The sequence below is a fragment of the Candidatus Magnetobacterium casense genome (genome assembly GCF_000714715.1).
Lineage (GTDB): Bacteria > Nitrospirota > Thermodesulfovibrionia > Thermodesulfovibrionales > Magnetobacteriaceae > Magnetobacterium > Magnetobacterium casense.
This window is the reverse complement of sequence record NZ_JMFO01000005.1, coordinates 115,343-170,553: the sequence shown is the minus strand read 5'-3', so window position 1 is coordinate 170,553 and position 55,211 is coordinate 115,343. Positions and strand designations below refer to the sequence as shown.

The window sequence follows — 55,211 nt, the reverse complement described above, 5'->3', positions numbered from 1 at the left end:
CTCAAACAACGCCATCAAGTTCACCACAGAGGGGGAGATCATCATCTGCATCGAGGTCAACGAGGTAACCGATGATATGGCCTGCCTGCACTTTTCGGTCAAAGATACCGGCATAGGGATAAGCCCTCGGCAGATAACCACACTGTTTCAACCATTTACGCAGGCCGACACCTCTACTACACGCAAGTACGGCGGCACCGGCCTGGGATTAACCATATGCAAGCGCCTGACAGAGATGATGGGCGGTCGCATATGGGTGGAGAGTACCCCCGGGGTGGGGTCAGTCTTTCACTTTACGGCGCAGTTTGACAGGCAAAACCCCGACAGACGCCGCTTCCGTCTGCCGTCGGATAAATACGTGGGCATGAGGGTGCTCCTGGCCGATGACAATCCGGCAGCACGCGACATACTGAAATACACGCTGGAGTCCTTTTCGTTTAATGTAACACCCGTGGCCTCGGGGACAGAGGCCCTGGCCGAGTTGGAGCGTTCGCTGGATGACCCCTACGACATGATCTTCATTGACTGGAAGATGCCAGAAATGGACGGTATCAGAACAGTGAAGGAAATCAACCGGCTCCTGCCGCAGAGCAAGACGCCAAAGGTCATCATGGTAACCGCATATGGTCGTGAGGAGGTCATGCAGGCAGCCAGGGGGGCACACATTGATAACATCCTCATAAAACCGGTCAGTCTGTCGGTGATGTTTGAGACCATCCTGTCGGTAGTTGGCGAGGACGTTGTCCGGCACAGGGGCGTAATACCCGCCACAGAGACCGAGGTGGAGGGGCTTGAAAGGTTGGCAGACATACGCATACTCCTGGTAGAGGACAACGACATCAATCGCCAGGTTGCCATGGAAATACTCCAGAGCAAGGGGGTTAGGGTGGACATTGCCCGAAACGGTGCAGAGGCGGTGGATGCCGTCACGACGATGCCATCGCATTATTTTGATGTCGTGCTGATGGATATCCAGATGGCCGTTATGGATGGCTATGAGGCTACAAGACGGATACGGCAGAGGCAGGAACTTGCCGGTCTGCCAATTATCGCCATGACCGCCAACGTCCTCACCGGAGAGCGGGAGAAGTGTCTGACCGCAGGGATGAATGACCACATCGGTAAACCCATACAGCCCACTCAGCTCTACACCACGCTGTTGCATTGGCTACTCCCCGGGGAGGCTAAACTGCCACCAACACTTTTGCTACCAACACCGTCTTCTCAGACTCCGGCTGAAGGTGCAGAGACGGCGCTGCTGACACGGTTGAGCAGGATCGATATATGCCTCGGACTGGATAGATGTGTAGGCAACACAAACCTGTACGTCGAACTATTGAGGCAACTTTACGGCAAATACAAAGACAGCTTCAAGGCAGTTTGCAACGAGCTGGACAACAATAACTACAAAGCGGCCCGTGAGTTGGTGCATGCCCTGGCCGGGGTTTCCGGTAACCTCGGTGCCACTGAGCTGTACCAGGCATTGCAACCACTGGACAAGGCGCTCAAGGATACTACCGCGGATATCGCTGACCTTGACTCACTGTTGAACGCATTTAAAATGGCATTCGATGACGTTATGGCAGACCTGTCGGGGATTGATGACACCACGCCACCTGAAGCAGCTTCTCAGCCACATACTGTAGGCACGGGCGATGCAGAAGACCTCAGAGGCAACGAAGCCGTAGTGGTCTCAATACGGAAGCTGGCGGTGTTGCTTCTGGAGGGTGATTCGCGGTCCGTGGCAGAGCTTCAGACTCTCAAGGGCATGTTGGAAGGGCATTGCAAGGCTGAGGCAATGGCGGATATTGAGAGGTATATAAATGATTACGACTTTGACGAAGCACATGCTGTTTTGATTGCCTTTGCTCAGTCATTGGGGCTTACTGTCTAACGAAAATGGAGAGATACCTATTATGAAGGAAAAACGTGCAAAGATACTGATCGTCGATGACGAAAAGGTCAACATTGATATTCTGGTGAATCTGCTCAAAGAGCATTATACATTGGTTGTAGCAAAGTGTGGAGACAAGGCAATCAGTCTTCTGGAGTCAAACGAGGACAAACCCGACCTGATCCTCCTGGATATACTGATGCCCGGTATGGATGGCTATGAGGTCTGCCGCCGGATTAAGGAAAACGGCCATACCAAGGACATCCCTGTGATCTTTATAACGCTGTTAAGCAACGTTGAAGAGGAGAGGTATGGGTTTCAGCTGGGGGCGGTGGATTACATCACCAAGCCCTTTAGTCCGCCCATTGTTGAGGCGCGTGTGAAGACCCACGTTGAGTTAAAGCGCAAGAGGGACTTACTGGAGGTCATGGCCAGGGAGGATGTACTGACAGGGATAGCCAATCGCCGGAAATTTGATGAGTTCCTTGATTTTACCTGGAACAGTGCCGTCAGGAGACAGACAAGGCTGTCGATGATATTGATTGATATTGATTTCTTTAAGCGTTTTAACGACAATTACGGTCATAGTGCCGGGGATGATTGTCTGAGGGAGGTTGCGTTGTCCTTAAAGGCTGCGATGCCGCGCTCGTTGGACCTCATAGCCAGATATGGGGGTGAGGAACTGGCCTGTATCCTGCCCGATACCGATGGCCACGGTGCCATGACGGTTGCAAAACGCCTGTGGGAGGTTGTATGTGCAATGGACATACCCCATGAATACTCAGATGCGGCAGACCATGTTAGCATAAGTCTGGGGGTAACAACTATGATACCACAGTGCAACAGTCAGCCAAGTGCTTTGATAGAGGCAGCGGATACGGCCCTGTATATGGCAAAAAAGGCCGGGAGAAATCGTGTGGAATTTCTGGCGAGCGATAATATCTAAGTGTTTAACTGATAGTTCCGAAACAGATTTTTAACTTGACAGATAACGATGGTTGCTATAATATAGAGTGAGGTATAAATATGCTATATGGCTAAGTGTGTTGTATGTAATTCAAGAAAAGGTAAGAGAAACTGTCCTTCCTTTGGTGTGCTTATATGCAGTCAGTGCTGTGGTGACAAAAAGGGTGGAGAGGTAGATTGTCCTCATGATTGCTTTTTCTTCTCAGCATCTAAGCAGTGCTTCACTGACAAACAGACATTTAATGAGGCCAAGAACTTTGAGAGAGAGTTGAATTCTATTATTGGCAATGAATATGATTACCTTGATGTGCTACAGAACATCGAGTTTTGTATTGTGAGCACTTACAAGAAAAATAGAAAGTTAGTTGATAAGGATGCGCAGGCTGCACTTGAATATCTCTTGGAGATGGGTAAGGCACATATAACAGGGGTATCATCTAAATATCTAACCAAATTATCACCAATAGTACGAGACTTGGTAGAGTATATAAATGACATAATCGAATTCAGAGAAGCACATGGGAAAAGAGAAAGTTTGATGGATAGATTGAAGTGCATATACAGGGTTCTCCTTTCAGTAAAAGACCACCATAATCCTATGGATGATAGAAGTTATCTTAATTTCATAGTCGAATATGTGCGTTAAATCAATTTATTGAGTGATGACATACAAACGATGCACTGGCCGTCAATTTTGTAAATCAGAAGCCAGTCAGTTTCAATGTGGCATTCTCGTCGTCCTGTGTACTCACTCGACAAGCTTATGGTCTCTGTGCTTTGGAGCAAGATTTTCTCCGTTGCTGAGTTTCGTCATGACTTCGTACAATTGTTCTGCATTGGCCCCACGTAGTAACATTTTCCTGATGTCCCTCTTGAATTGCCCGGTAGAGACAGGTTTGTACTTCACTTGTGAAGTTCCAGGTCTTTAAATAAATCTTCAATGCTCTTGAACTGGATTAAGTTCTCTCCTCTGTCAGTTTTTTTGAAAGTCTCACGGGTGGTTTTATTGGGGCACCATCCAAATTCAATAAGCATCTTGCCGTATTCATTCAACGCATAAATAGCTCCACCTGATTCTTGATCATCTGTAAATGAACCACCGTCAATACCTCTATGCGATAAGAGGCTGGCAGACCATAGTGCATCGGCAATATCGGTCATATTCCCTTGCGTACCCTAGCGAAAGCTCCGAAGGTATTCCAAGTCTTTAGCGTAACATTTGTTGATTATGTGTGCCAATCGCATCGCTTTGTCGTAGTCGATATAGCCCTTGATTAGGGCAGCAATGATCCGGCCCGTTATTTTTGCCTTAACAGTGTCGTCAATTTTATCAATTAAATGGAGTATGGTTTCTCCAAACTGCTCGGTATTTCCCTCGCTTTCAAGCCACTCGGTAAACTTGAAGCGCTCCTCTGACGTTGTGATATCCAAGGCTTCCAGAAAACGTAGAATTTTATGAACAAAAAGTTCATTAGTTATTTCCTTTCCAGCTTCCCGGAGACCGTTAAGTATACCGATAACAGGGATACCGCTCAATCCATCCGATTCCATGAATGCATCTCGCCCGGCATCACCTGTGATAACGAGAAAATCCTTCAACTTTTCACTACGCAAAGACTGTACAACCGATAAAGCTGCATTTTTCTCCAAATTCAACAGCATTCTTAATTGTACCATTTAGTTTTCCTTTAAGTAAAGCAAGCGATGCGAGAGTGCCAAAGTAATCCTCAAGCCTTCCGTCCTGCAACGGAGCCGACTATCCAAAGAATCAGAAACAGCAACGATACGACAACCGTAATCACCCCTGCCACTGCCGTAAAGGCGATGCCCTTGAGCAGTGATACGGTTAGAGCCAAACGGGTCAGCGGTTTGAACTCCAATGATATGTTGCACATGAGGCGTGTCTCCGCCCTGAGTCGAAAGGAAAACAAGAAGACGTTGAGAAATCCTGCACCAGTGACGTTGCCTACCGGTACGATGACAACATCAAATGCCCGACTCTTCAGCTCTGACGTTGGCTCATAAGGCGCCCGCAGGAAGCTAAAGGCGCCCGTATGGGGATAGACATAGACGTTGGAGATTTCTGCATATTTTTCAGCAAGGGGTTTACCGTGTTGATGCGTCAGCAGGCATATCTCACCCTGCGGGTACTTGTCTTTGAGTTTACCTAGTATCCTGTCCAGGTGCTGGAACCCCGTGGAGCGTATAATCAAGACCCTCTTCACGCAATAACCGTTATATGCTCATAGAGTTCCGGCATCTTATCCTGGCGTAATCTGAATTTTGTTCCATGATTATGACCAGTCCTTGCGTCAAAATCAATTAAGACAGCAGCGTTTTCAATAGCCTCTAAAAACCTGTCAAGGCTAAATTTCTGAAGCATCATTATCTTTTCATAAGAAAAATACTCTACTCCACCTTCATGTTTGGCATTTGCTTGTATATAAAAACAATTTAAGAGTTTAGTTCCAGCCTTATGAAATAAGTCGTCAAACCCCCAGTATGGTTGAGGCTCAAGTTCTCCCAATCCAATCTTGTCTTTAACAGATTCTAACCAAATAGAATGTCTCTCTGAAACATATTTAGCATCAAACGATATTAAGACCTTCCTTTCCGGATGGCAAATTGTAACCATAAAACCCCTGTCACTTCTTGATTTTCCATGAATTGTCTGACGGAAACTCATCTCCTGTGAAAGATATTTTTTACCTGCCTCATGATGAGACCAACCATATTTGAGAAGCAATACTTGAGGCACAAATTTTAATGCACGTGGTGAAGGCTCCATGTGAAAAAGAGTTGTTAATGAAGATGAGTTTAATCTTTGACACTTTAATTCCCATTCAGAGGCATTTGGGATTGGCAAGTTATTTTCCTTAATGCCCAGCAAATCTTCCAAAGTGTTGCCAATCCCACCGGCATTGCCAGGTCGTGCATTTCTTATCCATCCCATATCTTTAATGCTTATTAGCTTATTTATTAATTGCTCTTTTGTGTAAGTGTTCATTCAATCTAAACCACATGGAGGTTTCCAGAAATCAAGCAAGTACTCAAACGTCACACCCATCGTTATATAATTACTTGGCCACCCAAAGATTCCAATTTGATTGACAATATTTGTTCTATCCCAAATAATAATATTTCGCAATTCATAACCTCTTGTTCTTAATTCTTCAATTAAGGAGACATGTATTGTAATCCTTTGATTATTCCACCACATATCAGGGACATTTATGACACAATGTCCTTTTGGTTTCAATAGTGGTAAGATAGAGTGAAAGATGTCACCCATTGCCTGGCAATAGTCCTTTAGAGGCATTGTTCCCAAATCTCTTGTATCTTGTGAGTATTGTTCAATTTTACCAAGTTGTTCATTGTTTCTGATACGTCTTGACTTGTTTTTCCTTTCCCTGTTTAACAGGTTTGCGTAAGGAGGCGAAGTCCAGATAAGACTTATGGTTTTCTCGTCAAAATACTCATGGATATTTCTCGCATCGTCATTTACAAATATCTGCTTAGACGTATTAAAAATACAACTATCGTTCAACCTGGATAATGAAAGAGTGCCATAACTATTTTGTAAATCAAAACCAACTGAATTACGGTTTAGATCACGTGCAGCAACAAGCGTTGTACCACTTCCAACAAAGGGGTCAACGACCAGCTCACCTTCATGTGAAAAGAGCGATATTATCTTTTGAGCCAACGTAATCGGGAATGTTGCAGGATGCAATGTCTTGTCTCGTATATCCCTCTTTTCATATGTAAATTGCCACACACCTATTTGGCTTTTTAGCCATTCCTTTGGGGTCATACAGTTTATATGCGTTGGTTTACACTCACACGTTCTTTTGTAAGCAATATCAATTGGCTTTGTTATGTCAACATTTGATGAATTCACTTGCATTTGTTAATATCCATATTTCAAATCAACTGTCTTATGTAGTCCTCGACGGCGTTGAGGTCAGACCAGACCTTGAGGGGGTCTTTGTTGATCTTAAAGACGGTGTCTGGATCTTTGAGGCCGTTTCCCGTGAGGGTGCAGACTATCGTGGAACCTTTCTTGAAATACCCGCTTGCATTGAGCTTTATCAGGCCTGCGATTGATGCCGCCGAGGCAGGCTCACAGAAGACGCCCTCCGTCTTTGCAACCAGCGCATAGGCTTCCAGAATCTCTTCGTCGGTGACCATGTCTATGACGCCGCCGGAGTCGTCCCTGGCCTGTTGGGCAAACTTCCAACTGGCGGGGTTGCCGATCCGGATGGCAGAGGCAATTGTCTCGGGGTTTTCCACCACATGGCCTCTGACAATGGGGGCAGCGCCCGCTGCCTGTATACCCACCATCACAGGCAACGTGTTTATCTTTGCCTTGGCCCTGTACTCGTTGTAGCCCTTCCAATATGCTGTAATATTGCCCGCATTCCCCACCGGCAGCACATGGTAGTCGGGGGCAACTCCCAGTTGATCGCAGACCTCAAAGGCCGCCGTCTTCTGACCCTCTATCCGGTAGGGATTTATGGAGTTGACCAGGGTTATCGGGTACTTCTCCACCACCGCCCTGACAATGGACAGCGCCACGTCAAAGTTCCCCTTTATCTGCAACACCACCGCTCCATGAATAATGGCCTGCACCAGCTTGCCAAGGGCTATCTTGCCCTCGGGGATCAACACGATGCAACTGATCCCTGCACGGGCCGCATAGGCCGCCGCAGAGGCTGACGTGTTACCCGTAGAGGCACAGATGACCGCCCTGCCGCCATCCTCAACGGCCTTCGATATCGCCATCGTCATTCCGCGGTCCTTGAACGAACCCGTGGGATTAAGACCGTCAAACTTAAAATACACCCTGCCATCAAAACCTATCTTCCGGCACAAGTTCCCGGCGCTGATCAAGGGCGTATTACCCTCGTTTAGCGAAACAACCGGAGTGCTAGCGCTAACCGGCAGGTAATCCCTGTATGTATCGATAATACCACCCCACGCTGTGTTTTTATTGACTGATATACCATCCAGGTTGTCTTCCTTGATCATTTATCCTATATTCTCCTTCTTTAGATTATTGTTGCAGGACGCTCACTCTATTGGATTATATCGCCATCGACAGGCTCAACGTCCACGCCGGCCTCTCTGAGGCCCTCTATGGCCAGTTCAACATTGTTTTCCTCGCCATCAATCTCCAGGATCATCTCTCCCACGGTCTCCGTCACGCGGGCACGCCTGATGTTGGGTATGACATCACACTTTTTGGCCACCGTGTAGATGACCGGCTCCTTGATCAGGTGTTGCGGAAAGGTTAGCTTTATTCGTCTCTTCATTGTTGTCTCCCTGTCGGTATTCAAAAGCAGCCACCGGCTATGGCCGGCACTATGGATATCTCCGCTCCGTCCTGTACTTGGGTCTCCTCTGCCTTTAAAAACCGTATGTCTTCTTCGTTTACATATATGTTGACAAACCGCCGTATCTTTCCACCTTCGGATATCCGCTCGGCGATCCCGGGGTACCTGGTGTCGAGTTCTCCTACGATGGCTATAACGGTGCCGGGGTTAGCCTCTACCTCCTGCTTTCCCTCCGTGAGCCTTTGCAGGGGGGTGGGAATCCTCACTTTTACTGACATAATGCCTCCATAATTTATCTGATCTTATTTAATACTTCCTCAAAGGAATCCATGTGTGGTGAGATATGGTGTGGCTTAACGGTTCTTCCGGTAAGGGCCTCCTGTGTCTTGAGTCCGTTGCCGGTGACACAGATAACCGTGGTTTCGTCCCTGCCGATGACGCCTTGCTCAATTAGCTTGCGGGTGACTGCCACCGTAACCCCGCCCGCTGTTTCGGCGAATATGCCTTCGGTGCGTGCAAGCAACTGTATGCCTTCGATGATTTCGTCATCGGTTACGTCTTCGCCATGGCCTCCCGTCTCATGGACGATCTTCAGGGCGTAGTAGCCATCAGCGGGGTTTCCGATGGCAAGCGATTTGGCTATGGTGTGTGGCTTGATCGGTCTGATGACGTCTACCTTGCTCTTTATGGCGCTGACGATGGGGTTACAGCCTTCGGCCTGGGCGGCAAAAACACGCGTGTGCAGATTATCGAGAACCCCGATGTCGTGGAACTCCTTAAAGCTCTTCCACACCTTTGTCAGCAACGACCCGCTGGCACAGGGCACCACCACGTTGTCAGGGGCCTTCCAACCCAACTGCTCTATCGTCTCAAAGCCAAGCGTCTTTGAACCTTCGGCATAAAACGGTCTGATGTTGATGTTTACAAACGCCCACTTGTACTTATTCGCTATTTCGCTGCACAACCGGTTGACGTCGTCGTAGTTGCCGTCAACGGCTATGAGATTGGGCTCATAGACAAGCGATGCCACAATCTTGCTGGCTTCAAGCGAAGCAGGGATAAAGATAAACCGTTTAAATCCGGCCTTGGCCCCGTGCGCCGAAACGGAGTGTGCCAGATTACCCGTTGAGGCACACGATACCGTATCAAAACCGAATTCCTTGGCCTTTGTCAGGGCAACCGCCACAACCCTGTCCTTAAACGAAAGCGTGGGATGTACCACGGTATCATCCTTGACAAACAGGCTTTTGACCCCGAGGGCGCGGGCAAGGTTTTTGGTCTCAACCAGAGGCGTGAATCCGGAATGTAATCCTACCTGTGGCTCGCCATCTATCGGTAAAAGCTCCCTGTACCTCCACAGGTTCTTCTCCCGTTGGAGTATCTTTTCCCGCGTGAGGGCATTCTTTATCTTCTCATAGTCATAGACGACCTCAAGGGGACCAAAACAAAACTCGCACACGTAAATCGGCTCCACGGCATACTCCCTTGCACACTCACGGCACTTCAATCCTACAACAAAACCCATCTGTTTAACCTCCTTTCTTTCAAAGCACTGTCATTGTATAACGGCAATCTATTGCTCCCATCTATTGTAATTAATCTCAACTGTTTTTTTCAAAGCCTTAATTTGGTGTGCTAAAATTATATACAACACCCTTTTTTATTTCTTTAAAAATACAGGACATATTCCACGTCCATTTATGTTACAATTCATACCATCATGGAAGAGACGGCGATCGTAAAAGATGTCTCAGGCATAATGGCCACGGTGGTGGTTCAACGCACAAGCGCGTGCGCCCACTGCATCAGTAGCAAGGTGTGCAACTCCGACGATGACGCATCAGAGACGGAGGCCTCCGTGATAGAGGCCATAAATACCGCAAACGCAAAGGTTGGCCAAAAGGTCGTCGTGGAGCTAAAGACGTATACGTACCTCAAGGGTGCCATGCTAGTCTATGCCATGCCGGCCATAGCGCTGCTGCTGGGGGCCATCGCGGGCAAGTCCCTGTTAAGCGGTGTGCCCGTGTTTGCTTCCATGAAGCCTGATGTTGTCAGTGCTATCGGGGGTTTTACGGCATTGCTCCTGTCCATTGTGGCGGTAAAGCTGATATCGGGCAGACTCGAAAAAAAGACTGAATACAAGGCAGTGGTTAAAAAAGTTTTAGACTTGTAATTAAATATATATCTTAAGTTAGAAGGGGGACAAAGATGGCAAGTGTTGACGTTGACAAGATAAGAAACATTGCTCTTTTAGCTCACAGTGGTGCAGGCAAGACCACTTTAACGGAGGCGATAGTCTTTAATTCCGGCGCTATAACCAGGATGGGCAGTGTCGCTGATGGTAACACGGTAACGGACTTCGATCAGGAAGAGATCGAACGCAAGCTATCCATTAGTTCCGCGCTGGCTCAGTGCCAGTGGCGGGGGGGATACGTGCTGAACCTGATAGATACGCCGGGCTTTATAAACTTCCTTGAGGATACGCGCGGGTGTCTGACGGTTGCCGATGGTGCGGTGGTCATTGTCAGTGCCGTATCGGGGATCAGGGCCGAAACCATGAAGGTGTGGTCTATGGCGGCGGAGTTTGACATCCCTGTAATCGTGTTCATCAACGAGGTCAATAAGGAAAACGCCGACTTCCAGGCAGCCTTCCAGCAGATAAAGGATAGTTTTGATATCAAACCCATTACCCTGTTCATACCTCTGTCGGACAGTGCCCCAATGGAAGGACTCATTGACGTTGTCAAGCAGCGGGCATACAAACGCACCGCAGACGGTGCCTACGCAGAGGCCGACATACCCTCCGAACTGGTGTCCAAGGCAGAGGGATTCAAAAAGGACCTCATTGAGTGCGTGGCCGAGTCCGACGACGCCCTGCTTGAAAAGTACCTCGAGGGGGCGGAGCTGTCCGAACAGGAAATCCTCAACGGCCTCGTCAATGGCGCCGCAACACGGAAGTTTATCCTCGTGACCTTTGGCAGTGCCGTTAATAATTATGGCATCCAGCAGCTCGTTGACACCATCATACAATGTATGCCCTCACCCCTCAGAAGGGCCGAAATAAAACCCATTGCGGCAAAAATCCCCGACAACGGCACCGAAGTCACGCTGCAACCGCTCAGGGACAAACCGTTGGCGGCCTACGTCTTTAAGACCATCGCCGACCCCTACGCGGGAAGACTGACCATGTTCCGTGTGTTCTCTGGGCAGTTGAAACCCGACACCACGGTCTACAACGCAACAAAGGGTATCAGAGAAAGGATCGGACACGTACACTATCTCCTTGGCAAAAAGCAGATACCGGCACAGGGCCTGGGTCCTGGGGAGTTTGGCGTCGTGACAAAGCTAAAGGAGACCCTCACCGGGGATACCCTGTGTGAAGAGGCACATCCGTTTGTCTTTAAGCCGCTGAAGTTTGCCGAGCCTATTATTTCCTATGCCATAGAGCCAAAGACAAAGGGCGATGAGGACAAGGTCAGCACCGGCCTGCACAAGATACTCGATGAGGACCCGACGCTAAGGTTTCACCGCGACGAGGAGACCAACGAAATGATCATAGCCGGCATGGGGCAGATACACATAGAGGTGGCACTGCACAAGCTCAAGCGGAAGTTTGGCGTAGAGGTCGAAATGAAGACCCCCACGGTGCCATGCAGGGAGACCATACGTGCCAAGGCAAAGGCACAGGGTAAATACAAGAAGCAGTCCGGCGGACGCGGTCAGTACGGCGATTGCTGGATTGAAATAGAGCCTCTGCCAAGCGGTAGCGGGTTTGAGTTTGTTGACAAGATAGTGGGTGGTGCAGTGCCTCGTCAGTACATCCCGGCCGTAGAGAAGGGGATCATAGAAAAGCTAAAGTCCGGCATATTGGCGGGATATCCGATGGTTGACCTGAGGGTGACCATCTTTGACGGCTCGTACCATGCCGTGGATTCATCTGAAATGGCCTTTAAGATAGCGGGTTCCATGGCAATCAAAAAGGCGGCCATGGATGCCCATCCCGTCCTGCTGGAGCCGATCATGAACGTAGAGGTCATAACCCCGGATGACTGCCTTGGAGCCGTCATTGGCGACCTGAACTCCAAACGAGGGAAGGTTCAGGGTGTGGAATCCCAGGCCGGGGGCAATCAAAAGGTTGCGGCAGCCGTGCCAATGTCGGAAATCCTCACCTACGCCAACCAACTGCACAGCATCACCTCCGGCAGAGGTCTGTACTCGATGGAGTTCTCACACTATGAGGACGTTCCAGCACACATCTCACAGAAGATAATCGCCGAAAGAAGCAAGAAAGACACCGAAGAATAGACCAGAAAGGCAATTGTGCAAAAAGAATACGGAAGAAGAAAGAAGGGGGGGCTCTGCCCTCCCTCAGACCGCAGGATGGACATGATGGCAAAGCGGTTCAATGAGGTCATCAGGCTTACGCAAGAGTAGAAGGCTAATGGCGGTTGACTTTGGCTTGGGGGTGTGATATCATAAGGATATGGCAGTAACGTTACCATTGGAAGTATACGAAGCCCTTGAAAAGAGTATGGGGTCTGACGATGCCAAACGTGTAGTCAAGGCGTTTGAGACGACAATATCGGATGTTACCGAGTACAAGTGGAAAACCAGTAAGGACGAGCTTTTGACAGAAATGGAAAAGAGATTTGCCACAAAAGCAGACTTGGCTTTGCTTGAGTTAAAACTGGAATCCAAGATGCGGTTATACTTTCTTATCCTCATATTTGTCATTATCTTAACCAACTCCAAGGCGCTTGATTTGCTGTATAAGTTCTTAGGCATTATGCGGTAGAGAGAGGGACTAACCCCTCCCCCGCTCAAGTCAGTTCCTCCGATCAGCAAACAAGCCTAACTGCATATCGCAACCTCTTTAGCTAAGACCTTCCCTGCACGTTCAAGGGCTATCAGGGCAACATGCCCCATAATGCTTCGTTTCCCAGGGATAAGTGTTTCTGCAAACAGCATAAATGCTATGTCGTTAAAGGCTCTTTCGTAAAGTGAGTGAGTATACTGATCGGATTCGAGTTTTTTCGGGTATCAAAATTGCTTGACCCTATTATTTCACACTCAATTATCATGCCTGAAAAAAATGTGTCATTTCAGTATATTGACTATGTTATCCTTAATAATCACATATTTAAGATTATCAAGGAGGTAGCGACGATGTTTCTTCTATTGCTGGAAGTGAGGGTGTTTATTGTCCTGGTGATGTTTGCGATTGCATGGTTGGTCTTTCCGGGTCTTGGAGGGACGGCATATGCGGTCACCGTTAATCTGTCGCGTACGGGTCAGACAAAGGTCTACACCGGGCGTGATGACGGAGCACTAAAGGCCGGCGTGATCTGGCCGGAACCGCGATTTAATATCAACACCAACGGTACGGTAACAGATACTCTGACGGGATTGGTGTGGTCTCAGGACGCCTGCACACCAACAACGAATACGTGTACGGGCAGCGACAGGAACTGGCAAACAGCCATTGAGTACATAGGTTGCTTAAACGGGGCAAAATATCTCGGTTATAACGACTGGCGCCTGGCAAACGTCAACGAGCTGGAGAGCCTCACCAACGCACAGGAGGCCGTGCAATCTACATGGCTGACTTCGCAGGGGTTTACGCACGTAAGGTCTGACAGCTACTGGTCTTCTACCACCAGCGCCAGCAATACATCACATGCGTGGCTTGTCAGCACGGTTGATGGCGTCATCCACACCGGAGCCAAGAGTTCCAGGCTGTGTATGTGGCCGGTACGTGCGGGACAGAGTGGTGCATTTGATGATGCCTTTGTCTGGTCTACCGGACAGACCACCAGCTACGGTACGGGAGATGATGGCGCATTAAAGGCTGGTGCGGCATGGCCGAACCCTCGCTTTACGGATGTCAATGACGGTACCGTTATGGACAATCTCACGGGACTATTGTGGTCTAAAGACGCCAATACACCGGCAACAGGTACATGCACGGGCAGCGACAGGAGCTGGCAGGCGGCCATTGATTACGTGGCCTGCTTAAACGGCGCCAACTACCTTGGCTACAACGACTGGCGACTACCAAACAAAAAGGAGCTTATGAGCCTGGTTGACCGTGGAAGGCTCAATCCGGCACTTGCATCTGGCAATCCTTTTACAAACGTCAAGGCAACCAACTCTTATTGGTCATCCACCAGCAGTGCTAACAGTTCATACCTTGCATGGCTTGTCAACATCAGCAATGGCAGTGTTGCGGGCACTTCTAAGTATTCAGGTTATCGTGTGTGGCCGGTGCGTGGTGGTTGGGTGTACAAGAATACGCCGGACTTCAACGGGGATGGCAGTGGAGACGTCCTGTGGCGTGATGCTGCAACGGGTGATATAGCCATGTGGTTCATGAGTGGGGCAACAATAGGCAATGGCAGCTATGTCGCCAAGGGTGTGCCTACAGAATGGGGGATCAAGGGTACGGGTGACTTCAATGGCGACGACAGGAGTGACGTTCTCTGGCAAAGCACCAATAATGGGGATGTCTACATCTGGCTGATGGATGGCGCCACGATAACGGGTGGTGATTTTGCCGCACGTGCAATACCAAAGGAGTGGCAAATCAAGGCAACAGGTGACTTCAATGGCGATGGCAAGAGCGACATCCTCTGGCAAAATACCTCAACGGGTGACACCTACATATGGTTAATGGATGGAGCAGCGATAAAAGGCGGAGGTTTTGCGGCAAAGACGATCCCGCCGCAGTGGGATATCAAGGCCGTCGGTGATCTTAACGGCGATGGCATGGCTGATGTCCTGTGGCAGAACACCTCAACAGGTGACGTAGCCGGATGGTTAATGAACGCTGCAAGCATATCATCCGGAAACTATGTTTCCAGGGGAGTTCCGGGCAACTGGCAGATTAAAGCGGTCCGGGACCTCAATGCAGATGGCAAAGCGGATGTCATATGGCAAGACCCGTCATCAGGCGATGTCTTTATCTGGCTTATGAGTGGTCTGGATATAGCCAGTGGCGGTTATGCGGCAGCCGGGGTTCCATCTAACTGGCAGATCAAGGCAACCGGAGATTATAACGGCGATGGCAAGGGCGACATCTTCTGGCAAGACTCCACCACCGGAGACGTCTACATGTGGCTCATGAACGGTGTTAATATATCCGGTGGAGGCTATCCGGCAAAGGGAATCCCCAACAACTGGCAGCCTGAATAAAAGGTTTAGCAGGAACCAAGTGCGACCTGGAGCGAAAAAGAAGGGGGACTGAGGGGGGCTGAACCGCCCCCTTCTTTCTTTTGCTAGCATGAAATATACAGAGGATACGGGGAGACACTACTTTGGTGTTTTCAGGTCACCCTTAATGGTTTCTTTGTGATTTTTTACATCGGAAGTGCACGCTTCCTTGACATTGGTTGCTCAGGTTCTTATGCCAAAGCGCGGCAACACAAAGAGCTGCAACAGTATCCAGATGACAAAAATCAGTATACCGGACAAAATCTCAAGCATAGGTTTTGACATAACTCCTTTGGGTTATTTTGTCTTTTCCTGTTCTTCCTTAGGTGGCCTGACGTAATCAACGAACTCGATAACGGCCAGTTCTGCCTGGTCTTTTAGTCGTCTTCGTGTTTTGACTATTCTGAGGTATCCACCGTTTCTATCGGCGAACCTTGGAGCGATGGTGGCAAACAATTTTGCTACGGCCTTTCGGTTTGGCAGGTCTGCCATTGCCAGGCGCTTAGAGTGCAGGTCTCCGCGTTTTCCGAGGGTGACCATTTTTTCGGCCATACCCCTGATGGTTTTGGCCTTCACCAGCGTGGTTTCAATACGTTCGTATATAATGAGGGCAGAGATCAGGCTTCTAAACAGGGCCTTTCTCTGGTTTGCCGTTCTGTTAAACTTTCTTGTAGCGATTCTGTGGTGCATGGGTCATCCTCCGTTTCTTTCAGCGAGTTCTCTTTTTACGGCTTCAATGTCTATTTTGGCGCCGAAGTCCAGTCCCATAGTCAGCAGGACTTCGCGTATTTCATCGAGGGATTTTCTGCCGAAGTTTTTCATCTTAAGCATGTCGTCTTCAGTTTTTTGGACGAGTTCGTAGATATATTTAATATCTGCGCTTTTGAGGCAATTTTGGGACCTTACAGAGAATTCGAGTTCATCTACGGCCTTTATCAGGTTTTTATTGAACTCTCTGCCGTCCTCTTCCGTGACGGTTACGGGTTCTTCGTATACCGGTTCAGGTTCCATAACTACCGCAGGAGCCGGGGTTTCTCTGCTGATTTCCTTTTCTTCAAATTCCTCTTCCGGGGTAACAAGCATGAAGAATTTGAGGTGTTTTATCAACATTTCAGTGGCTCTTTCGATTGCTTCTTTAGGGTTTATGCTGCCATCTGTCCAGACTTCGAGGATAAGTCTGTCGTAGTCGGTGGATTTTCCGACTCTTGTTTTTTCGACGTTGAAGACGACTTTTTTGACGGGGGTATAGATGGCATCTATTGCGATAGTGCCAATGGGCATGCTGGCGCTTTTGAGTTCTTCGGCGGGGACATAACCTCTTCCTTTTCGGATGGTCAGTTCGGCCTTTAAATCGGCCCCTGTGTCAAGGGTTGCTATGTGTGCATCAGGGTTCAGTATACCGATCACGGCGCCCTGTCCGACGATATCGGAGGCCGTTACAACGTCTTTGTCTCTGACGTCTATAAAGGCGGTAAGCATATCGTTGTCGGGGATGGAGAGTCTGATTTTTTTGAGGTTGAGGATAACCTCAACGACATCCTCTTTTACACCCTTTATGGTGGAGAATTCGTGGAAGACGCCATCTATTTTTATCGAGGTTATAGCCGCTCCCTCAATGGAAGACAGCAGGACCCTTCGCAGTGCATTGCCCAGGGTCACGCCATAGCCCCGTTCTAGTGGTTCGGCGATGAGCTTACAATATGTGCTTGAAAACGTTTCCTCTTCGACACAAACGTTTTCCGGCAACTGAAAGCTACTTATATCAGGCAACATAAAAAAGCCTCCGTTAGATTATCTGGAATAAAACTCAACTATTAACTGCTCCTTCACTTCAATAGGGATATCATCTCTTGAGGGTACGTGCAGCACCTTACCCTCCATAGCGTTGGCATCGATCTCAAGCCATCGTGGGACGCCGGCGTGTGTGACACGCGATACGCTTTCCTGGATGGAGGCAATGGCCTTACTGGCCTCCACAACCCCCACCTTGTCACCGGCCTTGAGGCGGTAGGAGGGGATGTTTACCTTTACGCCATTGACGCGGAAGTGGCCATGTCCTACTAGTTGTCTGGCCTGGTTTCTGTTGGCGGCAAAGCCCATTCTATGGACGATGTTATCGAGTCTGAGTTCGAGAAACTGCAGGAGCATCTCTCCGGTTACACCTTTTTTTCTGTCTGCCTGGGCAAAATATTTTCTGAACTGTCCTTCCATGACGCCGTAGATTCTTCTGACCTTTTGTTTTTCCTTGAGTTGGATAGCGAAGTCGGAGAGTTTTGCGCGTCTCTGTCCGTGTTGTCCGGGGCCGTACTTTCTTCTTTCGATGGAGCACTTATCGGTTAGGCAGCGTTGTCCTTTGAGGAAGAGTTTTTCGCCATCTCTGCGGCATAATCTGCACAACGATTCTCTGTATCTTGCCATATCCTACACGCGCCTCCTTTTTGGGGGTTTACAGCCGTTGTGCGGCACGGGGGTTACGTCCTTGATGATGTTGATATCCAGGCCTGCTGCCTGTATGGCCCGGATGGCGGACTCTCTGCCGGCGCCGGGACCTTTGACGTAGACGTCTATTTGTTTCATACCCATATCTATTGCCTTTTTAGCGGTAGCCTCTGCCGCCATTTGGGCTGCATAGGGGGTACCCTTACGTGAGCCTTTAAAGCCGAGGCTTCCGGCGCTTGACCACGCAAGCACGTTACCTGTCTGGTCGCTAATGGTCACCAGGGTGTTGTTGAAAGTTGTTTGTACGTGTGCAACACCGCTTGCTATTCTGCGTTTTTCTTTTTTTGGCCCCTTACGTTTCCTTGGCGGCATTATTTACCTCCCTTTTTCTTGACTACACCCTTGGATGGTCCTCTTCTGGTGCGTGCATTTGTCTTGGTTCTTTGGCCGCGGACGGGTAGTCCTGTCTTATGTCTGACACCTCTGTAGCACCCTATATCGGTTAATCTTTTAATGCTCGTGGTGACCTCTTTGCGGAGGTCTCCTTCGACCTTGATGTCTCGGTCTATGATACCTCTTATCTTTGCGATGTCCTCATTGCTGAGGTCATTGACGCGGATATTGGGGTTGACGGAGGCCTCCGTCAGTATTTTTTTAGAGGTTGATCGGCCGATTCCAAAGATGCGGGTCAGTCCGATCTCCACTCGCTCTTTCTTAGGTAAATCTACACCTGCTATTCTTGCCATAGTTCTCCTTCTTAGCCCTGCCTCTGTTTGTGTTTGGGGTTATCGCATATTACCCTCAGCACACCCTTGCGTTTTATCATCTTGCACTTTGAGCAAATTGGTTTTATTGATGCACGTACCTTCATAGTACTCCTCCATATATTTTAACATTCTTTAACATCCCGGATGATAGTTGCATACACGGTTTACTTGTATCTGTATGTGATTCGTCCCTTTGTCAAGTCGTAGGGGGACAGTTCAACCAGGACCTTATCGCCGGGGAGGATTTTTATATAGTGTATCCTCATTTTACCGGAGACATAGGCGGTTATCACCTGTTTGTTATCCAGCTCCACTTTGAACATTGCATTGGGCAGGGCCTCCAGTATGGTGCCCTGGACTTCTATGTTTTCTTCTTTTACCATCGTTAATCCAGTCTCTTGTATATAAGTTTATAGTCTGGTCAATATCTGTGGTTTATCATCGGTAACGACCACGGTGTGTTCGAAGTGAGCCGAGGGCATGCCATCGGAGGTCACAGCGGTCCAGCCGTCGTTCATTATGACAACATCGCTTGTGCCGGCGTTGACCATAGGTTCTATTGCGAGCACCATGCCTTTTCTCAGTAGAGGGCCTTTGTTTGGTTGTCCATAGTTTGGTATCTGCGGTTCTTCATGCAGGGATTTACCCACGCCATGTCCGACGAAGTTGCGCACCACGGAGTAGCCGTTTTTCTCCACGTAGTTTTGGATTGCGTAGGAGATATCGGAGACTCTGTTACTTGGCCAGGCCTTTTCTATTCCCTTATACAGGGAGTCCTCTGCGACCCTGAGCAGTCTCTTTGTTTCTTCGCTGACGTTGCCAACCGGATAGGTTCTGGCGGCATCTCCGATGAAGCCTCTGTAGACGACGCCCACATCTATGCTGATGATATCGCCGTCTTTGAGCACCCTTTTCTTCGATGGTATCCCGTGGACTACCTCGTGGTTTATCGACGTGCACAGGCTTGAGGGATACCCCTTGTAGCCTTTAAAGGCAGGCACGCCGTTTCTTTCCTTTATGATCTTTTCCACGTACTGTTCAACTTCCTTTGTTGTCACGCCCGGTTTTATCATAGTTTCAAGCAGTCTCAATACTTCGGCTACTATTTTTGATGCCAGGGCGATTTTCTTTATTTCGTCATCGGACTTTAGTATTATCACAGAAGTCTTTTGGCTTGATTTCCTCAGCCCTGGTCTCTCAAATCCCGGTTTTCGCAACTCTGTTGTCCTGTCATCTCCTGCCTTTGATTCGGCCTTTTTTCAGCAGGCCGTCATACGACCTCGTCAACAGATGTGATTCTATTTGGGAGACGGTATCCAGCGCCACTCCTACGACGATCAACAGGGAGGTACCTCCGAAATAGAACGGCACGTTGAACTTACTTATCAGTATACTGGGCAGTACGCACACCACGGAGAGGTAGATGGCCCCTACAAAGGTCAGCCGTGACAACACCCTGAATATGTAGTCGGAGGTATTCTTTCCTGGTCGGACACCGGGGATATAGCCTCCCTGTTTTTTGATATTATCTGCTATGTCAACGGGATTAAACACGATAGCCGTATAGAAGTAGCAGAAGAAGATTATCATTATCACATAGATCACGTCATGCACAAGCGACCCCGGGGTGAGTTGTTTTGCAAATGCCTGCACCCACGGTACCGCTATGAATCCGGCGATTGTTGCCGGAAACATTATAATGGACGACGCAAATATTGGTGGGATAACGCCGGCGGTATTGATTTTTAACGGCAGGTGTGAGCTTTGTCCGCCATACATGCGTTTACCGACGACTCGTTTGGCGTACTGCACGGGGACCTTTCGTTGTCCTCGTTCCATGTAGATTATCCCGGCCACAACGCCCACCATCATGACTATGATGATGAGCAAGACGATTATGGGCAATTCGCCTGCTCTGAGGAGTCTGATTGTATCGATGACAGCGTTTGGCAGTCGTGCCACTATACCTGCGAATATGATCAACGATATACCGTTACCGATGCCACGTTCGGTTATCTGTTCGCCCAGCCACATGATAAAGGCAGTGCCTGCCGTGAGGGTAATCATGGTAGTGAATCTGAAACCCCAACCGGGGTTGAGTATGAACTGTCCTTCCGCCATGGTTTCGAGCCCTGCGGCGATACCGAAGCCCTGTATGGCGCTTATCAATATGGTACCGTATCTGGTGTACTGAGTTATTTTTTTGCGTCCTTCTTCGCCCTCTTTTGCCAGTTTACCGATGGCTGGTACCACGACGGTCAACAGTTGCAGGATGATGGATGCGCTGATGTAGGGCATTATGCCCAGGGCAAAGATAGTTACACGCGACAGCGCACCGCCTGAGAACATATCGAAGAATCCCATCAGGGCGCCACCGTGTGTCGTGAGGAACTTACTTAACTGTTCTCCGCTTATACCGGGGGTGGGTATATGGGCGCCTATCCTGTAGACGGTCAGCAGGGCGAATGTAAAAAACAGTCGTTTTTTTAGTTCTTCTATTTTAAGTATGTTTTGAAAGCTACCTAAGAATCCCAACATACACCTCTATTCCAGTACCACTGCTTTACCCCCCGAGGTGGTTATCTTATCCAGGGCAGTCTTACTGAATTTGTTTGCCTTCACCGTCAGAGGTTTTTGCAGTTGACCATTGCCCAGCACCTTGATACCGCAGAGCAATTTCTTAACAATGCCCTTTTTAACCAACAACTCCGGGGTTATTTCAGTTTCACCCTCAATTGCGTCTATATCGTCGAGGTTGACGATGGCGTATTGCACACTGAATGGATAGTTCTTGAATCCCCGTTTGGGCAGGCGACGTTGCAGAGGCATCTGGCCGCCTTCAAAGCCGGGGCCTTTACCGCTTCCGGCGCGTGCCTTCTGGCCCTTGTGCCCCTTGCATGACGTCTTTCCGTGTCCGGAGCCACAGCCTCGCCCGACCCTTTTGACCTTTTTGGTGCTACCATCGGCAGGCTTGAGTTCATTTAGTTTCATTGCTATAGACCTCCTATCTTTGCTTTATTCTTTATCATTGGGGCATGCGTCGTTGTACACTTCACCGTTACGGTGTGTACGTGGCCCGTATATTGCGTTGGCCGCGCGCGCTTCCCGTCTGCCTCATGCCCCTGCGGTCGTATGCGTTGAGAGAGTGTGTTATAGTGTTGTTTCAACCGCTTCCTCTACGCGGACGAGGTGGGAGACCTTGTGAAGCATTCCGCTTATTGCGGGGTTTTTGCCATGCAGCACGGTCATACCGATCTTGCGCAATCCGAGGGCCTGGAGGACCTTTCTCATTTTTTCGGTCTTACCGGCATAGCTGCGTATCAATGTTACTTTTATCTTCATTTACCGGACTCCTTGTTATCGTCTGTTTTGCCTCTTTGCTTCATGACCAGTTCGGGGTTTTTAAGCAGCGTCAGGCCGTTGAGGGTTGCCCGTACGGCGTTGAATGCGTTTGTGCTTCCGATTGATTTGGCCACAATATTGTGGACGCCCGATACTTCGAGCACTGCACGCACGGGGCCTCCGGCTATCAGGCCGGTTCCCTCTCTGCCGGGGTTTAGCACCACCACGCCGGAGCCGTAGTGTCCCGTTATCCGGTGTGGGATAGTTCCGTCCTTGAGGGGAAACTGGAAGAGCGATTTCTTTGCTTTTTCTATTGCCTTTTTGATTGCCTCGGGCACTTCATTGGCCTTGCCTTTGCCGATGCCAACAATACCCTCGCCGTTGCCAACCACCACCAGCGCACTGAAGGAAAATCTCCGTCCACCTTTGACTACCTTTGCCACACGATTTATGAAAACCACTTTCTCCTGAAGGGTTAACTCAGCATAATCGATCCGTCCCAACTTACCTCCTTATATCTCTGATTAATCCAGTATCTGCTAAAACTCTAGTCCTGATTCTCTGGCTGCGTCGGCCAGCGCCTTAACCCTACCGTGGTACTTGAAGCCGCCTTTGTCGAAGACGACCTTGGTTATACCTTTTTCCTTTGCTTTTTGTGCAAGCAATGTTCCGACCTTTTTGGCTGCGACCACGTTGCCCTTATGGCCCGTTTCGGTTCGCAGGGGCTTTTCGAGCGTGGAGGCGCAGACGAGGGTCACGCCTTCGGTGTCGTTTATCAACTGGGCATACATGTGGTTGAGGCTCTTGTAGACCGACAGTCGTGGTCTTTGCGGGGTACCTTCAACCTTTTTGCGGACTCTGTCATGTCGTTTCTGCCGCAGGTATAGCTTTTCGTTTTTCACTGTCGTACATCCTCACTTTGATTTGGGCTTCATTAATCCAGGCCTCATTAATCTATGCTTCATTAATCTATACTTCACTAACTCTATACTTCACTAATCTATACTTCATTTCAGGTCGCACACTACTTTGAACCAGTCTTGCCTGGTTTTAGTTTGATCTTTTCATTTGCATATCTGATTCCTTTTCCTTTATAGGCATCCGGTGGTCTGATGGCGCGTATATTGGCGGCCACCTGGCCCAGGAGTTGCTTATCTATACCGAAGAGGGTCAGTTTGGTTTGTTTCTTATCGACCTCGGCTGTGATACCTGCCGGCAGTGGATAGACCACCGGGTGTGAGTATCCTACGGCAAATTCCAGTTTATCTCCGTTGACGAAGGCCCTGTAGCCAACGCCTGTCAGTTCCATATCCCGTTTAAAGCCCTCCGACACACCCACGCACATATTGTATATCAGGGTTCTTGTCAGTCCGTGCAGGGCACGTTCTGAGGCGGATTCTCCCTGTCGTTGCACTTTAAGTTGAGATGCCTCCACCTCTATTTTCAACACATCCGGGGCACGCCAGTTCAACTCGCCCTTACCACCTTTGACTCGCACCTCGGAGTCTGTCACAGTCACCGTCACACCCTTAGGGAGTTCTATCGGCTTTTTACCAATTCTCGACATCGTCAGCCTCACCTCTTAATTGTCTTAATAATTTTTGGCACAATCTTATTATCATGTAACTTTATTGTGTGCAATCCTCCGGCATAATTGCAAGTGTCCTATGCAAGCCCTGGCACCAACCTCACGTTGGCGCCCATGCACTGGCCGCTCACCGCTGACCACCAACCTGCCACCGCTGACACCAGCGACGTTGCACATGTCACCCGGCCACCAGCCTGCACCACCGCTGACCACCAGCCTGCACTACCCGACCACCGACCACCCGGACACATATCAATAATCTTACCAGACGTAAGCCAACACCTCGCCGCCAACCTTGTCTCTCCTGCACATGCTGTCGGTTATCACACCCTTGGGCGTGGTCAGCACCACTATGCCAACTCCTCCCATGACGTTTGGAACTTCCTTGTAGCCGGTATATAACCGTCTGCCGGGCTTACTGACACGTTTGAGGCCCGTTATGATGCTCTTATTGTCTATGTACTTAAGAGATACCCTTAAGACGCCCTGTTTCTTGTCTTTCAATATCTTGTACGCCCTGATAAAGCCTTCTTCCTTGAGGAGTTTTGCAATCTCCAGTTTGATTCTTGATGCTGGGATATCGACTTTTTCTGCCTTTATCAAGATTGCGTTTCTCATTCTGGTCAGCATATCAGCAATTGGATCGGTCATCATAAATTCACCTCTACCAGCTTGACTTCGTTACGCCAGGGATGTTACCCTGCAACGACAGTTTTCTGAAACATATTCTACAGAGGTCAAACTTACGTAAAAACCCCCTGGGCCTTCCACACAGGTGGCACCTGTTGTATGTCCTTACCTTGAACTTTGGAGGCCTCTTGGCCTTCTCTATCATGCACGTTTTTGCCATATCACCTCAATATCAGTGTTTCTATCATTTTAATTATGCCTCCCTGAAGGGCATGCCCAATTCTTTCAGGAGTGCCTTACCTTCCTTGTCCGTGTTTGCGGTTGTGCAGATGACCACGTTGAGGCCGTGGACCATGGTGACCTTATCGTAGTCTATTTCCGGGAATATGTACTGTTCTCTGATGCCTACTGAGTAGTTGCCTCTGCCGTCGAAGGACTTTCCGCTGATGCCCTTGAAGTCGCGGATTCTTGGCAGGGACACGCTTATGAATCTGTCGAGGAATTCGTACATTTTTTCGCCTCTGAGGGTCACGCAGCATCCTATTGGCATACCCTTGCGCAGCTTAAAACCGGCTATGGATTTCTTGGCCTTGGTGACAATTGACTTCTGCCCTGAGATCATCTCCAATTCTTTTTGTGCTGCGTCGAGGAGTTTTATATCCTGCACGGCCTCACCGAGGCCTACGTTTAGGACTACCTTCTGGAGCTTTGGCACCTGCATCACGTTTTTATAGGAGAAGCCTTTTTTGAGTGCCGGGATAATCTCCGTTTTATACTTTTCTTTGAGTCGGGCTGCCATAGCTTCTAGTCAATTACCTCCTTACACTTCTTGCACAGGCGGATTTTCTTTCCGCTGTCAAGGATTTGGTTCCCTATGCGTGTTGGCTTGCTGCAACGGGGGCAGATCAGCATCAGCTTGGACAGGTCTATAGGGGCTTCCTTTTCGATTATGCCGCCCTGTGTGTATTGTTTATTGGGCTTCATGTGTTTCTTTATCATGTTGGTGTTTTCCACGATAGCGCTTGCCTTTTTGGGGATCACGCGTATGACCCTGCCTTTTTTACCGGCTTCGCTGCCCGTGAGGACAACCACTGTATCTTCTTTCTTAATGCTTAATCCCATCTCTTAGCCTCTCCTAAATGAAACATCACTTGTGGTCACAGCACCTCGGGTGCGAGCGATATAATCTTGGTAAATTCCTTCCATCTCAGTTCCCTGGCCACTGGGCCAAAGATTCTTGTACCCACCGGTTCGCCCTGGGCGTTTATGAGGACCACGGCGTTTTGCTGGAATCGTATATATGTACCGTCATCCCGTCTGGTTTCCTTGACGGTCCTGACGACGACGGCTTTTGCCTTGGAGCCTTTTTTCACTGCACCTTCGGGCAGGGCCTCCTTGACACTGACCACTATAATATCGCCAAGTCGTGCGTAGCGTTTCTTATAGCCGCCCAGCACCTTTATGCACATAACTTTTTTCGCTCCGGAGTTATCTGCCACATCGAGTATGCTTTCAACCTGTATCACCCTCGTGCTCCTTCCTTGCGGGGTTTATTAACACCCATCGCTTTGTCTTGCTCAGTGGTCTTGATTCTCTGATCTGCACCGTATCGCCGACCTTGCTCTGGTTATTTTCGTCGTGGACTTTTAGTTTCATGGTTTTTTTCACGGTTTTTTTGTACAGCGGGTGCTGATACAGCCGTGAGACGGCCACCGTCACAGTCTTGTCCATGGCGTCACTAATAACCTCTCCTGTGTAAACCTTTTTAGGCATCGTCCTTCCTCACTTAGTATTTCCTCATTGGCTTTTCAGCTTTTGTGCTGTTGCGGCCTGCCCGCTTGGGGCTTTTGGTGTCATAGCCTGTTGCGTTATGATTGTCAGCACCCTGGCGATGTCTTTCTTTATCGTTTTAATCCGTTTGGGGTTTTGGATATCGCCCTTGGCGGCCTGAAAGCGAAGGTTAAACAGCTCTCTTCTGAGGTCGTCTTCTTTTTGCCTCAACTCTTGCGTGGTTAGTTCTCTGAGTTTTGCCGGTTTCAAATGACAGCCTCCTCTCTTTTAACGAACTTTGTAGCAATGGGCAGTTTATACGACGCCAGTCGCAGGGCTTCTTTGGCCACTTCTTCGGTGACTCCTGACAGTTCGTACATGACCTTACCGGGTCTGACCACGGCCACCCAGTATTCGGGGTTACCCTTACCTTTACCCATTCTTGTTTCAGCGGGTTTTTTGGTTATAGGCTTATCGGGGAATATGCGTATCCACAGTTTACAGCCTCTTTTGGCGTATCTGGTGATGGCCACCCTGGCAGACTCTATCTGTCTGCTTGATATCCATCCTGGCTCCAGTGCGCGGAGGCCGTAGTCACCAAAGGATATCTCGACGCCTCTGGCGGCCTTGCAATTCATGTTTCCCTTCATTGCCTTTCTGAACTTTATCTTCTTGGGCATCAACATAGCTTTTTACTCCTTATGCTCACCTTCTTCTCACCTTATGCTAGTTATACGATCCTGTGTGTGGCTCTCTACGCAGGTCCTTTGGACTCGGGCAGTACGTCGCCCTTGTATATCCAGACCTTGACGCCGATTATTCCATAGGTCGTTTTTGACTCGGCGAATCCGTAGTCTATATCTGCGCGGAAGGTATGCAGCGGGACACGTCCTTCTTTATACCACTCTGCCCTGGCTATTTCGGCGCCGGACAGTCGCCCGGAACACGCTATTTTGACACCCTGGGCGCCGAATCTCAGCGATGACAGCACGGATTTTTTCATTGCCCGTCTGTAGGCCACGCGTTTTTCTATCTGCATCGCTATGTTTTCGGCCACAAGCTGTGCATCCAGTTCAGGTTTTCTAATTTCCTTGATATCTATGCTGACCTGTTTACCGATCACAAGTTCTATTGATTTCTTGAGATTTTCTACCTCTGCGCCTTTCTTGCCTATTATGATACCCGGTCTGGCCGTATAGATTATAATCTTTAGTTTTTGTCCGGCCCGTTCGATCTCGACCCTGCTGATCCCTGAGTGGTACAGCTTTTCCTTGATATATTTCTTTAAATAAAGGTCTTCGTGTAACTGTTTGGCATAACCTACCTTCAGGTACCAACGGGAGTCCCACGTCTTGTTTATACCAAGTCTGTTACCCGTTGGATGTGTCTTTTGACCCAAAAATCACCTCCGTTAGTCTGACAAGACCACTGTGATATGGCTTGTTCGTTTCTTGATTACGTTTGCTCTGCCCATAGCCCGTGGCATTATACGTTTCATGGTTGGTCCTTGATCTACGTATGCCAGGGATACGTTGAGTTCGTCGGGGTCTGCGACATTTTTCTGCCCCGCATTGGCCATTGCGGACTTCAGTAGCTTGGCCACCATTGCCGCACCGCGGTAGGGCATAAAACTCAGCAGAACCGCTGCTTCCTTTGCCTTTTTACCTTTTATCAGGTCCGTAACCCGTCTCGCCTTACGCGGTGTAATCCGGGCGTACTTTAATATCGCCTTTGCATTCATTTAAGCTCTCCCTATTTCAGTGCTGTCTTGGCCTGTGTGTCTATTTTCCCTTACCGGAGCCTTTGTCGCTGCCCGCGTGTCCTCTGAAGGTGCGCGTTGGCGAAAATTCACCCAGCTTGTGTCCTATCATATTTTCTGTCACGTACACAGGAATGAACTTATGCCCGTTGTGGACGGCAAACGTATAGCCTATGAAGTCGGGCACTACCGTTGATCTCCTTGACCACGTCTTGATTATCTTCTTTTCTCCTGCGGCCACCAGTCTGTCCACCTTCTTTTTTAGTTTCTCGTCAACAAACGGACCTTTCTTTATCGATCTAGGCATATTTTACTCCCTTATTTTCTTTTCTTTACAATATACTTCTCTGTTCGTTTGTTCTTTCTGGTCTTGACGCCCTCGGGTTTACCCCACGGTGAACACGGCGGTCTGCCACCAGAACTCCTGCCCTCGCCTCCGCCTAGCGGGTGGTCGATGGGATTCATCACGACGCCTCTGACGTGAGGCTTTTTGCCTTTCCAGCGATTTCTGCCTGCCTTGCCGATTGATATATTTTCGTGTTCGGCGTTACTGACCTGTCCTATGGTGGCCATGCACGTGATCGGGATCAGGCGCACAACACCCGATGACAGTTTTACCTGGGCATACTTGGGGTCCTTGGCTATGAGTTGGGCCTGGGTACCGGCGCCGCGCACCAGTTTGCCTCCCTGCCCGGGTTTCAGTTCCACGTTATGGATGATGCTACCCAGGGGTATCTCTTTCAGCGGCAGTGCGTTACCGACCTTTATATCGGAGCCGGGGCCGGAGGTCACGGAGTCGTTGACCTTGAGTCCTTCCGGGGCAATTATATAGCTTCTGTGTCCGTCTATGTATTTTAAGAGCGCTATGCGGGATGACCTGTTTGGGTCATACTCTATGGTTTCAACCTTGGCCTGCACCCCCAGCTTGTCTCTTTTAAAGTCGATAATTCGGTAGAGTCGTCTGACTCCTCCACCTCGTTGCCATGAGGTCACTCTGCCCTGGTTATTTCTGCCGCCGCTTTTGCGCATCCCCACCACCAGGGGTTTATGTGGTTGTTCTGCCGTGATGTTGGCGAAATCCGACACGGTTTGAAACCGTCTGCCTGCCGACGTTGGCCTATAGCGTCTTATTCCCATTTATACACCTTCAATAAAGTCTAGTTTTTCGCCCTCTTTGAGGGTGATTATTGCCTTTTTCAGCTTTCTTGTCTTACCGATTGACTTGCCAAACCTCTTCCACTTGGAAGGTCTCATTGTTATTGCCACCTTCTCCACCTTCACCTTGAACTTTTCCTCGAAGGCCTTTTTGATCTCTATCTTGTTTGTCTTGAGGTCAACTTCCACATAGAGCTTATTTTCGCTATCTTTTAGAAACGTGCCTTTCTCTGTAAAGAGCGGTCGCTTGATCACTGCGTGCAGGTTATTCATCAGTTGGTTCCCCCCTTGGTTGCACTAAAAAGTGACAACGAGTCCTTCGTCATCAGGACATAGTCGTGGGCCAATATCCCATACGTGTTAATGTCGGTGACATTTATAACCCTTACGCCGTCAATATTTCTGGCCGACAACACCACGCGTCTGTTATTATCCAACACCGAGCCGTCTACGGCTGCGGCGCCCGCACCTGGTTGCTTCACTGGCGGCAGGACTATCAATACCCGTTGCTGGTCGATACCCAACTTTCCCAGTATGCCCACGATGCCCTTTGTGCTGACTTTTTCTACCTGGAGTGCGTTGATGACCAGGAGTTTGCCTTCGGAGAGTTTTGCCGAAAGAGCCGTATTTAGCGCCAGCCTCTTGAATTGCTTATTGAGCTTGAACGAGTAATCGCGCGGCTGTGGTCCAAATATGGTTCCTCCGCCCTTCCACAGGGGAGACCTGTTACTGCCATGCCTTGCCCTGCCTGTATGTTTTTGTTTCCATGGCTTGCGCCCACCGCCCCTGACCAGCCCTCTGGTCTTGGTTGCATGTGTGCCCTGCCTCTGGTTTGCAAGGTAGTTTACAACGGCGCTTTGAAGTATATCCTGTCGTACTTCCAGACCGAATATCTCTTGTGGCAGTTGTACCCTATCTACAATATTGTTGTCAACGTCTCTGATCTCAGCCTCTATCATAACCCTTACCTATCATAAAATTAAATGCCTAATTTTGCCTTGTGATCTCTATAATATTGCCTGTTGCTCCAGGCACCATCCCCTTGACTATAAGGAGGTTTTGGTCGGGTTTAACGTCAAAGATCGTTACGTTTTTCACCGACACTCTTTCACAGCCCATATGACCGGGCATCCCCTTATTTTTCCATACCCTTGAGGGAAACGAGCTTGCTCCGATAGAACCGGGTGCTCTGTTGAACATCGACCCGTGAGTGGCCGGACCTCCGGCGTAGTTGTGTCGTTTCATTACCCCCTGAAAACCCTTACCTTTTGATATGCCTGAGACCTTTACCTTTTCTCCGGGGGCGAATTTATCCACCGTCACCACATCGCCGACCTTAAGGCCAGTCATCTTAAACTCTTTGAGTATCTTGTATGGCTTTTGGTTGGCCTTGTCAAAGACGCCCTTCATGGGTTTATTGACCTTGCTGACCTTGCGCTCTTCTATGAAGCCCATCTTTACGGCTGCGTAGCCGTCCCGTTCTATCGTCTTTACCTGGATGACGCTGCAGGGGCCGGCCTCTATCAACGTGACAGTGACCATATTGCCGTTTTCGGCAAACACCTGTGTCATCCCTAGCTTTTTACCTATAATTCCTGTCATGACCAACTCCCATGCTCATCTTGATTACGATTCATTATAACACTATCTCCAAATCCCTACAGCTTAATTTCAACGTCAACGCCGGCGGCCAACTCCAACTGCATCAGCGCATCAACCGTCTGCTGGGTTGGGTCATGTATGTCTATCAATCGCTTATGAGTTCTGATCTCAAACTGCTCCCTTGATTTCTTGTCAACGTGCGGAGACCTCAGTACGGTGAACTTCTGTATGTGTGTGGGCAACGGCACCGGTCCTGCTATTCTGGCGCCGGTTCGGTGAACCGTGTCCACTATCTCTCTCACAGACTGGTCAAGGAGCCTGTGGTCGTAGGCCTTTAGCTTTATGCGTATTTTTTCGTTCAAAACACTACTCCAATATTTCCGTAACGACTCCGGCCCCTACGGTCCTGCCGCCCTCTCTTATGGCAAACCGCAGTCCATTCTCCATCGCTATTGGAGATATCAACTCTACCGCCACATTGATATTATCACCAGGCATGATCATCTCAACGCCCTCGGGCAGCTCCACGACCCCGGTGACGTCCGTTGTCCTGAAGTAGAACTGCGGCCTGTACCCCTTAAAGAACGGGGTATGCCGTCCGCCCTCTTCCTTTGTCAGCACGTAGGCCTCTGCCCTGAACTTCGTGTGAGGCGTTATGCTGCCTGGTTTGGCCAACACCTGGCCCCTTTCGACCTCGTCCTTGCCAACACCGCGCAACAGCGTTCCTATGTTATCACCGGCTCGTCCCTCATCGAGGAGCTTTCTGAACATCTCCACTCCGGTGACGACCGACTTTCTGGTTGCGCTTATGCCAACTATTTCTATTTCTTCGCCGACCTTGACTATGCCACGCTCAACCCTGCCCGTGACGACCGTGCCACGTCCACTGATGGAGAACACGTCTTCGATGGGCATCAGAAACGGCTTATCCAGTGCCCTCTGTGGTTCGGGTATGTAGGCGTCCACTGCGTCCATCAGGTCGTGGATGCACTTGTACTCGGCTGCGGCGTTATCGGTGCTGGTGCTCTCAAGCGCCTTGAGGCCGCTGCCCTTGACTATGGGGATATCGTCGCCGGGGAACTGATACTTGCTGAGCAACTCTCTGACCTCAAGCTCGACCAGGTCTAAGAGTTCGGGGTCGTCCACCATATCGACCTTGTTCATAAACACCACGATGTAGGGTACGCCCACCTGTCTGGCCAACAGGATGTGTTCCCTCGTCTGAGGCATCGGACCATCGGCTGCACTCACCACAAGGATGGCACCATCCATCTGAGCCGCTCCGGTTATCATGTTCTTGACATAATCGGCATGTCCGGGGCAGTCAACGTGTGCATAGTGTCGTTTGCCTGTTTCGTACTCCACGTGTGCCGTGGCTATTGTGATACCCCTGGCCTTTTCCTCCGGGGCGTTGTCTATCTGGTCGTAGGCCGTAAACTTGGCCTGGCCCTTGATTGCAAGTACCTTGGTTATTGCTGCCGTCAGCGTTGTCTTGCCATGGTCCACGTGACCAATCGTCCCGATGTTCACGTGCGGTTTAGTCCTTTCAAACTTGGCCTTTGCCATATCATCCCTCCTTGTTTTTTTACTTAATCTCTATAGCTTATACAGGCAATAGTTTATCAACTTAGTTCTTTCTGTTTTTTCATTGTTCGCTCTTTCGAAAGATTTCTGAACAAGGGAATTAGTGTATCACAGAAATTACACCAATGTCAAATCTTTTTTATTTCCTGGTCCGTTATCCATGTATATTTTTTACAGACATCGGAGAATCCTCACAAAACACTACCTCCACGCCTTACTATCCACCCTTGACCTTTTTAACGATCTCATCCTGAGCGGCCTTTGGGAGTTCCTCGTACTGTGCCAACTGCATGGTGTAGCTTGCCCTGCCCTGGGTCTTGGACCGGAGCACCGTGGCATAGCCAAACATTTCGGCAAGCGGCACTGTTGTCTCTATGACCTGGGCATTGCCACGCTTGGTCATCGAGTGGACACGTCCACGTCTTGAGTTGATATCGCCGATGACATCCCCCATGTAGTCCTCGGGGGTCACGATTTCTACGTCCATGATTGGTTCAAGCAGGACGGGATGTGCCTTCCGTGCGGCTTCCTTCAGTGCCATGGAGCCGGCTATCTTAAAGGCCATCTCCGACGAATCCACCTCGTGATAGGAGCCATAGACTAGCGTTGCCTTCATGTCCACCACCGGATAACCGGCAACAACGCCTGAACTTAAAGCCTCTCTCATCCCGGCCTCAATGGCGGGGATGTACTCCCTGGGGATGATGCCCCCAACTATCTTATTTTCAAACTCAAAACCCTTGCCACGCTCCAGGGGTTCCAACTTTATTTCCACGTGTCCGTACTGGCCCCTGCCGCCGGTCTGTCTGATGTACTTACCTTCGGCCCCGGCATTGGACTTGATCGTTTCGCGGTAGGCAACCTGTGGTTTTCCTACGTTTGCACCGACCTTGAATTCACGCAGCAGGCGGTCAACTATTATCTCCAGGTGCAGCTCACCCATACCCGATATCAACGTCTGACCGGTTTCCTCGTTGAAGGCGACCTTAAACGACGGGTCCTCCTGCGTCAGCTTGTTGAGGGAGAGGAACAGCTTATCGCGGTCATCCTTTGTCTTTGGCTCTATTGCCACGGATATCACGGGGTCCGGAAACTGTATGGACTCTAAGATCACCGTATTTTTCTCATCACAGAGGGTATCTCCCGTCAGCGTGTATTTCAGACCGACCACAGCGCCGATGTCTCCGGCACGTACACTGTTAATCTCCTCCCGTTTACTGGCATGCATCCGCAGCAGCCTGCCGATGCGTTCTTTCTTGTCCTTGGTGGAGTTGTATGTGTAGGAGCCGGCGTTGAGCACGCCCGAGTACACCCGTATAAAGGTCAGTTGTCCGACAAATGGATCGGTCATTATCTTAAAGGCAAGAGCTGAAAATGGTGCATCGTCATTCGCCGGACGTTCAATGGTATCCTCGGTGCCCGGTGCAATACCTTTAATCGCAGGTATGTCCAGCGGAGAGGGCAGGTAATCAACAACGGCATCCAGTAACATCTGCACGCCCTTGTTCTTAAAGGCCGACCCACACACCACAGGGGTTATTGACATGTCTATGACACCCTGCCTTATTGCACGTTTGATCTCATCCTCTGTAATCTCTTGTCCGTTTATATATTTTTCCATCAAGGCATCGTCTATTTCCGACGCTGCCTCTATAAGTTTTTCTCTGAACTCCAGGGCAGTCTGCCGATACTCCTCCGGTATGTCACCCTCTACAAACGTTGCCCCCAGTGCCTCGTCGTCAAAGAAGTAGGCCTTCATTCTGACGATATCGAGCGGGCCTCTGAACTTGTCCTCAGCCCCGATGGGTATCTGCAACGCCACCGGTTTAGCGCCGAGCTTTTCTACCATAGAGTCCATGGCCGCCACGAAGTCCGCACCGACCCTATCCATCTTGTTAAAGAACGCAATTCTTGGCACGCTATACCGTTCGGCCTGTCGCCACACCGTCTCCGTCTGAGGCTCTACCCCCGACACCACATCTATCACCATCACGGCGGCATCGAGCACCCGCAGCGATCGCTCCACCTCTATGGTAAAGTCAACGTGTCCGGGCGTATCTATGATATTTATCCGGTTGTCCTTCCAAAAACACGTAGTAGCCGCCGATGTGATTGTTATCCCCCGCTCCTGCTCCTGAGGCATCCAATCCATCACGGCCGTGCCATCATGGACCTCGCCTATCTTGTAGGTCACTCCCGTGTAGTACAGTATCCGCTCTGTTGTGGTTGTCTTACCGGCATCTATGTGGGCCATGATACCTATGTTACGTGTTTTGTCCAGTGGAAATCGAATATCGGTCATATTATCCTACCACCTATAGTGTGCAAATGCCTTGTTTGCATCCGCCATCTTATGGGTGTCTTCCTTTTTCTTTATGGACGAACCGACATTGTTAAAGGCATCCAGCAGTTCTCCGGCCAGACGCTGCATCATGGTCTTTTCATTTCTGTTGCGGGCATAGTTCCTTATCCATCGAAAGGCCAGGGCCAGGCGTCTCTGTGGTCTGATCTCAACGGGCACCTGGTAGGTCGCTCCACCAACACGCCGGGGTTTGACCTCGATCTGTGGTTTGGCGTTCTCTATGGCCGTCTTGAACACCTTCAGCGGGTCTTCGCCGGTTTTGCCCTTCATTATATCAAAGGCCCCATAGCATATCTTTTCGGCTATTGCCTTCTTGCCATCCTCCACGATAACGTTGATGAATTTTCCAACGATCTTGCTGTTGTACTTGGGGTCTGGCATAACCTCTTTCTTAACGGCAACTCTTCTTCTTGGCATATTTAAACGTACCTCTTTCAGTCATCAAGCCCTATTTGGGCCTCTTTGCTCCATACTTGGAACGTCCGCGTTTTCTGTCTGCAACACCGGTGGTATCAAGGCATCCCCTGATGATGTGATATCTCACACCGGGAAGGTCCTTGACCCTGCCCCCGCGTATCAACACGATCGAGTGTTCCTGCAGGTTGTGACCCACCCCGGGTATATATGCCGTTACCTCAAAGCCGTTTGTCAGCCTTACCCTGGCAACCTTTCTAAGGGCCGAGTTCGGTTTCTTGGGCGTTGTCGTATAGACCCTCACACACACACCCCGACGTTGAGGGCAGTTCTGTAATGCAGGACTCTTGGTCTTCTTTAGTACCTGCTGCCTTCCTTTCCTTACTAATTGTGCTATAGTTGGCAATTTCCCTCCACTATTATTTGTTTATCATTTTTTACAAAAGTCTATTATCGTACACATCAAAACATTTTGTCAAGTATTTATTTAGCAGTCATGAGAAAAAATTAAATATTGTGTGTAGAACAAGGCAAGACTCATTATGTTATGGCTTGAACACCACCATCTGCGCGGTTAGTGCATTAAAAACGTTTTTATGAAGAGAGCGATGGTTGCCATTAGTGAAAGCACCATATACAACTTAAGCACAAGCATATCACGCTTGAAAAGATTGTCTTCTATCCTACGGACGTCCTTTTTGAGTATGGAGATATCTATTTCGAGTCCTGCTTTTATCCAGGACATATCTTCCTTGAGTCTTGAGATATCATCTCTTGTCGCAAAGTCTCTAAGGCCAGTTTTTGTCCCGGCTATGTCTTCTTTGAGACGGGTTTCCGTTCTGTCGGCGTCTTCTTCTATCCTGGCTATTGCTCCTTCGAGTCTGGTTTCAATCCTGGACACATCTTCCTTAAGGTTTGAAATATCTGTAGGCAGGTCTCTCCGCATGTCAAATCCGGCCTCGCTGATGACCATTATAAGAGCCTCTGTGGCCTCTTCTCCGAGCTTTTCTCTCAATGCCATTGGTATCGTTATTACACCCATGTCTTTATTATACAGTCGTATCTGCAAAAAAGCAAGCTGCGAACTTGACAACAGGGCAATCATGTCTGAGCTACAGAAAAATTTTTCAGGTTGCAAAAAAAAAGTGCTTGACAATCACCCAACCACTGTGGTTTAATATAAATATGAAGTGATGAAAAAGCTAAATCGCCCCTGTTGTTTCGACCTCAGGGTTATGAAGCCGTTGGAGACAACGGCTTCTGTGTTTTTCGACTGGCAGTATCCATTTATGAATCGTGTTTTTGTATATATAGACGGATGTAATTTCTATTATGGCGCAGTAAATGCTACTCCATATAAATGGATAGATTTTAAATCACTGTGTAGTAAACTCTTAAAGCCTGAAGATAAGATTGTTTCGATAAAATACTTTACAGCTTTAGTTAGCAAAAGAGGTGACAAGAGTCGGCTTGCTCGGCAAACAACATATATTAATGCATTAAAAACATACATTACTGAAATAGAGATATACTATGGTTATTTTCTCTCCCATAAAGTTTGTTTACCTCTTTCTAACCCAATACCCAATAAAGCCTTTGAATATGTTATAAAGACTGAAGAAAAAAGCTCTGATGTTAATCTTGCGATACAACTGTTAAACGATGCCTGGTTAGATTTATACGACACTGCCTTTGTAGTATCAAATGACAGCGACCTGACGGGAGCTATAAAACTTGTAAAGCATCATCACGGACACAAGGTTATAGGTATCGGTATACCCTGGAAATTTAAGAACAAATCCAAGCAATTACAGGAATGCGCAGACTTTATCAAACCTATAAAGGAAAAGCATTTATCAACCTCACAGCTCCCAGACCCCATACCCTACAGCACAATCCATAAACCCCCAAGCTGGTAACCCCACCCCTTGACAACCATGCCTGCCCCAATGATACAATCGCTATAGCCGGTTTTACCGGTCTAAATCACAACAATAGTAAGCAACAAGTATTTCAAGGAAGTTTGTAAGATGTTTAAAAAAAAGGCACGGGAAAGGGAACGTTTTGTTATAGCTGAACTATTGCGTTTGTTATTCTGATGTTGACGAATCCTTGTGGGTTTACATAGAATACTCATAATGATATACAGCAAAGGAGAGATCGCCGGCAATGTTAAGGAAATTGTTTACTTTCTGGCCCGGGAGATAGGCTCAAGGTCATATCGAAACATGTTTGCCCTGGAAGCAACAGTCCGGTACATCTCTCAAAGGCTCTCTGACTATGGCTATAGCGTCTCCTACCAGACGTACAAATACAGGGGAAACGTCTACAGAAACATAATCGCTGAACTCCGGGGAAAAGAGTCTCCGGAGACCGTAGTCATTATCGGTGCTCACTATGACACGGTCTACAGTACCCCTGGTGCCGATGACAACGCAAGTGGAATTGCCGGTCTGTTAGAGGTCGCCAGGGTGGTTGCAACGTCCGGATTTAGCAAAACGGTTCGTTTTGTTGCCTTTGCATTTGAGGAGTTTCCTGCGTTTATCAGCGACCAGATGGCCAGTTATGTCTATGCAAGGAGCCTCAGGGAACGAAACGAGAATGTTGAGCTGATGATCTGTCTGGAGATGATAGGCTATTTCAGTGACAAGGCTGACAGCCAGAGGTTTCCGCTGCCATTTTTTAAGTGGTTCTACCCTCGTGAAGGAAACTTCATTGTCGTAGTTGGTGATACGAAGGCAAGGAGGTTTGTCTCGCGGATCAAACATGCCTTCCGTAAGGGGTCTGAGCTGGCGGTTGAGTCCATTACAGCGCCCCGGTGGATTCCCGGGATAACCTTCTCCGACCACAAGTCGTTCTGGAAGTGCGGTTATGATGCCGTCATGATAACCGATACGGCCTTTTACAGGAATCCCAACTACCACAGACGTAGCGATACCCCCGATACCCTGTGCTATGGCAGTATGGCCGAGGTGGTATCAGGGCTGGTGTGTGCAATTGGTGCGGTGGCAGGGGGTGAGTAATTATCTCAACAGGCATATTGCCCTGTCCTGGTTTGTTGTGGTACTGGCTCTCTGTCTCATTCAGCAGGTCTATGCCATGCGTTTTTTTTCCTGGCTATTGTGGTGGTGCTCTATCTTATCCCTGTGTACTACCTTAAACGTCTGCCAGTGTTTCCCAATGCCGCTGACATTTTTCTGGGCGTGCTGGGGTGTGTCTTTTTTGTGCTGCCCTTTGTGCTGATCAAGGTTTTCGTGATGAAGGGGACGTTTGTGTCTCCTCCTCCGGTGTATATACTGACGCTGCTTATGCTCAATGCCCTGCCGGAAGAACTGTTTTTCAGGGGCTACCTCCAGGAGTCACTGGGCAACGGTACCTCATCGGTTGTTATCGTTAGCGCCATGTTTGCCCTGTGCCACAGTGGGAGATTTCTTGTCACCGGCGACATTACACAGCTTCTGACCTTTTTCCCCTCACTTATGATGGGCTGGCTATACCTCAAAACGTCTGACATACTGCCATCAACGCTGTTTCACCTCGTTGCCAACCTCGCCTTTACTTCCATAATATAGCAATTTCAGTTGAATTAAAGAATAAAACACGTGGTATTTTTATGGGGTCAAGGGGACTTCTTTTCGGCCGGGGCGCCTCGCCCCTCCCCTTGCGGGGGGTTCTGAAGGGGGGCGGAGGGGGTGAGGCACCCCTGCCACAAACCGCCCCTTTTTTTTTGTATTGCACGCAATAGAAACGCTCGATATGAAATAAAGTCCCGTAATCGCCGATAGCTTTACTAACCCCCTTGAGATAGTGTACAATAATCAATGGCGTTACAAGGACATATGGAGAAAGTGACGGGTGGCGAAGGTTTTTTCAGGACGATGGCTGCGTAATATAAGCGACGTATTGCATGTCTGTTTTTCCAGGGACAGCGTAAACAGGCTGACGGCTATACTCCTGCTCTTTGTCTTTGGCTGTGCCTCAGTGCAATCAGATGTGGCACCGCAGGGGCAACTGGCAGAGTTGACAAGCAATAGTCAACAGGACGACAACAATGAGGAGATATCAAGGCTTGGCCCCGGTGACATCATCGCCATAAACGTCTACAGACACACTGACCTGTCAATGAACTCAATCACGCTTAGGCCGGATGGCGGATTTTCCTTCCCACTGGTTGGGCAGGTGTATGCAAAGGGACTCAGCACAAAGGAGCTTGAAGCGAAGATGAAAGAGATGCTCGCTCAGTACATCGTAAAGCCCGATGTGGTCATAAATGCACAGAAGTTCAATAGCCACAAGATATACGTCTTAGGCGAGGTTGCCCGTCCCGGGGTGGTTCCCATAGAGGACGACCTGACCCTTATAAAGGCAATTGCCCTTTCCGGTGGCATTACGCATGATGCCAGAGAATCGGGTGTTGTGCTTCTGCGCAGGGGCAAGATATATACCCTCAACTTTGCCAACGTCCTTACGGGGGTATATGCCGATAACGTCCGTCTGAGAAACGGTGACATACTCTATGTGCCATCATCGGGTTTGGCAGATACGACCAGGTTTCTCTCCAACATATCGAGCATCCTGGGGTTCATCATTGGCATAGAAAGTGGTATAATCCTGACCCCACAGGTGGGTGATGCCCTGCGTGGCAAGTCCGGTAACACTTCCCCCATTGCTATCCCGTCGAAGTGATGACGATGAACGGGATGCTGCTCACCGGAGGGTGTGGTTTTGTGGGCAGTTCGCTTGCTATAAATTTCAGGAGGCGCTACCCGCAGCTTAAGATCACTTGCCTGGATAATCTCAAACGCAGGGGTAGCGAACTCAATGTCACCCGACTGAGGTCTTGGGGTGTGGAGTTTGTCCACGGCGATATCAGAAACCAGGAGGACCTCAACAGCGTTGGCGACGTTGATTTGATACTGGAGTGTTCGGCAGAACCTTCCGTTCTTGCCGGATATAATTCATCGCCTGAGTACGTTATCGGCACCAACCTCGTTGGCACAATCAACTGCCTCGAACTTGCCCGCAGGATGCCTCACCCGGTGATCTTTATCTTTCTTTCAACCAGCAGGGTCTACCCCATTAAGACTATCAACCGGTTGAATATAGAACATACAGAGACCCGGTTTGAACTCTCCGACGAACAAACCGTCCCCGGTGTATCGCGCAGGGGGCTTAACGAGCTTTTCCCGCTGGAGGGGGTGCGTTCACTCTATGGGGCAACCAAGTTGGCATCAGAACTGCTCCTGCATGAGTACATCGATATGTACGGCATCAAAGGTGTTGTAAACCGCTGCGGTGTATTGACCGGCCCCTGGCAGTTTGGCAAGGTAGACCAGGGAATCGTTGTCCACTGGGTGGCCAGGCATTTTTGGCGACAGCGGTTGGCATATTTTGGGTTTGGTGGGCAGGGCAAGCAGGTCAGGGACATCCTGCACGTCGATGACCTCTGCGACCTCATTGATATGCAGATACGCAACATAGACCTACACGTTGGTCAGACATACAACGTGGGCGGTGGCAGGGAAATAAGCCTTTCACTGAGGGAACTGACGTCTTCGTGTCAGCGATTTACTGGCAACATCGTAGAGATAGACAGCGTAATGCAGGACAGGGTGGCAGACATCCCGATATATCTAACCGACCACTCAAAGGTCACAGCCGTCACCGGGTGGCGTCCCCAACGCTACGCCACGGACATTGTACAGGAGATAGCCCTGTGGATGCAGGAAAACGAAGACTCCCTGGAGGGGATACTTAAATAAATGCAGCGTTGATAACCGACTCCGCAAATGTAAGGTATCGATATCGAAGCGAAGCCGCCCCTTTCATTCTTGCCTTAAAGTGCAGTAGCGTCAATATTTTCTGCCCCGGCACTCCTTTAAGAATGACAGCAAACGTTGAGCTTCCTTGCGACGGTCATAAAACCAATCGGTTGACCATATCCTCCAAATGCGCCCACGCCATCCAAGGGACTCCAGTATCTCCTGACGGATACGGTCACGGTCACGGGCTGACTTGCTGCTATGGTAGGCGGCTCCGTCGCACTCGATTGCCGCCAGAAACTCTCCACGGTTGTCCGGATTACGAACCGCTATGTCTATAAAGAAGCCCGCTACGCCAAGCTGGGGGACGATCTCATAGCCGTTTGCCCTGAGCAACTCACCCACGGCTATCTCAAAGTCGCTGTCGGGTGGACGCTCATTGACCCCCGCAGTTGACAGCACCCTGCTCCTGGCGTATTCCAGATAATCCCGCAGTGCCCTGGCCCCTGCCGGAGTCTTTGCATCAAGGACAATGTCCTCAGGATACATCGACGTAAACAGCTCTATCCTGTAGCGCGCACGGGTGAACAGGACGTTAAGACGACGCCAGCCTTCCCCGCTGCTAATTGGACCAAACCTCTGTGCCACCTTATTCGTGCCCGGCACCTTGCCAAACGTCGTCGATATGAATATGACATCGCGCTCATCCCCCTGGACGTTTTCAAGGTTCTTGATAAAGAATGGCGCCCCGATGTTCTCCCAGTAGCCGCGAAGAGACTCTCCGCCCTCCATCTCCCGCAGGCGCCTGTCCAGCAGGCCATCGATAAGTTCACGCTGTGGCTGGTTGAGGGTCACCACGCCCAGTGAGCGTTCCTTGTGCCCGATCATGTGCTCAATGATGGCATCGACAACACGTTCGGCCTCCGGTTCATTTCGACGGTTGAGATACACCCCGTCGGGTAGGTGGTTGTTGCGTAAACCGATGGCCTCGTGTCGCTCAAAGGGCGCCGGAAAGACAACAAGTCTGCCGTCATAAAAATGGTGGTTTGAAAACGCTATCAACGACTCGTGCCTGGAGCGATAGTGCCAGCGCAACGACCTCACAGGATGAAATGATTGCTGACAAATATCCAGGATGCTCTCCGTTCCCACCAGCACCGCAGAGGTGTCACTGTCATCATCGTCGTCGTTGTCGCCGAGCACCCGGTCGAAGAAACTGGTTGGTGGCAGTTGCTTGGGGTCTCCGACGACGACCAACTGCTTGCCGCGCACGATAGCCCCCAAGGCCTCCTCGCGACGAAGCTGTGAGGCCTCATCCATTACCACGAGATCAAATTCCACCGCCCCCTGCTCAATGTACTGGGCTATGGAGAGCGGACTCATCATAAAGCACGGCTTTAATGCCTGGATCGCACGCCCTGCCTGTCTGATAAGTTGCCTGATGGGCAGGTGGCGTTTCTTCTTGGGAAGCTCATGGCAAATGAGAGATAGCTCGGTCTTTTCGGTGATCTTGTCGCCTTTGGTGCCGTCGGGGACATTTTTGAGTCTGTCGATTTCGTAGGCCAGCGCCTCTCCGTTAAGGGCGATGAGTTCTCTGTCACACCTGATGAACTCAGACACCGTTTGATTGTGCATGACACCGCTGAAGCTATTAAGCTCCGGCAAGGCACTACAGATGCCCCTGGTAACCGAACGGCAGACGACAAACTCAAACACGTTGCCAAGAGAGTCAGGCGGCAACGTATGCCCCTGCAACAGTGTCACGAACTCCCCCAGGCCAGCCTCCGTGCATCTGGCTTGTTCGGCGAGGTATCTTGACCAGGGCAGTAATGAGTCAATGCACTCGTAGGCTCTCTGCAATCGGCTCAGGATGCCGTCGGCGGTATCAGGTGCGTTGCTACCCTCCTGCCATATCTGCCAGGTGAATGTCCCATGACTGCGGAGTCTGTCGGCCAGCGTATCCTGAATCGCCCTGGAGGTATTAACGACATCCGGGATATGTCCCATTAAGAACTGCAGGTTTTCAGGTGCCTCTGCGCAGAGCAGCCTTGCCCGCACATGTGCAAAACTTGGTTGCCCCACTCCGGGATGCCTTGAGTGCCTGTCCAGGGCCTCCGTGACGGCCACCCCCCAGCGATGAGTGGCCTCCAGGGCGTCGTTATCCGTAGATGCCCCGTTAAATGCATCGCCAAGGAGGTCACAAACCTCGGCGTTGCCCCTGATGCGCTGTAGTATCGTCTCTGCCTCGTGGCGTCTCTGCATGGCATCGATGACCTGCCTGAGAGATTTGTCCGGTCTGGCTATCGGATACAGCAGGGAGACCAGTTCCATCACCCCACCAGTAATGTCCGAGGTACGCACGAGATATTCCTCCCACCCCGTCACTGAGGATAAGTCCGCCGGGGCTACAAGCCCTGACAATGCACCCTCCAGGGCCAGCTTCATACGTATGAAGTCCGAGACCTGGGCAGGTGTGGCCTCTATGGCAACAAGCCTCGACAGATACCTGCACAGCTTCTCTACATCAGCGGCAAGGCGCCAACTCTGCCGCAGATACACCCCCCAGGACTGCCCTGCCAGGGGAGGAAGTTTTCTGAACGTCTGTCCGCCGGCCTCGGCAATGCCATCCGTGCCACAAGCAAGCAAACTCAGTTCACCGGCGCTATCCTGGAGTTCCAGCCTGGCACTGAGCAGTTCAAACGCCCGCTTTGGAGACACGGAGGGGCTGACAAATCCCTTGAGGAAGGTGACGATGCCAGTGAGATTCTTTATGTGCTTCTGAACCGCCTCGGTATATTTTACCCACCCGGCATTTCTTAACAAGGTGTCGAGTCTGGAGGCATGTTCGTTGAATATACCGTTTATCTCCAGCCTGCACTGTCCGAGGCGTTGAGCGAGTTTGTCGAAATGCCCCTTCATGGCTGCAAGCCGACGTATTGTCCTGGGGGTTAGCTTTGCAAGGTCAACGCTGTCAATCAGCTCGGGGTGTCTATTTAGCTCCTGATAGCCTTCAATGAACCAGGCATGTAGCCTGGCAATGTCGTCAAAGTTGGTGCCAAGCCCCTTGAACAGTCCACCAAAGACCTCTCTGTACTCGTCGTTGTTGCTAAAGGCGGCAGAGCGCTCATAGAGGGTCTGCAGGCGAAACAGTTCTCTGGCATATTCCTCGGCGGTGTGCCTGACCTTATGTTTTGCAAGGTCTTTGAAAAACCTCTTTGCCTGTCGCCACTGTCTGCTGAGAAAGTTGAAGGAACTATCCCCCCTCCTGAACACCCTGATTGCATCCTTGAGTTGTGTGGGGTCAGGGAATGGTTTGAGGTAGAACAGTGCGTCAAGCCCCCTGTGTAGCGCAAGTATCTCTTGCTGTTGCTTGCGGGCATCCTGAAGTATTCTGTCAAACCTCTCCGCCCCAAAAGGGGCCTTGCCGGAGGTTAGTATGTCAAGAGGGGCTTTTTCAGCTATCCCCGCCAACGTGCAGATACGGACAATTGCCCGTGGTGTGGCATCAAACCTCAAACCTGCCTGTAGTGATAATGCCTGAAACTCATCGGTTGTCTGTTTAATTTCGTGTACGATTTCACCGAGCCGCTCCCGGGCGGCATCGATATCATACAGGGAGAGTCCTGACAGGACATACTCTGAAGCGCCTCTGACCTTGTCTAAGGTTTCCCTGTCTATCTGTTTAACGAGTACGTCTTTTAGGTTGGCAAGGTTTGCTATTGCGGTCTGTGAGCCATCAAATGGCAACTTTCGGCGTTTGGCGATATCCTCTATGGTTGCAAAGACGGTGGTCAACGCATCCAGCTCTCTCAGGATGGCCTGTGCCTCACGGTTGAGGGTCTTGATTGGGATGTCGGAGACCTCCAGGGGTGCAACGGCGGCAATGAGTCTGTCGATTTCTTCTGCGGTGTTTTGTGCCGGGGCATCACAGGCAACGGGTGTAGCCATGGCTCCCGTGAAGGATTCGAGGCATGTGACGGCATTACTGACCCGCATCCGGAGCCAATTGAGGTCTTGCATCAGGGCTTCGGGGGCGAGCGTTTCTTCACCCCTGCTCAGTATCTGCGGAACTCGCTCAATATCGATGTCACCACCCGGTAGCAGGTCATTATCGGCCTGTTGCAGCAACGCCCTGGCGCGCAACACCTCGGAGCAGACCTCTTGCATCACCCTGTGACTATCTTGCCCGTGGGGGTCGTTTTCGGGAAAGAAGCCCGGCAAAAGTGAGCCGATGCAGTTACCTGGTGGTTGCGGTATTGCATCGATGAGCGTCAGGGTTGTTTCCATTGTCTTGATGTCGTGCGATTGGGGGGCGCCGATGAATTCCTGATAGTGCCTCACCAGCTCCGAAAGCCTCTCAGCCAGGGCAATGGTTTCAGCGATGCCCCTACCGATCATGGCATCATCGCCGGAGATAAGCAGCCCCGGTGAAAACCCCCACCACGGATGCCCCCAATCAAACCTGCCGATCTCCTTAAACAATCGTCCCAGGTTTTCAAGGCTGCGGCGGCGACCGTCAAGCTCCTCCGGTGACCATGCGGTGGCCTCCGGCATGGACATGTGTGCGACGCAATCCGACAGGTCACCGACGGAGCGCCTGAAACGCTCCAGGCGCCAAAACGCATCATGCACCGATAGTCCCAGGTTGTTACCGACAACCCGGTTCATCAGTGCGGCGTGTCTGTTGAGGGTGTTCTTGTGTTGGATGAGCGTGTTTATTTTTGTCTGTAGCTGTTGTGGTTGTTGAAACTTTGTGTTGAGACGGGCCTCGATGTCTTTGAGTATCTTTTGTTTATTAGTGGCTGCACTGTGCAGTTCAAGGCAGAAGTGCCCCAGTTGTGCCTGCTCCAGGCGACGACTTACGACTTCCAGGGCGGCCAGCTTTTCGGATACAAACAGGACAGTCTTTCCTTGTCTCAGTGCCATTGCGATGATGTTTGTAATAGTCTGTGACTTTCCGGTGCCGGGGGGGCCGTTGATAACCATGTTTCTGCCAGAGAGGACATCTATGATGGCGCTGTGTTGTGAGGAGTCGGCGTCGTAGATCAGCGGCAGGTCGGATTGTGGATGCTTGTCTATTTCGTAATCTTCGGCAAACAGACTCATAGAATCGCCGGAGCATCCGCACCCTGATAACACATTTTTGACTATCTCATGGTCCAAGAGTTCGGGATGCTTTTGCGGGTCTATGTCATCCCAGATTATCATCCTGGCAAAAGAGATAAATCCAAGGGTCAGTTGACACCTGACATTCCAACGTTTCATCCCCCTGATGGCATCCCTGATCTCATTAAAATAGGCCCCGGGAAGGTCCTCCTCGTAATACATTGGTAGGTGAAACGTCAGGTCTTGCTGTAGTTTCTCGCGCAACGTATAGTTTTCATTTACGTCTTCACCGGAGTATACAAGGCTGTACTGATAGCACCTGGTGGTGTTGTCGATACTCCCCCTTTGCAGAGAGACAGGCACTGCCAACAGAGGGGCATTCATGGGTTTGTTGCTGGTGTCGCTTTCGTAAAATTCGAGGAAGCCAAAGATGAGGTAGAGCATATTGGTGCCGGTTTCCTCAAGTGCGCTCTGTGCCTTTGTCCTGATACCCTTGCAAATACCCTCAAGCTCATCGGGGTACAGCAGTGCCCGGACCTCTGTGTTGTCACCGGTTTTTACGTCAGAGCAGCAGGAGACGTTGAAGTCAAAATCCGTGTCTATACCGACAGATTGGGCGTACTGCTCAACTTCGGGTCTCTGTCCCTCATAGGCCTGGGGTCTTGGCACGCATCTTATCGGGATACTTTTCCTGTTATTGACGAGCTGATCAAAGAGCACATCGAGGTTTGGTTTATCCACAAACCGGATGCCGTGACGTTTGGAGTGCTGGTACTTGAGTAATCGGTTCCGGGACGATAAGTCAAGCAGGTGTTTGCGCATGTCCTGCAGGGTGTTTTGTATAATGTTTTTATCGTGAGACATCTTTTTTATCTGTAAATAGTAGCATGTCCGCAGGCTGTTTGACAAGGTCGCAGTTTGCCGTTAAATGCGATTGCCCTGTCTTGAGCAGTTGAAATTGCGTAGTTTGTTTTGTTACAGTAGAGATATATGTCGTCAGCAACAGACACAAGAGATTCTTTGATAAATGAAAATAGGGATACGGCAAATGACTCTTCTGCGTGTCGGGTTCTGGCAATGTTGTTAGGCAGACCGGATGTGGAGTTGATTGATGCGCTTAACTCCGGGGCTGTGTATGAGGCACTTGAGTTCATGCAAGGCGACGTTGACCTGACGGCGTTTAGGGAGGGCAATTATAATCTGTCGCAGATGTTGGAACAATACTACAGATGCTTTGAAGATAGCAGGGCAACCCCCCTCTGTCTGGCAGAGTCCGTATACAAGAGCTGGAGTGAGGACCCCCAATGTCCTGCGCCGATGGCGGGGGCAAGGGGATACCTGATGGGCGAACCGGCACTGCACATGCTTGAGTTGTACAGACACTTTGGGCTTGAGTACGGCAGCGAGTTTAATGGCAGGCCGGACCACCTGGCGTTGGAACTGGACTTTCTGGCCTTCCTGTACGAAAACCACACCGAAGAGATGGTCATTCAGTTTATCGGCGACCACCTCAACTGGATAGACGAGCTGCTTGAGCGGGGCAGGGAGATTGGTCTCTGCCCCTTCTACTATAGCGTTATAAGATCAGTGAAGGTGTTCTTGGACCACAAGACCTTACGGATGGAGTTACGATGAAGAAACTTGCAACGTTGATGATGTTAGCCATGCAGGTGTTTGTTCTCTCCTGCAATCACACGAAAACCCCGGAGGCAGGCGCCCGGCAGGACTCCTACGGGCAACTCTGGCAGATGACCGGTGTGCAGAAACCACCACAGGCAATCCCCCTGCATGTCGCCAAGTCTGTCGAGTTCAAGGATGCCTCCCTGGCTACGGGCGCAGATGAGGCCCCTAAGTTGGCCCATGGTTGAAGTTAGTTGTCACCCCCCGGTCGGAGGGTAAGTCGGGCGATATGGAACAGATATACTGGAACTACATGATAGCGTTCTATCTCTTTGCGGCAGGGATCAGTGCGGGGGCATTGTTGCTTTCCATTGTAGCCGGTGCAATCAATGCTGAAAAGTACAAGGGGATCGTCAGGGTTGGGGCATATGTGGCGCCTTTCCCCATAAGTGTCGGGATACTGGCGTTGGTCTTTGACCTTGAGAGGCCGTGGTTGTGCTGGAGGCTGTTTGTCACGTTTGAGGGTACCTCCGTGATGTCAATTGGTGCCTGGTTGATCCTGTTTTTCACGATTGTAAGTGTGCTGTACCTCTACCCGTGGTTGTCCGAGGCGCGTGACCCCCTGAGACTCAGTGTAAGACTCAGGGGTTTTGTCACCCACAGGACGGTTCAGCGGTTTATACGCTACCTCGGGATTGTACTGTCCCTGGGGGTGGGTACCTATACGGGGGTGCTGATATGCACGCTTGCGGCTCGTCCTTTCTGGAACTCTCCGATGATACCGATTGTGTTTCTGATCTCAGCCGTGATTGATGCGGTGGCTGTCATAACCCTGGGGTTGTACATCGGGCATCCGGAGGACGATGACCTGCGTGTCAATGCGTTTTTCATGCAGTGTATCGATTTCGTGCTGCTGCTTGTGCTGACCATTGTGGTGGCGTTTTTCCTGGTTGGGCTGTACACCTCTACCGAAGGGGCAGGAGCGGCGTTGGATGTTGTGATAAGCGGTCAGTTGAGGCTTCACTTATGGTTTGGCGTGGTCGTGCTTGGTATGGTCATCCCCCTGACGCACGTCATACGGCAACTGCTGCCACAACTACCAGGGCACAATCACAGGCACAGGCACAGGCAACATCCCCTCTGGACTGTTGTAACGGCAGAACTGTGCGTACTGATAGGGGGATACATGTTGCGCTATGTAGTCGTCTACGCCGGGCAGTTGACAACGGCAAACCTGGTGGTCGGCTTCTGAATTGGTTACCAAACTATGCAGGGGAAAAAAGTGCCGGGGCCAGAGTAACATTTTACATGAGTAAGACAGCATTGCAATCTGTTACCCTGGCCCCGTAATTACTGTTAGGGATGGGTTTGAGCGGTTAAAAACCGTTCGCTATATCATATAGCATTTATCGTGCCCGACATACATGCAAGCAAAACAGACTTATTCCTGAAAATGATCCTTGCCGTCGGTGACATATTTTGCCACCTGTGTGACAGAACGTGTCAATGCACACAAGGCAAGACAGAGAATAATTACGCTGGGAATTGCGGCAACCGCTTCCTGAGCACCACAGGGTTAGTCATTGCATTGAGATGTTGTGAGGAATGCTATCGGTGTCAACTTGTAAGTTTTGTTCCTGCTCTTGTACCCGTACACGTCGGCTGTAGGGGTCGTAGGAGACGATAATCGTTTCGTTGTCTTTTGTGAAATAAGCCTTGAGTATCTCTTCCAATCCCATGCTGCCAAACGGCAACAGCAACTGACCTTCTCTGACATCACCGCGGGAACTTACGTATATCCTGTCGAGATACTGAAGTGTTATCTCTCGCTGTCCCTCCGGCAATTTATAGCGCAGTTGTTTAGAGGCGAGGTCTATGGTAAGTTCGTATAGCACTTTTGTATTTATGGCGGTGTCGTTGAGGTAACGTAGGGTGCTGGAAAAACGTCTGGCCTCTGCCACCGCAGAACGGCCTGACATCCGGAGTGCTGGATAGGTCAACGCCGCAAGCACGCTCACAATAAACAGAACGACCGTAAGCTCTAAGAACGTAAAGCCCCTGGTGTTCAATCTAGTGTTCTATGTCCCAGCTCTGTATGTCCTTGTTCTTTCCCTCACCGCCTTCCTGACCATCGGCGCCGTAGGAAAACAGGTCGTAATCGCCGTGCAGTCCGGGGCTGATGTAGACGTAGGGATTGCCCCAGGGGTCGAGCGGGATTTTCTTTTGTTCCATGTAGCCATCATCCCTGTACTTACCTGGCAGTTTGCCGGTCTGTGACTTGTTGACGAGGGCATCGATACCCTGGTCGGTGGAGGGATAAAAGCCGTTGTCGAGCTTGAAGAGCTTCAAGGCGGTTTCAAGATTTCTGATCTGCACCTTTGCCTCTGTAATCCTGGCATCGTCCGTCCTGCCGATAATGCGAGGGGCAACAACCGCCGCAAGCAGACTCAATATGAATACCACCACGATAACTTCAAGAAGCGTAAACCCTGAAGAAAAAGACGCCGGAGCTGCCTTTCCGGACTCTTGCCCCGTTGTCATAGACTTACTCAAACCTACTCATAGATATGTTTGCGCTATGGTTAATAACCTATTCATTGTAGTAATATTTAAACATATTCAGGTAAATTTTTACAACACTGTTTCTATCCCTTTCGTTTAGATTTTAGATGAGGCAATTTGTGCTCTGTTTTTTTTGTCCATATTTCATTTATAATAGTACGGGAATGGAAATAATATAAAAAAATGGGAGTAACACTAACATGAAAATGCGACGAGTCAATGTGGGAGATATACCTATCGGGAAGCCTCTGGCAGCTTCAATATATGATGAGGCTGGTCACTTGATGTTGCGCAGGGGATACATAATCACCGAAGCGGATGTGATCAAGACGATACAGGGCCTTGTCGTTACCGATGAACCTGAGAAGGAGGGCAAGGCACCTCAAGAGGTTTCGGAGCTTGACACCGAGCTTGTAATTGAGGAGGATTCGCCATTTGAAGAGATCGACATGGCCTATGTACGCCTTGAGAATCTGTTCAGGCAACTGGGCACGGAAAAGGACATCCCAACAAAGGTCATCTTTCTGGCCAACATGCTGATGCACGCATGTTCAATGGACGAAGACCTGACCCTGGGCACCTTGCTGATGAAACAAGACACCAGGTACACGATCAAACATCCCTTGCATACGGCAATCGTCTGTGAGGTCATAGCCAAGAAGTTTGGCTGGTCTGTGCCGGAACGTTTATCCTTGCTTGCGGCGGCCATTACCATGAATATTGCCATGATAGAGCTGCAGGAAATGCTGCATTATCAGAAAGACCCGCTGACCGACCAGCAACGCAGAAACATTCAAAACCACCCCGTCTACGGAATGGAGTTCCTGAAAAAGCATAACGTCAGTGATGAGTTGTGGTTAAGTGCCGTCCTCCAACACCATGAGACCATCGATGGCAAGGGCTATCCAAAAGGACTTATTGGCGATGAGGTGTGCGTTGCTGCCCGCATTGTCTACCTGGCAGACCTCTACTGTGCCCGCGTCACGGGACGTGACTATCGTCCGCCGCTGTCACCGGCATTTGCCATGAAAGACATTTTCCTCAATAAAGGGCAAAAGATCGATACTGACCTGGCAATGGTCTTTATAAAAAACCTGGGCATCTATCCCCCTGGCTCATTTGTCAAACTCAAGAACAAGGAAATAGCAGTGGTAACACAACGCGGCGAAAAAACCAATGCCCCCATTGTCCACTCCGTCGTAAAAAGTAGCGGTTTCCCCCCGCTGACCCCCCTGCGTCGCGACACAAGCATAGACGAATTCTCCGTAGCATCGGTCATCCCGCACAATGCACCCCCTGTTGAGGTCAACCGTTATCAGTTGTGGGGCTATGGGGTCTTTAAAAAACCAAAGATAACACGCAGAAAGCGTGACAGACTCCATACAAGCATCCCTGCAAAGTTGCTCGATATGATCACTATCAATGCTTGCGATGTCGTCATCATTAACATAAGCGAAAACGGCTGCCTGCTTAAAACCTCCGGCGTAGACAGCAAGCTCTACGTCATCGATAAGAATTACTATATCACATTCAAGCTCCTCGAAAAGGTCTTTGAGAACATTGAGTGTGTGGCGAAAAACTCTCAAATCAAGGACGGCAGTCAGTTCCTGGGCATCGAGTTTATCGACGCAACCGACGAACTCAAAAACATGATATCCTTCTATATAGACGCCATGCGGTTGGAGGGTGATGAGTAACGGTAGTGAAATTAAAAGATGTCGTCGCACTGTTAAAAATGGCCGGTATCGAGGAAGCACAGAAGGAGGCAGAGACGCTCTTGTCTGTGCTGTCGGGGCTTGACAGGACAGCCATTTACCTCAACGATCCAGCCATCGGGGATGATATCATCCTCCCGCTTATACGCAACAGGCAACGTCGTCAACCCCTTGCCTATATCGTCGGAGAGGTTGAGTTCTATGGCCTGACTATTGCCGTTGGTCCGGGGGTGCTTATTCCGCGTCCTGAGACGGAGCTGCTTGTTGCTGAGGCAATCGGGGAACTTTCCGTGAGGCCTCAACGAGCCTTCAACGTCCTGGACCTCTGCACCGGCAGCGGGTGCATTGCCCTGTCAATAGCCCGGGCGTATCCGCAGGCACACGTCACCGCCGTGGATGTCTCCGAGGCAGCCCTGCATTATGCAAGGGGTAACAGCAACATAAACCACATACACAACGTGACATTCTTAAACGGTAACCTCTTTGCTCCCATCAGAAAAGATTCACGGTTTAACCTCATAATATCCAATCCCCCCTACATTAAGAGCGCCGACATAAACGGCCTTCAACCGGAGATCAGTCTGCATGAACCACCGGAGGCCCTCGATGGTGGCTCTGATGGCCTGGACTTCTACAGGAGGATACTTGCAGCGGCAGGGGACTATCTCAACAGAGATGGCGTTGTCATCTTTGAGATAGGCGACGGACAGGGCGCCGATATCACAGAGATTGCATCAGAGGTCGGCTTTAACAGTGTCGTCATCAAGCGGGACTATGCCCAAAAGGAACGCTTTGCTATAGTGAAGAAACAAACACAAAATGCATTGTGGCAGAAAAGAGAAAGCCTGACTCCAAATTTGTATTAGCGGCCTAAACATTTCCCCCGGGATTGATGGAACTCTGCCGACAGAGCAATTGCAACTTAAGGCACAGATTTCATGCAGGAAAAATTATATACTGATCGGATTCGAGTTTTTTCGGGCACCAAAATTGCTTGCATAAAAGAAAAAAAGGTGTGGCTCCGCCCCCCTTCAGAACCCCCTGCAAGAGGAGGGGCGAGCCGCAATCTTGTCGCAGCGGGTCGCCACCCGTCACGGGCACGAAGAAGTCCACTTGACCCCATTATACGGTGGTGGGGTGGTTAAGTTGGGTGGTGGGGTGGAAAGTTGAAAGTTTTTTATTGCGGATATCAGGAAATATGTTATAATGAATGTATGTATGACGTATATTTAAGTTATATGGCTGAAGACAAGGCAATTGTCGGGGAGATAGCCAGACTATTAAAAGATGAGTATCATCTGGAGGTTTGGTTAGACAAGTGGAATATTGTTCCTGGAGATTCCATACACGGGGCAATTTTAAAAGGTTTAAAAGAAGCAAAGACATGTGCCATATTCACTGGTAAATCAACCCCGGGAGGGTGGTTCAAAGAAGAAATAAGCGTTGCACTTAGCAGACTGGCAGAAGACACTTCATTCAGGGTTATACCAGTGCTTTTACCAGGGGGTAAAAATGACAATATTCCTGATTTTTTACAGTCAAGAAGTTTTGTGGATTTTAGCAAGGGCATTTATTCTGAATACGAAATGTATAGGCTTGTTTGTGCTATAAAGGGTATACAACCTGTTAGAGGTAGTGTGCATGATAAATTTACAGGGCTAAAAGAATTTAAAACTTTAGGTATAATAACTGAAGAGATTTATCTTGAGACTCAAAGAAGAATAATTGATAAGTACATTAAGCATTGAACATGGAACTTAATTAAAAAATGTATGATGTTTTTTTAAGCCACATGGAAGAAGACAAGGCAACTGTCAAGGATATAGCCATGCGATTAAAACACGAACATGGTCTAAAGGTTTGGTTTGACAAGTGGGATATTGTCCCTGGAACGCACTTTGAAAAAGCAATGTCAGACGGTTTAAAGGAATCGAAGACATGTGCCATCTTTATTGGGAAATCCCCTCCGGAAAGATGGTGCATGGAAGAAATACGCTTTGCACTCAATCGAGGCACAAAAGATAATTCATTCAGGGTTATACCAGTTATTTTACCAGGGTGTAATAATGACAATATTCCTGATTTTTTACAGTCAAGAAGTTTTGTGGATTTTAGTACAGACATTGATTCTGAAGATGAGATGTATAGGCTCGTTTGTGGAATACAAAACGAACCACCTTGTAAAGGTTCTGGAGCATCTGTACGTCCCAAGTTAATAATGGAAGGTATTTCTAATAAAAATATGTATAATGTCTTTTTTGGTTACTCACTTGATAGCTTAGAGATAACTGAAAAAGTGGCCAATTATCTTACTGACAATGATGTTGATGTATGGTTTGATAAAGAGAACTCAATACCAATTGGTGATAGGCGTTTAACAGAAGCTCTATTGAACTCGTATTCGGTAGCTGTTGTTGTTGGACCTGGATATAGAGACGATATTTTCTTTAACAATATCGTCCAGGATATAGAAAAACGTATCAAAAAAAACCTTATATCAAAGTTATACTAGTGTTATTCAATGATATAAAAATAAAAGATGTACCATCATTTCTGCAATCATATAATTATATTAAATTAAACACTGATTCTGACGTTGCTGATATGTTATCCAGAGAAGAGCATGAATTGCATAAAATGGTAGTTTTAAAAGAAAAAATAGCAAGTTGCAACAAATTTAAACATATAGAAAATTATATAGAATTGATTCAATGTTATCACGACACGATAAGTTATGCAGTTGAGATATATGGATATAAAAATCCAATAAGGTCAGATATTTTAAAAGAAACAGGAATATATTTAACATATATAGGACGAGTTAAGGAATCTGTTAATTTCTTTGAAGATGCCATCAAAATATGTATCGATAATTATGGTGCCTTTCATGCCAAAATGGCAGAGTTAAAAAATTTCATAGGATTAGTATGGTCTGATTTGCGTGATTACAACAAAGCCTTTGAATGTTTATACATAGCTTTATTTATAGATAAGAAGATATTTGGAGAAAAACATATAAATGTGGCAAGAGATTACAACAGTATTGGAAGCGTTTGGTATGAATTAGGTCGCAAAAAAGAAGCGCTTGAGTTATTTAAAAATGCGTTGGAAATTGACACGGCTGTTTATGGAGAAAGCCACCCTAATGTGGCTGGAGATCATAACAATATCGGTAGCGTTTGGGATGAGTTAAGAGAGAAAGATAAAGCCCTCGAGTTTTACCGGAAGGCGTTAAGCATCTTTGAAACTGTCTACGGGGTTGACCATCCACATACAAGAAAAGTTCGCGACAAGATAGCTAAACTAAACCATTAGATATGGTTGTTCAATAGCAGCGCCCCAGGTGCTGAGTTGGGGCGTAGGTGGTAACTTAACCAAACCAGCAGATAAGGCCAAATGGCACGAAAAAACAGGAGAAGTCAAAAAGGAAAGATAAAATGCAACCTAATGAGGATATAACGGCATGAAATCACTGATACTAAGCGGGGGACAGGGCACGCGACTCAGACCCCTGACACACACAATCGCTAAACAACTGGTGCCGGTGGCCGGCAAACCAATCTTGGGCTATGTGCTCAATCACATAGCAGAGGCAGGCATACGGGATGTGGGGATCATTATTTCCCCTG

Annotated in this window: 71 protein-coding genes (2 of these 71 running past the window's edge); 21 read left to right on the top strand and 50 right to left on the bottom strand. The window is 49.3% G+C overall.

The window, feature by feature from the left end; all coding sequences use genetic code 11:
• The 3 genes from Mcas_RS04725 to Mcas_RS04715 form a co-directional block, all read left to right on the top strand.
• On the top strand, positions 1-1,894 hold the 3' portion of the coding sequence (locus tag Mcas_RS04725) for a response regulator (RefSeq protein ID WP_162176256.1). It extends 812 nt beyond the left edge of the window; the window shows 1,894 of its 2,706 coding nt (coding positions 813-2,706); its start codon lies beyond the left edge, outside the window; it ends in the stop codon at positions 1,892-1,894.
• A 22-nt stretch (positions 1,895-1,916) separates the two neighbouring features.
• A complete protein-coding gene (locus tag Mcas_RS04720; RefSeq protein WP_040334342.1) occupies positions 1,917-2,840 on the top strand; it encodes a diguanylate cyclase in 924 nt (307 codons plus the stop codon).
• Between the two features lie 87 nt (positions 2,841-2,927).
• Entirely contained in the window at positions 2,928-3,506 is a 579-nt protein-coding gene (locus Mcas_RS04715; RefSeq protein ID WP_156033140.1) for a hypothetical protein, read from the top strand.
• On the opposite strand, the gene Mcas_RS18775 is transcribed toward Mcas_RS04715, so the two are convergent.
• From Mcas_RS18775 to thrC (Mcas_RS04665), 11 genes are read right to left on the bottom strand one after another with little or no spacing between them, the layout of a single operon-like run.
• Positions 3,503-3,619 (bottom strand): type II toxin-antitoxin system mRNA interferase toxin, RelE/StbE family, encoded by a 117-nt coding sequence (locus Mcas_RS18775; RefSeq protein WP_235203276.1) that lies wholly within the window; start codon positions 3,617-3,619, stop codon positions 3,503-3,505. The genes Mcas_RS04715 and Mcas_RS18775 overlap by 4 nt on opposite strands.
• Positions 3,609-3,716 (bottom strand): type II toxin-antitoxin system RelE/ParE family toxin, encoded by a 108-nt coding sequence (locus Mcas_RS18960; RefSeq protein WP_156033138.1) that lies wholly within the window; start codon positions 3,714-3,716, stop codon positions 3,609-3,611. The genes Mcas_RS18775 and Mcas_RS18960 overlap by 11 nt, the downstream gene beginning before the upstream one ends.
• A gap of 47 nt (positions 3,717-3,763) precedes the next feature.
• Positions 3,764-4,021, bottom strand: coding sequence for a hypothetical protein (locus Mcas_RS04705; protein ID WP_040334340.1), 258 nt, complete (start codon positions 4,019-4,021; stop codon positions 3,764-3,766).
• A 15-nt stretch (positions 4,022-4,036) separates the two neighbouring features.
• Positions 4,037-4,537: a hypothetical protein gene (locus Mcas_RS04700; RefSeq protein ID WP_040334339.1), complete on the bottom strand. Its 501-nt coding sequence runs from the start codon at positions 4,535-4,537 to the stop codon at positions 4,037-4,039.
• Between the two features lie 50 nt (positions 4,538-4,587).
• A complete protein-coding gene (locus Mcas_RS04695; protein ID WP_052566859.1) occupies positions 4,588-5,085 on the bottom strand; it encodes a glycosyltransferase family 9 protein in 498 nt (165 codons plus the stop codon).
• A complete protein-coding gene (locus tag Mcas_RS04690) occupies positions 5,082-5,867 on the bottom strand; it encodes an MvaI/BcnI family restriction endonuclease (RefSeq protein WP_040334338.1) in 786 nt (261 codons plus the stop codon). The genes Mcas_RS04695 and Mcas_RS04690 overlap by 4 nt, the downstream gene beginning before the upstream one ends.
• The gene (locus tag Mcas_RS04685) at positions 5,868-6,767 is read right to left on the bottom strand and encodes a DNA methyltransferase (RefSeq protein WP_040334337.1); all 900 of its coding nucleotides are present in this window, start codon (positions 6,765-6,767) and stop codon (positions 5,868-5,870) included.
• Between the two features lie 17 nt (positions 6,768-6,784).
• Positions 6,785-7,891, bottom strand: a complete 1,107-nt coding sequence (thrC, locus tag Mcas_RS04680) for a threonine synthase (RefSeq protein WP_052566858.1) — start codon at positions 7,889-7,891, stop codon at positions 6,785-6,787.
• 47 nt (positions 7,892-7,938) lie between these two features.
• Entirely contained in the window at positions 7,939-8,175 is a 237-nt protein-coding gene (locus Mcas_RS04675) for an NIL domain-containing protein (RefSeq protein WP_040334390.1), read from the bottom strand.
• A 20-nt stretch (positions 8,176-8,195) separates the two neighbouring features.
• Entirely contained in the window at positions 8,196-8,474 is a 279-nt protein-coding gene (locus Mcas_RS04670; protein ID WP_040334336.1) for a MoaD/ThiS family protein, read from the bottom strand.
• A 14-nt stretch (positions 8,475-8,488) separates the two neighbouring features.
• Positions 8,489-9,721 carry a threonine synthase gene (thrC, locus tag Mcas_RS04665; RefSeq protein ID WP_040334335.1) on the bottom strand — a complete coding sequence of 411 codons (1,233 nt, stop codon included), beginning with the start codon at positions 9,719-9,721 and terminating at the stop codon, positions 8,489-8,491.
• Positions 9,722-9,916: 195 nt separating this feature from the next.
• Between thrC (Mcas_RS04665) and Mcas_RS04660 the strand changes: the two genes are divergently transcribed.
• The 4 genes from Mcas_RS04660 (at position 9,917) to Mcas_RS16275 (ending at position 15,387) form a co-directional block, all read left to right on the top strand.
• Positions 9,917-10,369: a SoxR reducing system RseC family protein gene (locus Mcas_RS04660; RefSeq protein WP_040334334.1), complete on the top strand. Its 453-nt coding sequence runs from the start codon at positions 9,917-9,919 to the stop codon at positions 10,367-10,369.
• 35 nt (positions 10,370-10,404) lie between these two features.
• On the top strand, positions 10,405-12,501 hold the full coding sequence (gene fusA, locus Mcas_RS04655; RefSeq protein WP_040334333.1) for an elongation factor G: 2,097 nt from the start codon (positions 10,405-10,407) through the stop codon (positions 12,499-12,501).
• Between the two features lie 178 nt (positions 12,502-12,679).
• Positions 12,680-12,991 carry a hypothetical protein gene (locus Mcas_RS04650; protein WP_040334332.1) on the top strand — a complete coding sequence of 104 codons (312 nt, stop codon included), beginning with the start codon at positions 12,680-12,682 and terminating at the stop codon, positions 12,989-12,991.
• A 371-nt stretch (positions 12,992-13,362) separates the two neighbouring features.
• Positions 13,363-15,387: an Lcl domain-containing protein gene (locus Mcas_RS16275; RefSeq protein ID WP_052566857.1), complete on the top strand. Its 2,025-nt coding sequence runs from the start codon at positions 13,363-13,365 to the stop codon at positions 15,385-15,387.
• A 315-nt stretch (positions 15,388-15,702) separates the two neighbouring features.
• Here Mcas_RS16275 and rplQ read toward each other — a convergent pair whose 3' ends face one another.
• From rplQ to Mcas_RS04470, 36 genes are all read right to left on the bottom strand, one after another.
• Positions 15,703-16,095 (bottom strand): 50S ribosomal protein L17, encoded by a 393-nt coding sequence (gene rplQ / locus Mcas_RS04640; RefSeq protein ID WP_040334331.1) that lies wholly within the window; start codon positions 16,093-16,095, stop codon positions 15,703-15,705.
• Between the two features lie 3 nt (positions 16,096-16,098).
• Complete coding sequence (locus Mcas_RS04635; RefSeq protein ID WP_052566856.1) at positions 16,099-17,178, bottom strand: DNA-directed RNA polymerase subunit alpha; 1,080 nt, start codon at positions 17,176-17,178, stop codon at positions 16,099-16,101.
• Positions 17,179-17,196: 18 nt separating this feature from the next.
• The gene (gene rpsD, locus Mcas_RS04630) at positions 17,197-17,823 is read right to left on the bottom strand and encodes a 30S ribosomal protein S4 (protein WP_040334330.1); all 627 of its coding nucleotides are present in this window, start codon (positions 17,821-17,823) and stop codon (positions 17,197-17,199) included.
• Between the two features lie 3 nt (positions 17,824-17,826).
• Positions 17,827-18,216, bottom strand: a complete 390-nt coding sequence (gene rpsK, locus Mcas_RS04625; protein WP_040334329.1) for a 30S ribosomal protein S11 — start codon at positions 18,214-18,216, stop codon at positions 17,827-17,829.
• Positions 18,216-18,590 carry a 30S ribosomal protein S13 gene (gene rpsM / locus Mcas_RS04620; RefSeq protein ID WP_040334328.1) on the bottom strand — a complete coding sequence of 125 codons (375 nt, stop codon included), beginning with the start codon at positions 18,588-18,590 and terminating at the stop codon, positions 18,216-18,218. Before rpsM ends, rpsK begins: the two co-directional genes overlap by 1 nt.
• Positions 18,591-18,601: 11 nt before the next feature.
• Positions 18,602-18,715 carry a 50S ribosomal protein L36 gene (gene rpmJ, locus Mcas_RS04615; protein WP_040334327.1) on the bottom strand — a complete coding sequence of 38 codons (114 nt, stop codon included), beginning with the start codon at positions 18,713-18,715 and terminating at the stop codon, positions 18,602-18,604.
• Between the two features lie 60 nt (positions 18,716-18,775).
• The gene (gene infA / locus Mcas_RS04610) at positions 18,776-18,994 is read right to left on the bottom strand and encodes a translation initiation factor IF-1 (RefSeq protein WP_040334326.1); all 219 of its coding nucleotides are present in this window, start codon (positions 18,992-18,994) and stop codon (positions 18,776-18,778) included.
• A gap of 27 nt (positions 18,995-19,021) precedes the next feature.
• Positions 19,022-19,771, bottom strand: a complete 750-nt coding sequence (gene map / locus Mcas_RS04605) for a type I methionyl aminopeptidase (protein ID WP_040334325.1) — start codon at positions 19,769-19,771, stop codon at positions 19,022-19,024.
• A 70-nt stretch (positions 19,772-19,841) separates the two neighbouring features.
• Positions 19,842-21,149, bottom strand: a complete 1,308-nt coding sequence (secY, locus tag Mcas_RS04600; protein WP_040334324.1) for a preprotein translocase subunit SecY — start codon at positions 21,147-21,149, stop codon at positions 19,842-19,844.
• A 6-nt stretch (positions 21,150-21,155) separates the two neighbouring features.
• Positions 21,156-21,602, bottom strand: coding sequence for a 50S ribosomal protein L15 (rplO, locus tag Mcas_RS04595; protein WP_040334323.1), 447 nt, complete (start codon positions 21,600-21,602; stop codon positions 21,156-21,158).
• Between the two features lie 159 nt (positions 21,603-21,761).
• Positions 21,762-21,953 carry a 50S ribosomal protein L30 gene (gene rpmD, locus Mcas_RS04590; protein WP_040334322.1) on the bottom strand — a complete coding sequence of 64 codons (192 nt, stop codon included), beginning with the start codon at positions 21,951-21,953 and terminating at the stop codon, positions 21,762-21,764.
• On the bottom strand, positions 21,950-22,456 hold the full coding sequence (gene rpsE, locus Mcas_RS04585; protein ID WP_040334321.1) for a 30S ribosomal protein S5: 507 nt from the start codon (positions 22,454-22,456) through the stop codon (positions 21,950-21,952). Before rpsE ends, rpmD begins: the two co-directional genes overlap by 4 nt.
• A 36-nt stretch (positions 22,457-22,492) precedes the next feature.
• The gene (gene rplR, locus Mcas_RS04580; protein ID WP_040334320.1) at positions 22,493-22,855 is read right to left on the bottom strand and encodes a 50S ribosomal protein L18; all 363 of its coding nucleotides are present in this window, start codon (positions 22,853-22,855) and stop codon (positions 22,493-22,495) included.
• A 122-nt stretch (positions 22,856-22,977) separates the two neighbouring features.
• On the bottom strand, positions 22,978-23,520 hold the full coding sequence (rplF, locus tag Mcas_RS04575; protein ID WP_040334319.1) for a 50S ribosomal protein L6: 543 nt from the start codon (positions 23,518-23,520) through the stop codon (positions 22,978-22,980).
• A 98-nt stretch (positions 23,521-23,618) separates the two neighbouring features.
• A complete protein-coding gene (locus Mcas_RS18015) occupies positions 23,619-23,792 on the bottom strand; it encodes a hypothetical protein (protein WP_156033134.1) in 174 nt (57 codons plus the stop codon).
• Between the two features lie 10 nt (positions 23,793-23,802).
• Complete coding sequence (gene rpsH, locus Mcas_RS04570) at positions 23,803-24,195, bottom strand: 30S ribosomal protein S8 (RefSeq protein WP_040334318.1); 393 nt, start codon at positions 24,193-24,195, stop codon at positions 23,803-23,805.
• A gap of 10 nt (positions 24,196-24,205) precedes the next feature.
• Complete coding sequence (locus tag Mcas_RS04565) at positions 24,206-24,391, bottom strand: type Z 30S ribosomal protein S14 (protein WP_040334317.1); 186 nt, start codon at positions 24,389-24,391, stop codon at positions 24,206-24,208.
• 33 nt (positions 24,392-24,424) lie between these two features.
• Positions 24,425-24,970 (bottom strand): 50S ribosomal protein L5, encoded by a 546-nt coding sequence (gene rplE / locus Mcas_RS04560; RefSeq protein WP_040334316.1) that lies wholly within the window; start codon positions 24,968-24,970, stop codon positions 24,425-24,427.
• Positions 24,971-24,975: 5 nt separating this feature from the next.
• Positions 24,976-25,293 (bottom strand): 50S ribosomal protein L24, encoded by a 318-nt coding sequence (gene rplX / locus Mcas_RS04555; protein ID WP_040334315.1) that lies wholly within the window; start codon positions 25,291-25,293, stop codon positions 24,976-24,978.
• Positions 25,294-25,328: 35 nt separating this feature from the next.
• Positions 25,329-25,697, bottom strand: coding sequence for a 50S ribosomal protein L14 (rplN, locus tag Mcas_RS04550; protein WP_040334314.1), 369 nt, complete (start codon positions 25,695-25,697; stop codon positions 25,329-25,331).
• Entirely contained in the window at positions 25,684-25,944 is a 261-nt protein-coding gene (rpsQ, locus tag Mcas_RS04545) for a 30S ribosomal protein S17 (protein ID WP_040334313.1), read from the bottom strand. Before rpsQ ends, rplN begins: the two co-directional genes overlap by 14 nt.
• A 24-nt stretch (positions 25,945-25,968) precedes the next feature.
• Positions 25,969-26,211, bottom strand: coding sequence for a 50S ribosomal protein L29 (rpmC, locus tag Mcas_RS04540; protein ID WP_040334312.1), 243 nt, complete (start codon positions 26,209-26,211; stop codon positions 25,969-25,971).
• Positions 26,208-26,627, bottom strand: a complete 420-nt coding sequence (rplP, locus tag Mcas_RS04535; protein WP_040334311.1) for a 50S ribosomal protein L16 — start codon at positions 26,625-26,627, stop codon at positions 26,208-26,210. The genes rpmC and rplP overlap by 4 nt, the downstream gene beginning before the upstream one ends.
• Before the next feature lie 68 nt (positions 26,628-26,695).
• Positions 26,696-27,340 carry a 30S ribosomal protein S3 gene (rpsC, locus tag Mcas_RS04530; RefSeq protein WP_040334310.1) on the bottom strand — a complete coding sequence of 215 codons (645 nt, stop codon included), beginning with the start codon at positions 27,338-27,340 and terminating at the stop codon, positions 26,696-26,698.
• Positions 27,341-27,352: 12 nt separating this feature from the next.
• Positions 27,353-27,682, bottom strand: coding sequence for a 50S ribosomal protein L22 (gene rplV / locus Mcas_RS04525; protein WP_040334309.1), 330 nt, complete (start codon positions 27,680-27,682; stop codon positions 27,353-27,355).
• A gap of 40 nt (positions 27,683-27,722) precedes the next feature.
• Positions 27,723-28,007 (bottom strand): 30S ribosomal protein S19, encoded by a 285-nt coding sequence (rpsS, locus tag Mcas_RS04520; protein ID WP_040334308.1) that lies wholly within the window; start codon positions 28,005-28,007, stop codon positions 27,723-27,725.
• 11 nt (positions 28,008-28,018) lie between these two features.
• Positions 28,019-28,837, bottom strand: coding sequence for a 50S ribosomal protein L2 (gene rplB / locus Mcas_RS04515; protein WP_040334307.1), 819 nt, complete (start codon positions 28,835-28,837; stop codon positions 28,019-28,021).
• Entirely contained in the window at positions 28,838-29,128 is a 291-nt protein-coding gene (gene rplW / locus Mcas_RS04510; protein WP_040334306.1) for a 50S ribosomal protein L23, read from the bottom strand. It lies immediately after the preceding gene.
• The gene (gene rplD / locus Mcas_RS04505; RefSeq protein ID WP_040334305.1) at positions 29,128-29,814 is read right to left on the bottom strand and encodes a 50S ribosomal protein L4; all 687 of its coding nucleotides are present in this window, start codon (positions 29,812-29,814) and stop codon (positions 29,128-29,130) included. The genes rplW and rplD overlap by 1 nt, the downstream gene beginning before the upstream one ends.
• Positions 29,815-29,842: 28 nt before the next feature.
• Complete coding sequence (gene rplC / locus Mcas_RS04500; RefSeq protein WP_040334304.1) at positions 29,843-30,457, bottom strand: 50S ribosomal protein L3; 615 nt, start codon at positions 30,455-30,457, stop codon at positions 29,843-29,845.
• A 56-nt stretch (positions 30,458-30,513) separates the two neighbouring features.
• On the bottom strand, positions 30,514-30,819 hold the full coding sequence (rpsJ, locus tag Mcas_RS04495; protein WP_040334303.1) for a 30S ribosomal protein S10: 306 nt from the start codon (positions 30,817-30,819) through the stop codon (positions 30,514-30,516).
• Positions 30,820-30,823: 4 nt separating this feature from the next.
• A complete protein-coding gene (tuf, locus tag Mcas_RS04490; protein WP_040334302.1) occupies positions 30,824-32,023 on the bottom strand; it encodes an elongation factor Tu in 1,200 nt (399 codons plus the stop codon).
• A 235-nt stretch (positions 32,024-32,258) separates the two neighbouring features.
• Positions 32,259-34,343 carry an elongation factor G gene (gene fusA, locus Mcas_RS04485; protein WP_040334301.1) on the bottom strand — a complete coding sequence of 695 codons (2,085 nt, stop codon included), beginning with the start codon at positions 34,341-34,343 and terminating at the stop codon, positions 32,259-32,261.
• Positions 34,344-34,349: 6 nt separating this feature from the next.
• Entirely contained in the window at positions 34,350-34,820 is a 471-nt protein-coding gene (gene rpsG / locus Mcas_RS04480) for a 30S ribosomal protein S7 (RefSeq protein WP_040334300.1), read from the bottom strand.
• Between the two features lie 31 nt (positions 34,821-34,851).
• Positions 34,852-35,223 (bottom strand): 30S ribosomal protein S12, encoded by a 372-nt coding sequence (rpsL, locus tag Mcas_RS04475; protein ID WP_040334299.1) that lies wholly within the window; start codon positions 35,221-35,223, stop codon positions 34,852-34,854.
• Positions 35,224-35,391: 168 nt separating this feature from the next.
• Positions 35,392-35,922, bottom strand: coding sequence for an LA_3696 family protein (locus Mcas_RS04470; RefSeq protein WP_040334298.1), 531 nt, complete (start codon positions 35,920-35,922; stop codon positions 35,392-35,394).
• A gap of 139 nt (positions 35,923-36,061) precedes the next feature.
• On the opposite strand from Mcas_RS04470, the gene Mcas_RS04465 reads away from it, so the two are divergent.
• The 5 genes from Mcas_RS04465 to Mcas_RS04445 all read left to right on the top strand — a co-directional run bounded on the left by Mcas_RS04465 (position 36,062) and on the right by Mcas_RS04445 (position 40,579).
• Positions 36,062-36,736 (top strand): NYN domain-containing protein, encoded by a 675-nt coding sequence (locus Mcas_RS04465; protein WP_200873627.1) that lies wholly within the window; start codon positions 36,062-36,064, stop codon positions 36,734-36,736.
• A 219-nt stretch (positions 36,737-36,955) separates the two neighbouring features.
• Positions 36,956-37,840, top strand: coding sequence for a M28 family peptidase (locus tag Mcas_RS04460; protein WP_040334297.1), 885 nt, complete (start codon positions 36,956-36,958; stop codon positions 37,838-37,840).
• Between the two features lie 99 nt (positions 37,841-37,939).
• Complete coding sequence (locus Mcas_RS16270; RefSeq protein WP_052566855.1) at positions 37,940-38,389, top strand: CPBP family intramembrane glutamic endopeptidase; 450 nt, start codon at positions 37,940-37,942, stop codon at positions 38,387-38,389.
• A 283-nt stretch (positions 38,390-38,672) separates the two neighbouring features.
• Positions 38,673-39,503, top strand: coding sequence for a polysaccharide biosynthesis/export family protein (locus Mcas_RS04450; protein WP_040334296.1), 831 nt, complete (start codon positions 38,673-38,675; stop codon positions 39,501-39,503).
• A 5-nt stretch (positions 39,504-39,508) separates the two neighbouring features.
• A complete protein-coding gene (locus tag Mcas_RS04445; RefSeq protein WP_235203273.1) occupies positions 39,509-40,579 on the top strand; it encodes an NAD-dependent epimerase/dehydratase family protein in 1,071 nt (356 codons plus the stop codon).
• A 90-nt stretch (positions 40,580-40,669) separates the two neighbouring features.
• Here Mcas_RS04445 and Mcas_RS16265 read toward each other — a convergent pair whose 3' ends face one another.
• The gene (locus tag Mcas_RS16265; RefSeq protein ID WP_156033132.1) at positions 40,670-46,549 is read right to left on the bottom strand and encodes a DUF4011 domain-containing protein; all 5,880 of its coding nucleotides are present in this window, start codon (positions 46,547-46,549) and stop codon (positions 40,670-40,672) included.
• Between the two features lie 156 nt (positions 46,550-46,705).
• Here Mcas_RS16265 and Mcas_RS04435 point away from each other — a divergent pair, with 156 nt between their 5' ends.
• From Mcas_RS04435 to nrfD, 3 genes are read left to right on the top strand one after another with little or no spacing between them, the layout of a single operon-like run.
• Positions 46,706-47,320, top strand: a complete 615-nt coding sequence (locus tag Mcas_RS04435; RefSeq protein ID WP_040334294.1) for a TorD/DmsD family molecular chaperone — start codon at positions 46,706-46,708, stop codon at positions 47,318-47,320.
• Positions 47,317-47,553 (top strand): hypothetical protein, encoded by a 237-nt coding sequence (locus Mcas_RS04430; RefSeq protein WP_040334293.1) that lies wholly within the window; start codon positions 47,317-47,319, stop codon positions 47,551-47,553. Before Mcas_RS04435 ends, Mcas_RS04430 begins: the two co-directional genes overlap by 4 nt.
• Positions 47,554-47,594: 41 nt before the next feature.
• A complete protein-coding gene (gene nrfD, locus Mcas_RS04425) occupies positions 47,595-48,557 on the top strand; it encodes an NrfD/PsrC family molybdoenzyme membrane anchor subunit (protein ID WP_156033130.1) in 963 nt (320 codons plus the stop codon).
• 328 nt (positions 48,558-48,885) lie between these two features.
• Here the strand turns inward: nrfD and Mcas_RS04420 are convergent, their stop codons facing one another.
• Together Mcas_RS04420 and gspG are read right to left on the bottom strand one after the other, a co-directional pair.
• The gene (locus Mcas_RS04420; protein WP_040334291.1) at positions 48,886-49,374 is read right to left on the bottom strand and encodes a pilus assembly FimT family protein; all 489 of its coding nucleotides are present in this window, start codon (positions 49,372-49,374) and stop codon (positions 48,886-48,888) included.
• A 1-nt stretch (position 49,375) separates the two neighbouring features.
• Positions 49,376-49,846, bottom strand: a complete 471-nt coding sequence (gene gspG, locus Mcas_RS04415; RefSeq protein ID WP_040334290.1) for a type II secretion system major pseudopilin GspG — start codon at positions 49,844-49,846, stop codon at positions 49,376-49,378.
• 221 nt (positions 49,847-50,067) lie between these two features.
• Between gspG and Mcas_RS04410 the strand changes: the two genes are divergently transcribed.
• The 6 genes from Mcas_RS04410 to Mcas_RS04385 form a co-directional block, all read left to right on the top strand.
• The gene (locus Mcas_RS04410; protein ID WP_081853606.1) at positions 50,068-51,564 is read left to right on the top strand and encodes an HD domain-containing phosphohydrolase; all 1,497 of its coding nucleotides are present in this window, start codon (positions 50,068-50,070) and stop codon (positions 51,562-51,564) included.
• Between the two features lie 5 nt (positions 51,565-51,569).
• The gene (gene prmC, locus Mcas_RS04405) at positions 51,570-52,448 is read left to right on the top strand and encodes a peptide chain release factor N(5)-glutamine methyltransferase (protein ID WP_052566853.1); all 879 of its coding nucleotides are present in this window, start codon (positions 51,570-51,572) and stop codon (positions 52,446-52,448) included.
• Between the two features lie 348 nt (positions 52,449-52,796).
• A complete protein-coding gene (locus Mcas_RS04400; protein ID WP_040334288.1) occupies positions 52,797-53,330 on the top strand; it encodes a toll/interleukin-1 receptor domain-containing protein in 534 nt (177 codons plus the stop codon).
• Between the two features lie 20 nt (positions 53,331-53,350).
• A complete protein-coding gene (locus Mcas_RS04395; RefSeq protein ID WP_081853605.1) occupies positions 53,351-54,094 on the top strand; it encodes a TIR domain-containing protein in 744 nt (247 codons plus the stop codon).
• Complete coding sequence (locus tag Mcas_RS04390; protein ID WP_040334286.1) at positions 54,094-54,897, top strand: tetratricopeptide repeat protein; 804 nt, start codon at positions 54,094-54,096, stop codon at positions 54,895-54,897. The genes Mcas_RS04395 and Mcas_RS04390 overlap by 1 nt, the downstream gene beginning before the upstream one ends.
• 148 nt (positions 54,898-55,045) lie before the next feature.
• On the top strand, positions 55,046-55,211 hold the 5' end (the start) of the coding sequence (locus tag Mcas_RS04385; protein ID WP_040334285.1) for a glucose-1-phosphate thymidylyltransferase. It continues 902 nt past the right edge of the window; only the first 166 of its 1,068 coding nucleotides appear in the window; it begins with the start codon at positions 55,046-55,048; its stop codon lies off the right edge, out of view.

Coding starts and splice junctions, on each gene's coding strand:
- Mcas_RS04720 (WP_040334342.1), top strand. CDS start 1,917: ATGAAGGAAAAACGTGCAAAGATACTGATCGTCGATGACGAAAAGGTC.
- Mcas_RS04715 (WP_156033140.1), top strand. CDS start 2,928: ATGGCTAAGTGTGTTGTATGTAATTCAAGAAAAGGTAAGAGAAACTGT.
- Mcas_RS18960 (WP_156033138.1), bottom strand. CDS start 3,716: ATGTTACTACGTGGGGCCAATGCAGAACAATTGTACGAAGTCATGACG.
- Mcas_RS04705 (WP_040334340.1), bottom strand. CDS start 4,021: ATGACCGATATTGCCGATGCACTATGGTCTGCCAGCCTCTTATCGCAT.
- Mcas_RS04700 (WP_040334339.1), bottom strand. CDS start 4,537: ATGGTACAATTAAGAATGCTGTTGAATTTGGAGAAAAATGCAGCTTTA.
- Mcas_RS04690 (WP_040334338.1), bottom strand. CDS start 5,867: ATGAACACTTACACAAAAGAGCAATTAATAAATAAGCTAATAAGCATT.
- Mcas_RS04685 (WP_040334337.1), bottom strand. CDS start 6,767: ATGCAAGTGAATTCATCAAATGTTGACATAACAAAGCCAATTGATATT.
- thrC (WP_052566858.1), bottom strand. CDS start 7,891: ATGATCAAGGAAGACAACCTGGATGGTATATCAGTCAATAAAAACACA.
- Mcas_RS04675 (WP_040334390.1), bottom strand. CDS start 8,175: ATGAAGAGACGAATAAAGCTAACCTTTCCGCAACACCTGATCAAGGAG.
- Mcas_RS04670 (WP_040334336.1), bottom strand. CDS start 8,474: ATGTCAGTAAAAGTGAGGATTCCCACCCCCCTGCAAAGGCTCACGGAG.
- thrC (WP_040334335.1), bottom strand. CDS start 9,721: ATGGGTTTTGTTGTAGGATTGAAGTGCCGTGAGTGTGCAAGGGAGTAT.
- Mcas_RS04660 (WP_040334334.1), top strand. CDS start 9,917: ATGGAAGAGACGGCGATCGTAAAAGATGTCTCAGGCATAATGGCCACG.
- fusA (WP_040334333.1), top strand. CDS start 10,405: ATGGCAAGTGTTGACGTTGACAAGATAAGAAACATTGCTCTTTTAGCT.
- Mcas_RS04650 (WP_040334332.1), top strand. CDS start 12,680: ATGGCAGTAACGTTACCATTGGAAGTATACGAAGCCCTTGAAAAGAGT.
- Mcas_RS16275 (WP_052566857.1), top strand. CDS start 13,363: ATGTTTCTTCTATTGCTGGAAGTGAGGGTGTTTATTGTCCTGGTGATG.
- rplQ (WP_040334331.1), bottom strand. CDS start 16,095: ATGCACCACAGAATCGCTACAAGAAAGTTTAACAGAACGGCAAACCAG.
- Mcas_RS04635 (WP_052566856.1), bottom strand. CDS start 17,178: ATGTTGCCTGATATAAGTAGCTTTCAGTTGCCGGAAAACGTTTGTGTC.
- rpsD (WP_040334330.1), bottom strand. CDS start 17,823: ATGGCAAGATACAGAGAATCGTTGTGCAGATTATGCCGCAGAGATGGC.
- rpsK (WP_040334329.1), bottom strand. CDS start 18,216: ATGCCGCCAAGGAAACGTAAGGGGCCAAAAAAAGAAAAACGCAGAATA.
- rpsM (WP_040334328.1), bottom strand. CDS start 18,590: ATGGCAAGAATAGCAGGTGTAGATTTACCTAAGAAAGAGCGAGTGGAG.
- rpmJ (WP_040334327.1), bottom strand. CDS start 18,715: ATGAAGGTACGTGCATCAATAAAACCAATTTGCTCAAAGTGCAAGATG.
- infA (WP_040334326.1), bottom strand. CDS start 18,994: ATGGTAAAAGAAGAAAACATAGAAGTCCAGGGCACCATACTGGAGGCC.
- secY (WP_040334324.1), bottom strand. CDS start 21,149: ATGTTGGGATTCTTAGGTAGCTTTCAAAACATACTTAAAATAGAAGAA.
- rplO (WP_040334323.1), bottom strand. CDS start 21,602: ATGAAACTAAATGAACTCAAGCCTGCCGATGGTAGCACCAAAAAGGTC.
- rpmD (WP_040334322.1), bottom strand. CDS start 21,953: ATGAAGATAAAAGTAACATTGATACGCAGCTATGCCGGTAAGACCGAA.
- rplF (WP_040334319.1), bottom strand. CDS start 23,520: ATGTCGAGAATTGGTAAAAAGCCGATAGAACTCCCTAAGGGTGTGACG.
- Mcas_RS18015 (WP_156033134.1), bottom strand. CDS start 23,792: ATGTGTCCGGGTGGTCGGTGGTCGGGTAGTGCAGGCTGGTGGTCAGCG.
- rpsH (WP_040334318.1), bottom strand. CDS start 24,195: ATGATGACCGATCCAATTGCTGATATGCTGACCAGAATGAGAAACGCA.
- Mcas_RS04565 (WP_040334317.1), bottom strand. CDS start 24,391: ATGGCAAAAACGTGCATGATAGAGAAGGCCAAGAGGCCTCCAAAGTTC.
- rplE (WP_040334316.1), bottom strand. CDS start 24,970: ATGGCAGCCCGACTCAAAGAAAAGTATAAAACGGAGATTATCCCGGCA.
- rplX (WP_040334315.1), bottom strand. CDS start 25,293: ATGGGATTAAGCATTAAGAAAGAAGATACAGTGGTTGTCCTCACGGGC.
- rpsQ (WP_040334313.1), bottom strand. CDS start 25,944: ATGCCTAAAAAGGTTTACACAGGAGAGGTTATTAGTGACGCCATGGAC.
- rplP (WP_040334311.1), bottom strand. CDS start 26,627: ATGTTGATGCCCAAGAAGATAAAGTTCAGAAAGGCAATGAAGGGAAAC.
- rplV (WP_040334309.1), bottom strand. CDS start 27,682: ATGAATGCAAAGGCGATATTAAAGTACGCCCGGATTACACCGCGTAAG.
- rpsS (WP_040334308.1), bottom strand. CDS start 28,007: ATGCCTAGATCGATAAAGAAAGGTCCGTTTGTTGACGAGAAACTAAAA.
- rplB (WP_040334307.1), bottom strand. CDS start 28,837: ATGGGAATAAGACGCTATAGGCCAACGTCGGCAGGCAGACGGTTTCAA.
- rplW (WP_040334306.1), bottom strand. CDS start 29,128: ATGAATAACCTGCACGCAGTGATCAAGCGACCGCTCTTTACAGAGAAA.
- rplD (WP_040334305.1), bottom strand. CDS start 29,814: ATGATAGAGGCTGAGATCAGAGACGTTGACAACAATATTGTAGATAGG.
- rplC (WP_040334304.1), bottom strand. CDS start 30,457: ATGACAGGAATTATAGGTAAAAAGCTAGGGATGACACAGGTGTTTGCC.
- tuf (WP_040334302.1), bottom strand. CDS start 32,023: ATGGCAAAGGCCAAGTTTGAAAGGACTAAACCGCACGTGAACATCGGG.
- fusA (WP_040334301.1), bottom strand. CDS start 34,343: ATGACCGATATTCGATTTCCACTGGACAAAACACGTAACATAGGTATC.
- rpsG (WP_040334300.1), bottom strand. CDS start 34,820: ATGCCAAGAAGAAGAGTTGCCGTTAAGAAAGAGGTTATGCCAGACCCC.
- Mcas_RS04470 (WP_040334298.1), bottom strand. CDS start 35,922: ATGATTGCCCTGTTGTCAAGTTCGCAGCTTGCTTTTTTGCAGATACGA.
- Mcas_RS04460 (WP_040334297.1), top strand. CDS start 36,956: ATGATATACAGCAAAGGAGAGATCGCCGGCAATGTTAAGGAAATTGTT.
- Mcas_RS04445 (WP_235203273.1), top strand. CDS start 39,509: ATGAACGGGATGCTGCTCACCGGAGGGTGTGGTTTTGTGGGCAGTTCG.
- Mcas_RS16265 (WP_156033132.1), bottom strand. CDS start 46,549: ATGTCTCACGATAAAAACATTATACAAAACACCCTGCAGGACATGCGC.
- Mcas_RS04430 (WP_040334293.1), top strand. CDS start 47,317: ATGAAGAAACTTGCAACGTTGATGATGTTAGCCATGCAGGTGTTTGTT.
- nrfD (WP_156033130.1), top strand. CDS start 47,595: ATGGAACAGATATACTGGAACTACATGATAGCGTTCTATCTCTTTGCG.
- gspG (WP_040334290.1), bottom strand. CDS start 49,846: ATGACAACGGGGCAAGAGTCCGGAAAGGCAGCTCCGGCGTCTTTTTCT.
- Mcas_RS04410 (WP_081853606.1), top strand. CDS start 50,068: ATGAAAATGCGACGAGTCAATGTGGGAGATATACCTATCGGGAAGCCT.
- Mcas_RS04400 (WP_040334288.1), top strand. CDS start 52,797: ATGTATGACGTATATTTAAGTTATATGGCTGAAGACAAGGCAATTGTC.
- Mcas_RS04395 (WP_081853605.1), top strand. CDS start 53,351: ATGTATGATGTTTTTTTAAGCCACATGGAAGAAGACAAGGCAACTGTC.